The sequence below is a fragment of the Desemzia sp. FAM 23988 genome (genome assembly GCF_045528365.1).
Classification (GTDB): domain Bacteria; phylum Bacillota; class Bacilli; order Lactobacillales; family Carnobacteriaceae; genus Desemzia.
Map to the genome: position 1 here is coordinate 57,672 of NZ_JBGQQS010000003.1, position 57,671 is coordinate 115,342.

A 57,671-nucleotide genomic window follows, 5' to 3' on the forward strand; every position below is an offset into this window, starting at 1 on the left:
ATACTCTGCATGATTAGCTTCCACTTTGATCAAAACCAAAATAGGATCATCGTAACTGACATCGAACATTTTCTCATAGACTTTATTCCAAAATTCTTTTTTGCGCTCGATATCTTCTACAAAGGAAGCCGTTCCGCTGATAGAAGCATAAGAATCGCCAACAACGGTAACGTTTACATTTGGATTTGCAGAAATTTCTTGGTATTTTGTAGTATCTCTGCGCGTGATGAACCACAAGTCACCGTCAAATTCTAGTTCTTGAGTTTGCATCGGGCGAGAGACGATATTTCCTTCTGCAGAAACAGTTGTAAGCATGACTATCTCCGTATCTTTTAAAATACCTCTTAATACGGATAAAGCTTTTTCGTTTTGTAAAGAATTGTTTTCCGACATCTATTTCACCTCACTAGTTTAATACAGTTAGTATAACAGAGGGATTATCGATCTTAAAATAATACGTTTGCTGCTTATAAAAAAAATAGCACTCTGTTGACCGAAGTGCTAAAAAAGGTTATAATATTGTTGTAGCAAGAAAGAGACTTGCTGCAAGAATCAGTACAATAAAAGAAAGAAGGATGCTTTATGAATAGTTTATTTCCATTTAGACGTGATTTCATGAATGTAGACAGAAACTTTTTCGGAGATTCTTTTGATCACCTGTTTTCTAATACAGCCAACTTTGATGTAGATATTAAAGAATCTGATACAGGATATATCTTAGAAGCGGATATGCCAGGATTGGCAAAAGAAGACATCCAATTAGATTACCACAATAATGTATTGTCCATTAATGCTCACCAAGAAGAAGGCAAAGACGAGACGGATGAGAAAGGGAACTACATTCATAGAGAACGTTCGGTTCGTTCTTACAGTCGTCAGTTTATTTTAAAAGACGTTGAAGAAAATGCAATTACGGCTAAATTTGATAACGGCGTACTGACTGTTCATTTGCCTAAAAAAGAAGTTATGGACTCACCCAAAAATAGAATTGAAATACAATAAAAACAGAAGAAAAGGACTGTCATTAATTGGCAGTCCTTTCTGCTGTTTTTATTTATCTTGGTAAACAGAAGGTTCTTCAGCTTCATCCAAATCTTCGACGACTTCTGTATCCACAAGTGGTTTGACGATTTCTTTGTTTTTGCGTTCCTTTTTGTGGAAGTGTAAAACTTCCAATAAGGGAACTAAAATGGCTGCGATAAATCCACCAGAGAAACCATTGTTGTACAAGTTCATACCAGCATGCAAATAAGTGATGTTTGCAGCCATGGCCATGTGCAGACCACCTGCTATAAAACCTGCAACAGCCCCATAGTGCCCACTTATAGGAGCCAATGTAGTTCCAAAAAGAGCGGTCAATAGAAAAGTAGTAGAAGATAGTTCAACAGAAGTAAATAAACTGATCACAACAATCCCAACTAAAATAGGCAAGACATTTTTGATGTGTTTTCCAAAAGCTCCAAATCCGACAACGGTAAAAATACCACCAAGTACAGGTCCATTCAATTCTCCTCCAACCAGAAGAGAAAGAGTAGTAGTAATCAGCCCTAGTAAAGACATATTGATAAGAGTCAATCCAAAACCATGCTTTTCTAAAAAATCTCCCCCACCAATGCCATCCTCATCTAAGAAGTCATTGTATCCATGAAAATTCCCACCGTTAAAATACAGTCCGACAGCAAACATAAAGGAAAATAGAGTGTACATAAAAATAGAAAAAGCTACATTATTTCCGCTGGAAAGCAGATTCACTACATCGACTTCAAAACCATAAGCTCTCAACATAGCGATAAAGGCCATACCAATAATTCCGGCGGTAAATCCGATGTTGTATAGGCTGAACCCTTTATGGAAGCTGGCAAAATGACGAGACAACGGAGGAAGCACGAAGCCGACAATTATCCCTGAGAGAGACCCTAATAAGATACCTAATGGAAGAGGCAAGCCAACATTAAAAGAAACCTCACTTACTAAAGGGGCCAGTGCTGTCCCGAATAAAGCAGATAATAAATAATTTTTAAATGGAGTACGAGTAGCTTTTGCATAAAGCAGTACGCCTAAAATGATGGGGATAGAATTATACAAGTTTTTTCCGAATAAGGAGAATCCTACGACTGTAAAAACAGCGGCAAGTAACGGACCGGAGAGGGTTACTTTATTTTTTCGAATAATCAACAGGCTTTTCAAAGTCATTAGTGAAGCATTCACTAACGCAGCTCCTGGATTAGCCAATGCAAAATAATCCGTTATTAAGTTAGCGGGAGAAAATAAAATTTTTATACTGCCATTCCAAATTTCACTTGGTGTGTTTAACAAAAAAGCAAAACTAAATAAGGAAGCAGCAAAAATGAAGATAAAGAGATATTTTTGACGTTCAGTTACCAAAGTCTGTTCTTGATTTTGTTTAGGATAAAGAATATTTTTCATCTAGTTCAACACACTTTCATAGAGGATTTTCTAGATAGAATGGAATTTTTCTTTGTTTATCATCCAAGTGGTCTAGTAAAGTAGGCACTTGCTTTTTTAAAATAATAACATGATTCGTTTTCAACAGCAATAAAAAAATACCGAGAAAAAGTGCCGGTTTTATTGAAACATCAATGAAAACAGACAATAAAAGGAATCGTTTTCCTTTTTAAAAAATTGAACAAAATAAAAAAAGAGCAATCTTTGGTTAGATTGCTCCGTTAGTTATCAATTAAAAGGAAAAGTGGTCTGATTCTAAACGACTACAACGATTTTCTTTTAAATGCCTTGTTCTACATTTTGTAACAGTTTTGTTGTGTGTGCTTTCTTTTCTCCGGCAATCGTAGTGCGTTTGAATGAGTAGTAAGAAATGACTAGTGGAATCAATGCACCTATCCAAGCCAAAGGATTAGCAATAGTTACGCCAAGGTAGCCTAGTGGTGTTACGAGAGCTAGTGCTACAATAACACGAGAAAGTAATTCCATTACGCCTGCTACAGTTGGTGCAGTACTTTTACCTAATCCTTGAAGTGTATTTCTATAGATAAATAATAAAGCTAACACAAAATAGAAAGTCGAATTTGTAACGAAATAAGTTTGTACCATTCCTAAAATTTCGGGATCTGTTTCGCCAATGTACATTTTTGCCATACGGCTGCCGAATACAATCAGTAAAGTTGCAGCTACAAAGCTGTATACAACAACGATACGAGTGATTTTCTGAACGCCATCCCAAATACGGTCGTGTTTACCGGCACCGAAGTTTTGAGCTGTATAGGTTGCCATTGTTGTTCCAAAAGATACTAACGGCATGGTCGCGATACCGTTGATTTTTTCAGCTGCTGTAGTGGCTGCAACAGCAGTAGCGCCTAAACTGTTCAATGTAATTTGAATGGCAATAGCCCCGATTGAAATAATAGAAGCTTGGAATCCCATAGGCAAGCCGATGTTTAAGTGAGTTGTGATTTCTTCTTTGCTTACTTTCCAGTCCGTTTTACGAATCCGTAAGACAGGAACTCTTTTCCAAATATAAACTAAACAAAGAATACTAGAAACAACTTGAGAAATGACAGTTGCATATCCAGCGCCTTCTACGCCAGTGCCAAAGCCTAAAATAAAGACATAGTCCAACACGATATTTAATACAGAAGCGATAGCTAAAAATAACAAAGGTGTACGGCTGTCTCCGATAGCGCGTAAAACATTTGATAACAAATTAAAAAATACAGTAGCACTAATTCCAGCAAAAATAACGATTAGATAAGTATAAGCGTCTTCCATTAAAGCAGCCGGGGTGTTCATGAAATCTAAAATTTGTCTAGTAAATAAAGTAGCTAAAATAGTTAAAACAACAGCAGTTACAGCACTGATGATCACACTGGCTGCTAAGTTTTTACGAATCCCTTTAATATCTTCTTTTCCAAAACGTTGAGCAGTAATCACTGAAAGACCTACAGTTAAACCCGTTGCCAGCCCGATAATCAGATTGCTGATACTTCCTGTAGAACCAACGGCTGCAAATGCATTTACACCAATCGTTCTGCTGATAATGAATGTATCAGCCATGCTGTAAAATTGTTGGAAAATATTTCCTAATAACATTGGTAGAGTGAATAGGATAATCAATTTGATTGGATTTCCTTTAGTCATGTTTTGTCCCATTATAAAAATGCCTCCTGAATTTTTTTGTCTGACAAATCTGTCATGAATAAGTGCGTTTGTTTTTTTGAATACTTTTGCAAGTATAGATTCATTTTCAGAAAATACAACCCTTATTTTCATTTTTTATTGTGACAGTTTTGTCAACAAAAAAAAGGCAGAAAAACCATTTCGTTTTCATTGGTTTAACGGCAATCAGCTGTTGATACATATAGTTTTCCAACTTCACAAAGTGTTCATTTTCATAAAATATAAAATCAGAATGAAAAAATAAAGAGTACAGATTTTTTTTATTTTTAATTGTACATACACGCAACATGCCGTACTGTTAAATAAACAAATAAAGGAATTTATTTTTCAATAGAATAAGCAAAATTTTAAAACAAAGGAAGAGAAGTATGAGACTGGATAAGTTATTGGGTGAAGTTGGATTTGGCTCGCGAAGAACAGTTAAACGCTTAATTAAAAGTAAACAAGTGGTCGTTAATGGTGAAGTTGTGATGGAAGACAACACCAATGTTGATCCGCAAATCCAAAAAATAGTCGTATCAGGGAAAAAAGTTGACTATCAGCCGCATGCCTATTATATGATGAATAAGCCTGGTGGAGTAGTTAGTGCAGTAGCAGACGAAGAGAATAAAACAGTCATCGATTTAATCAAAGAATATGATCGCTTACCGGGGTTGTATCCTGTGGGAAGATTGGATAAAGACACAGAAGGTTTATTGTTGATCACCAATAATGGAAACTTAGGCTATCAATTGTTACTGCCTCACAAACATGTTGCAAAAAAATATGAAGTAATCGTCAACGAACGAGTGACTAGTGCAGATCAAGAAGCATTTGCCAAAGGAATCGTATTTCATGGGGGAATCCAGTGCGAACCAGCGAAGCTGACCATTTTAGAAGCGAGTGAAACAGAAAGCAAGGTACTTGTAGAAATTAACGAAGGTAAGTTTCATCAAGTGAAGAAAATGTTTCTAGCTTGCGGGAAAAAAGTGACTTCTTTAAAACGGTTGTCAATGGGACCAATTGAACTCGATGAAAAACTTCCGGCAGGAGCCTATCGCCCTCTTTCAATCGAAGAATTAAATCAATTAATCCCTTATTTTTAACTTTTAATCTCTAAAAAGAACCGACCTGGAATAATCGTTACTCATCAAGGCAGTTTTCTCCTTGATGTTCCAACACCATTCTTCATCAAGGCAACTTTCTCCTTGATGTTCCGACACCATTTTTCATCAAGGCAACTTTCTCTTTGATGTTCCGACACCATTTTTCATCAAGGTAACTTTCTCCTTGATGTTCCAACACCGTTCTTCATCAAGGTAACTTTCCCTTTGATGTTCCAACACCATTCTTCATCAAGGTAACTTTCTCCTTGATGTTCCAACACCATTTTTCATCAAGGTAACTTTCTCCTTGATGTTCCAACACCGTTCTTCATCAAGGTAACTTTCCCTTTGATGTTCCAACACCATTCTTCATCAAGGCAGTTTTCTCCTTGATGTTCAAACACTATTCTCCATCATTATGGTTTACTTCTAGGTACTCTACGCACCAAATGGATGAATAAACACGAGTTTTGAGTATCAACTCATAAAACTATGAATTATTCAGATCATTGATTGGATAGTGTATTAAATCTCACTCGAAGAAAAATCGTTTCTTTTTGGACATTAAGAAAGGGCTGTGCTTTTATTAAAATTAGACAATACAGAACGTTATCTTTGATTTGAAAGTTGATTCTCACTATTCTTAAAAGTAGAAGAGCAATAGGAAGGGAGTTTTAAGATATGGGAAAATTAACAGGAAAAGTAGCTTTTGTTACTGGCGGAACATCTGGAATAGGGGAATTTACAGCTAAAGCATTTGCGGAACAGGGTGCAAAAGTAATTGTAGCAGGTAGAGATGAGGAAGATGGAACGCGTATTGTAAAAGAAATGGAAGAAAAAGGCGGACAAGGTCTATTTGTCACATTAGACATTACTGAAAAAGAAGACATCAAACAAAGTGTTGAAAAGACGTTAGATGCATTTGGAACGATTGATGTTTTAGTGAATAGCGCCGGAATTCATGATTCGTATGATACGGTATTGGATACAGATGAAGAAAGTTACGATAAATTGATGGACATTAACGTAAAAGGTCCTTTTTTGATGACCAAAGAGATTTTGCCTATTTTGTTGGAAAAAGGGAAAGGAACAATTATCAATGTTGGTTCTCAAGCCACTTTTGTAGCCGGCCCAGGAGGTTCAGCTTATGTAACGTCTAAACATGCTATCGAAGGTTTTACGAAACAGTTGGCCTATGATTTTGGTAAAAAAGGCATTAAAGCGAATTTAATTGCTCCAGGATTTATTGAAACGCCCATGACAGAAGGCATTGAAGACGATCGCTTAAAAGATATCCCAGCACAACGAGCAGGAAGGCCAGAAGAAGTAGCTGCATTAGCAGTCTTTCTAGCCTCTGACGAGTCAGATTACATTCAAGGCACCTCCATCAAAATAGACGGAGGATGGACAATAGGAAGATAGAGCATGGAGCAAAACGTTTAGACTTCCGTGAGGTTCACTTTTCTCTTTTAGTTGGGCGATCTTTCCCACCAAAAAGAGAAAATGAAACTACAGGAAGTCTGTTTTGCGCAACGCGTCTAAAATAGAGCGTGGAGTAAGGCGCTTAGCTCACCGAATATAAGCTAATCACTAACAGTTAGGTGGTTTTTCCTAACAGTTAGTGATTAGCTTATAGGCGTGTGAGCTGCCTTGCGCAACGCGTCTAGAAAGCACAAACCTAAAGGAGCCGGAAAATATTCCGGCTCCTTTAGTTATTTTAGTTAGATTTACTTTGTGGCAATAAACGAGAATGTATCCATAGATTGGATGTTTTTTTGATTATGATAACTAGTTAATGAATTAAGCTGCGAAGACAACAATATTTTAAATTTATCCGGCATAGTTGAAATAGAAGCTATAGCTTCAGGTGCATTGGACAAGGTCATATCTACTTCCCAAGAACCGTCTTGCAAATCTTTCGAAGGAATAACGGTTTCGTCTACTACATTCCACCCAGCCTGTTTAACTAAATTTTTGCTGTCTTCAAGGGTAATTAATGTACGGATGTTGGCTTCAGTAGTTTCACGGAAACTTTCGTATTGTGCTTGCAGCAGAGCAGCTAAAAAATGTGGCATTTGATGGTTGTCAGTGATATGAGTATCCCATTCCGCAAAAACTAATCGTTTTCCCCATTTATGAAGTTTGGTAAACATTTCTAGCAATATCTCTTGAGATGTTAAGTACCAGCTTGAATGAGAAAACACTATGGTATCAAAAGTATTTTCTGGAAAATCTATTTCAGCAGATAAAATATCTGTGTTGAAATCAACTGTAATTTGCTTGCCCACAGAAGATTGCTGCAGTTTAGCCATCGCTTGACCCAACGTTTCTGGAGCGCCATAATCAGGACCAGCGATATCGATAGCGTGAACTTTTCCTTTATCTCCTGCAAAATAAGCTAGTACAGCAGTCATATCCCCTTGACCACAACCAATTTCTAAAACACTTTCTCCAGCATGAATTCCCCAATACTCTGCTAAATGAATGCGATGTTGCGTTTGGACAGTTTGAATTTCAGATAAAGTACCTGTTGGTGAAATGCTTTTAGCCATTTCTTTTAAGTTGTTCATTCCCAATTCTTATCCCTCTTTCTATTTCTTTCAATGATATGCCGTTTGACTTACTTAGTATACCTTAGTTTTAATCCGTAAAGTGCAGCAAAATGAAAGGCAGTTTCTTGATTTTATGGTATTCTATAGAATAGAAGAAAGGTATGTGAAAGATGAAGAAAAGTTTGATCAAATTAAGAAAAAAATTAGGACTTGTGGCTGCTTTGAGCCTGCTAAGTGCCTGTGGAACAGAAAGTTCAGCAAATGAAGCCTCTAATCCTACTGCTTCTCATGTAGAAACGATTGAAAAAAGCGGCTTAGAAGAGTTGAAAGTTCATTACATAAATGCTGGACAAGCCGATGCAACGTTGTTTGAATTTGCAGATGAGAGTGAAGAATATACGATTCTCTATGATACAGGTGATTGGAACAGAACAGATGTGGTCGATTACTTGTCTAATGAAGGGATAGAAGAACTAGATTTAGTCATCGTCAGTCATCCAGATGCAGATCATATTGGTCAATTAGATAAAGTGATTGAACAATTTGAAGTAGGAGAAATTTGGATGTCTGGAAATACTACCACTTCAGATGTATTTGCACGATCACTCGAAGCAATTCAAGAACATGAAGTAGGGTATTATGAACCTCGAGCAGGAGACCAATTTGATGTTGGTCCATTGGATATGGAGATTCTTTATCCTGCTGAATTGACCGGCAATACAAACGCAGATTCTATTTCAATGATGGTTTCATATGGAGAGATTGATTTCATGTTTACAGCGGATGCTGGAAAAGCGCAAGAAATCGAAATGGTCAATTCTGGGATGAATGTAGATGCGGAAATTCTTTCGTTAGGGCACCACGGATCTGATACTTCCAGTGATCCTTCTTTCGTTGAAGCAGTTAGTCCAGAAGTCGCAGTCTACAGTGCTGGTGTAGATAATTCATACGGGCATCCTCATCAAGAAGTAGTGTCTATGATTAAAGATAAAGGGATAGAGCTTTATGGAACGGATGCCTATGGCACCATCATTGTCACTACCAATGGTGCAGAGTACACTATTCGAACAACTGGCAAAGGGGTTGTGAAGACCGGCAAGAAAGAAAAGAAGGATTCTTCAAAAAATAGTGCTACAATTTCTGAAGTCCCTGAGGAATCGGCTGAAGAAAGCAAACTTGCCCCATCTTCAGAAATGATAAACATCAACACAGCATCTTATGAAGAGTTGCTTGAGATCGTTCATATCGGTCCAGAACGGGCAGAAGAGATTATCGCCTTGCGTCCTTTCGAGCGAGTTGAAGAGCTGAGCGAAGTAAATGGCATTGGAGCTGCCAGGTTAGACGATATTTTAACTGAAGGCAAAGTTTATGTAGGAGGGGAATAAGTGTGAAAGGTATACTAGATCGATTTGAAGAAGATAAAGCTGTCTTATTGGTTGAGCAGTTAAATAAAGAATGGATTGTAGAGGTGGATCGCTTGCCAGCGGGAAGTAAAAAAGGTACTTGGTTTACCTTAGACATCAGTGGAGATGAGATAAGCAGTATATCCGTTGATCAACAGCTTACAGAAGAAAAGAGCCAGAAGATCAATGATTTGATGCAATCTATACGTTCCAAAAGTACAGACAGCAAATTCAAACGCAACTAAAAACGAGATGAATTCAACAGGCTCCATAAAAGATCGGGTAGTCCATTCGATTTTGTATGGAGCCTGTTTATTCTATTTCTTCATTACAATTCTTAGTGATTAAACATAGGTTGAATTTTATTTTTGTGGTATCATTAAAAACAAAGAAAAAGTAATTTTTGGGGGCAAATATTGTGAATAATATATATCCAGATGATAGTTTGGCATTGCATACAGACATGTATCAACTTAACATGATGAAATCCTATTGGGAGTTAGGGGATGCAGATAAGAATGCTGTATTTGAAGTATATTTTCGTGAAAATCCATTTGGTATTGGTTATACCGTTTTCGCGGGGTTGGAAAGAGTAGTAAACTATGTAGAAAATTTAACGTTTACAGCATCTGATCTCGACTATTTAAGAGAGACTCAAGATTACCCAGAAGCATTTTTAGACTATTTAAAAAACTTTAAATTTACTGGAACGATTCGTTCAGTCATAGAAGGAGACTTAGTTTTTGCTAATGAACCCATCTTGCAAATAGAAGGGCCTCTGGCTGAATGCCAATTATTGGAGACAACTATTTTGAATGTAGTCAATTTTCAAACCTTGATTGCGACAAAAGCCTCTGAAATGAAGACCGTAGTTGAAGATGATCCCTTATTGGAATTCGGGACTCGAAGAGCTCAAGAAATGGATGCAGCAATTTGGGGAACACGAGCAGCTTTTATTGGCGGAGCAGATGCTACAAGTAATGTTCGTGCTTCAAAATTATTTGGTATTCCAGCCAGCGGAACACACGCTCATGCGATGGTGCAAGCTTACGATAGTGAATATGAAGCATTTATGGCATATGCCAAAACACATAGAGATTGTGTGTTTTTAGTAGATACATTTGATACATTAAAAACTGGTGTGCCTAACGCGATTCGTGTTGCGAATGAAATGGGAGATAATATCAATTTTTTAGGTGTTCGATTAGATAGTGGAGATATGGCTTATATATCTAAGCAAGTACGGACGCAACTGGATGAAGCAGGATATCCTGATGCTAAAATCTATGCTTCAAATAACTTAGATTCAAAAACGATTTTAAACTTAAAAATGCAAGGTGCTAAAATCGATGTATGGGGAGTTGGAACACGTTTAATTACCGCGTTTGATCAACCTGCATTAGGAGCGGTTTATAAATTAGTGGCGATAGAAGATAAAAACGGCAATATGAGAAATACAATCAAATTAACCAGCAATGCTGCTAAAATGTCTACTCCAGGTAAAAAACAAGTGTGGCGAATCACCAGTAATGAAAAAGGAAAATCTGAAGGTGACTATGTAGCTCTTTGGGGAGAACGCCCCGATCTGGAAAAGGAGCTGTTCATGTTCCATCCGATCCATACGTATATCAATAAAACTGTTAAAGATTTCACTGCCGTTCCATTGTTGAAAGATATTTTTGTGGACGGTGAATTGGTGTATGAGTTACCTAAATTGGATAAAATCAAATCGCACGCAGAAGAAAGTCTGACGGCATTGTGGGATGAGTATAAACGAATATTGAATCCTGAATCTTATCCCGTTGATTTATCTCAAAAAGCTTACGATAATAAATTAGCGATCATCAAAGAAACGAGACGGAGAATGAAAGAGCTGGAAAGCTGATTATTTCTTTCTTCTCGCGAAACAGTGGTAATTTATAATGGTTATAATAAATATTATTTGCCGAGTAGTTGTAAAGCTTCAATAAATTAGTTGTGATGAGAAAGGGTGCAAGTTATGTCAGAAATCAGAGATGAAATACTAGCAGAAATGAAAGTAAAGCCTTCCATTGATCCTAAAGTAGAAGTTCGACAACGAGTAGATTTTTTAAAAGCCTATTTAACAAAATATCCTTTTATCAAAACGCTTGTATTAGGAATCAGCGGGGGACAGGACTCTACGTTGGCTGGGAAAATAAGTCAATTGGCGATTAATGAAATAAGAGAAGAGACAGGGGACGCTCTGTATCAATTCATAGCTGTTCGATTACCTTATGGAACGCAAGCAGATGAACATGATGCCATGGATGCCATTGAATTTATGCAAGCCGATAAAACGGTTCGCGTAAATATCAAACCAGCAACAGATGCTGTAGTCGAGGCTTTAAAAGATGAAACGATTGAATTGAGCGACTTTACAATTGGGAATATCAAAGCTCGTCAAAGAATGATTGCTCAATACGCGATTGCTGGAACTTACAATGGAGTAGTTGTAGGAACCGATCAATCAGCTGAATCAGTCACAGGTTTTTACACCAAATACGGTGATGGCGGAACAGACATCAACCCACTGTTTGGATTAAACAAACGTCAAGGGAAAGCGTTACTTGTTGCATTAGGTTGTCCTGAACACTTGTATACTAAAATACCTACAGCAGATTTAGAAGACGACCGTCCATCCCTTCCGGATGAAGTAGCTTTAGGAGTGAGTTACGAAGCTATTGATGACTACCTAGAAGGTAAAGAAGTATCTGAACGGGAAGCCGCTGCTATTGAAGGCTGGTTCAATAGAACACGCCACAAACGCAATATGCCCATAGATGTCTTTGATACATTCTGGAAAGAATAAACGTACGATGTCGAGAATAGTGTGAGACGATAATTATAAGCGAAATCAAAAGTAACAGAAGGTTAAGAAGCTAGCTAAATGCCTAGTTTTCTTAATCTTTTTTGTTAGTGAAAGAAAAAAAGTTCATCCGTTGCATTTTCGGTCTATACCATTTATAATAGAGAAGTATTTTAAATGAAGGAGACAATAATATGACAAATAAAGTATTCGTCAATGGAAATGTTTATACAGGAGAAACTAAAATTGATAACGGTTTCGTCCGTTTCAACAAAGAAATCTTGGCGGTTGGTAGAATGGAAGATTTCACTCAAGAAGCTGAAGAGGAATTAATCGATATTTCCGGGGAAATAATCGTACCTGGATTTATTGATGTGCATAGTCACGGAGGATACGGCAGTGATAATATGGATGCGGATCCTGAAAAAATCAATCAGATGATTCAACAAATGTATCAAGAAGGAATCACTTCTTATTTTCCAACAACTATGACTCAATCTTATGAAAATATTGAAGCTGCTTTAAAAGGGATTGCTGAAGCAGCAGAAACAAATCCGGTGATTCAAGGGATTCATGTAGAAGGGCCATTTATTTCCGCTGTATTCAAAGGAGCTCAACCTGAAGAATATATTAGAATTCCTGATGCTGAAACAATGAAAAAGTGGGATGAGATTAGTGGAGGGCGTGTTCGTCTTGTAACGTATGCTCCAGAAACTAGTGATGCTAGTGAATTTGAAAAAATATGCCAAGAGAATGATATTGTTTTATCAGCTGGTCACACAAACGCGACTAGAGAAGAAATGAAACAATCTAAAGCTAGACATATCACGCATTTGTATAACGCACAACGAGGGTTGCACCATCGTGAACCAGGTGTAACAGGTCATGCTTTCTTAGACGAAGATACGTATGTAGAAGTGATTGCAGACGGGTTCCACATCCATCCTGAAATGGTGAAGATGGCTTACATGATGAAAGGTCCAGATCGCGTAGAGATTATCACAGACGCCATGAGGGCCAAAGGTATGCCGGATGGTGAAAGTGAGCTGGGCGGGCAAAAAGTTATTGTAAAAGATAAACAAGCTCGTTTAGAATCTGGTAATCTAGCTGGAAGTGTTTTGGAGTTCCAAGATGCATTCAAAAATATTATGGAATTCACAGGCTGCAGTGTGGAAGATGCTGTAAAAATGAGTTCAGTCAATCAAGCAAGAGAATTTGGGTTGACACAAAAAGGTATACTATCTGCAGGTAAAGATGCAGATATGGTAGTGTTGAGTCAAGATTTCAATGTCTTGCAAACAGTTAGTTATGGGGAAATCGTGTATAAAAAATAAAAGGAGCGAGTTAAAAATGAACGTTTTTGTAGCAAAAGATAAAAAAGAGGGTAGCCAAAAAGTATTTGATTTGATTACACAAGAAATGGAAAATGGGGCAAAAGTATTTGGTCTAGCAACTGGAAGCACCCCTGAAGATTTATACAAAATCATGACTTCAAGCGATATGGACTTTTCAGGTATTACATCTATCAATTTAGATGAATATGTGGGGTTATCACCAGAAGATCCGCAAAGTTATCGTTACTTTATGGAAAAACATTTATTCTCTAAAAAACCATTCAAAAAGACTTATGTTCCAAATGGTTTAGCAGAAGAAGCAGAAGAAAATACGCGTTACAATAAAATTATTGCTGAAAATCCTATTGATCTCCAAATCTTAGGGATTGGCACAAATGGACACATCGGCTTTAACGAGCCAGGTTCATCTTTTGAGTCTGAAACACGTAAAGTAGCTTTAGTAGAATCTACTATTGATTCCAACAAAGTTTACTTTGACCACGAAGAAGATGTTCCAAGATATGCCTTCTCTATGGGGATAAAATCGATTTTAAAATCTAAAAAAATTATTTTAATGGCATTTGGTAAAAATAAAGCAGAAGCTATTCAACAGATGATCGAAGGTCCTGTGACCGAAGAGGTTCCAGCCAGTGTTTTACAACAGCATCCAAATGTAATTGTGATTGTAGACGAAGAAGCTGGGTCGTTGTTGAATCGTTAGGAGTGAAATAATGACCAAGGAAAAACCGATTTATATTCAAATTCACAATAAGATCCGTAAAATGATCGAAGAAGGTCACTGGAAAGTTGGTGAACGGATTCCATCAGAACGTGATCTTGCTAAGACGTTTGAAGTTAGCCGAATGACTTTAAGGCAAGCTGTTCAGACACTTGTAGATGAAGGGATTTTAGAGCGGAAAGTAGGCTCGGGGACTTATGTTTCCAGTCAAAAAGTCCAAGAGAAAATGACTGGTATCCAAAGTTTTACGGAAACTATGCGTTCTCAAGGACGCAAACCAACGAGCAAGACGATCTCATACCATGTTAAACCTGCCAGTGTCAGTGAAGCAGAACACTTACATTTGGAAAATGAGACAGTTGTATTGCGCATGGAGCGTGTAAGGTTTGCAGATGATGTTCCGATTTGTTTTGAGGTAGCGACTATTCCGTTTCATTTAGTAGAGTCATTAGGGAAAAAAGAGATCACGTCTTCTCTATATAAAACTCTTGAAGAAGAAAAAGATATCCATATCGGTAAAGCTGAACAAACGATCTCGGCTATGCTGGCATCAGAAAGAATTTCAGAATACTTGGATATCAAACGTGGAGAAGCGATACTGCAGCTGAGACAAATTACGTACAGCAACGACAATAGACCGTTTGAGTACGTAAGAACTCAATACGTAGCAGACAGATTTGAATTCTATCTAGAGAACTAGAACACAGAGCATGCACTGCTTTGTGCAGTGTGTATAAACAAAAAGACTGTCTCACTGCGAGACAGTCTTTTTGTTTAGTAAAGTTGTTCCGATTCGAATAGTTGCTTCTGGATAGCCGCTTGATTGTTTTTCAGTTTTGTCTGCAATTCTTCAATATTCCGGCCTAGTTTTTCCAGCAGTTCGATGTTGCGTCCAATTTTTGATTTGGTATCCCAATCTGAAAATAGATTGTCAAAGAAGATATCGAATGTTTTGCTCATTCCGCTAAACTTCTCATAACTCAAAAAAGTATCCATAGACAAATCTGTTAATTCTTTAGAATAATGTTCCAACTGTTGTTCCAATTGACTCATTTTAGCTTCAGCTTTATCGATTTTATCGTATTTCATCATATCAAACAATAGACTGCTATCTGTAAACATATCCCAAGTAGAGTAAGAGTCTGCTGAGTCTAAATCGTCTAAAGCAAAATCGATTGCATCCAAAACACTTTCTCCAGCAGCTAAAGCTTCCTCAATTTCAATCAATTCTTGTTTTAGTTGTGCACGTTTCGTTTCTTCTGCAGTGATTCTTTCACGAAAGAGAGGATCACTTTGATACAGAGTTTCTTTTAATCGTTGGAGTTGAGAAGACGTTTCGTTGACAGCAGTTTGAACCGCATCTAATGCTTCTCTAGATTCAAGGGCCAAGGCTAGTGATAGATCCAGCTCCATTTTAGCCGTGAGTTGCTCTTGTTTCTCTTTATCCAGTCTTTTATCATAATTGCCCACTAAGCGCTTTAAAAAAGTAGACAATGACTCTTCTTGCAATTTTTCTACATCATCGCTTTCTTTTGCAAAAATAGATTTAGCCGTTTCATAGCGTACTTTATTTTCTTCAAATCTGATTTTTGCATTCGCCTCTTTATTTAGTAAAGAACTCATTTTTGCTTGTAAAACTTCATACTCCTCCATTACTTGATCCTCTCCCTATAGGTAAGTCTTTTTTCTTTTTTATTATGACTGAAAAGAGTGCGAATCTCAATGATAAAAAAAGAGCTTGGACAAATGCCCAAGCTCTCATAAAAATAAATAATGGCTTAACTAATTATATAGTAGAAATGCAAAACAATTAATTTTTACTGAAATCTTCTACCCATGTCATTCCTAATGCACCTTCACCTAAATGAGTGCCGATAACGGGACCAAAATAACTCAGGTGAAATGTAACGTCAGGGTACAAAGATTCTAATTTTTCTTTCCAAATAAGAGCTTTCTCCTCAACGTTTGCATGTATAATGGTAGAAACGATAGGATAACCTTTAGCTGCATCAGCGCCTAATAATTCTTCGATACGTTTTAAGGCTTTTTTGTGTGTACGAATTTTTTCGAAAACGACAATTTGTTTGTCTTCAAAATGCAAGATAGGCTTAATCTTCAATAAGGTACCGATAGATGCAGCACCACTTGATAAACGTCCGCCGCGAACTAAATTCTTCAAATCATCGACTACAAAAAAGGCCTTCAAACTTTGCTGCATGTGGTCAAAGTGATGGAATATTTCTTGTACAGAAGCGCCTTCTCGAACTAAACGAACAGCTTCTAATGCAAAGTACCCTTGAGCAGTACAACTGAGACCGGAATCGTAGGGATAAACTTGTATGCCCTCCATGTATTGTCCAACGCTTGCGATGCTTTGGTACGTACCGCTGATTTTACTGGATAAGTGGACACTGATCACAGCATCATAATCTTTAGCTAGTTCAGCAAATAAAGATTCAATATCGCCAATAGTCGGTTGCGAGCTTGTGGGTAATTTTTCGCTATCTCGAATAAGGTCAAAGTATTGTTCGCTTGTGATATCTACTTCTTCTTTTAACGCTTCGCCATTCACAACAACAGAAAGCGGCAATCGATAAATATGGTTATCTTGGTACTGCTTTTCAGTCAAATAAGCAGTACTATCTGTTACAACAGCTATTTTCAATTCAAAACCTCCCAAGCTGATTTTATTGTGGTGAAATATCAGCACATATTAGAAAATTATAGCATAGAAAGAGTGTAAAACAGAATAGAATCTAAAATGTTTACATTGTTTTAAAATAATCTGGTTTCATAAACAAGTTGTACTTATTCGCATGACTAGTTAAACACAAGCTGTTTACTTGCCTTGTGTCATCAATAAAAAACTTGTAGACTAAAGGCAAAAACAAAATAGAAACTGTCTGAAGAAAGGAAATTATCATGCTGAAAAACTATCGTACTATTGAAAAAGATGGTCAATTTGAAATAGAGATCAAAAAATCTCGGTTTATTTGCCATTTAAAACGAGTGGCAGACGAGACTGAAGCGACAGCTTTTATTGAAGCCGTAAGAAAAGAGCATGCTAAAGCTACGCACAATTGTTCAGCTTATTTAATTGGAGATCAGAACGAAGTCCAACGAGCTCATGATGACGGAGAGCCTAGTGGAACAGCTGGAATTCCTATGTTGGAAGTGCTAAAGAAAAAAGAGTTGAAGAATGTAGCGACTGTAGTAACCCGTTATTTTGGAGGCGTTAAACTAGGTGCCGGCGGATTGATTCGTGCTTATGGAAATTCTGTCAGTAGAGCACTAGAGGAAATCGGACTAGTAGAAGGAATGCTCCAAGCTGAGATCCGTGCAACGATCGAGTATCCGTTATTAGGGAAAGTAGAGAACTTGCTGCGCGAGTCATCTTATACAATAAAAGATATCGTTTATACAGATAAAGTAACATTTAGTTGCCTTGTAAAAGAAGAGGAGAATGCTCGTTTTTATGAAGACCTGATTGAGTGCGTGAGCAATCAGGTCACTTTTGAGGAAGGTGAGTTAAGTTACCGTGAAGTAAAAATTACCTCTGAATAATAGATTAATTTGCAAATTGTAACTTAAATTTTGTGTTTCTTCAACATATATTCAATGGGGAAAAATGTTTCAAAGACTCCCTTTTGTTCTTGTTTCAGTCGTTAATTACAGTTAGTTAAATGTCAGCAGCCAGAGAAATGAGCATTTTGCCATAGTAGAAAATCGTTCTAGGTGGGTTGAACATCAATAAAACTTCTTGAATGATAAAAAAAGGTGAAATTGGGTCTCTTATTGAACAATTGTTAAGAAACATTTACAATTTTTCAATAAGAGTATTGGAAATTGTAATTTTGTGATAAAATGACCAAGACTTCAAACAAAGCATCTGCATTATTTTTTTTATCCAATCAAAAAAGGATTGTTTGCTCTAGAAAAAACGTTAAGATATAAGCAATAGTACTGCTCATTTCAACAAATAAACTAGTTTCAAGAATACATTTGAAAAGGTGATAATCAGTGAAGAAAAAACAGAAAGACTCTTCAACTCGTTCTGAGTATAGGAGAAGCGGAAAACGCAAAAAATCCAAAGGCCAGAAAATTATTTTGGCTATTTTAATTCCTATCATGGCTGTTTTATTGGTAATAGCTATCTTTGCAGCAAAATTATTTGCTGAAGCTCAAACCGCTGTGGAAGATTCTTATCATTCTATTGAACGAGAAAGTGAAATAGATGTCGATCCAATAGAAGATACTGTCTCTTTACTGATCATGGGTGTGGATGACACTGAAAGTCGAAACTTGGGAAGTGCCAGAACGGATGCCCTGATTTATTTGACGATAGACCCTCAAAATCATGAAATTAATATGGTGAGTATCCCTCGAGATACGTATACCGAAATTATGAATGATGGTGAATTTTACAGAAGAAATAAGATCAATTCTGCTTATGAAGTAGGACAAGAAAAAGCCGTTATTGAAACAGTAGAGAACTTATTGGATGTGCCGGTTCATTATTACGCAACGTTTAACTTTGATTCCTTCTTAGAAATTATTGATGCTTTAGGCGGAATTGAAATGGATGTGCCTGTGACGATCTCAGAACAAAATTCTGATGGACAAATGGGTCAGATCCATTTAGAAGAGGGCTATCAAACCTTAAACGGAGAGCAAGCATTAGCGCTGGCTCGTACTAGAAAAATCGATAATGATGTCAAACGCGGCGAGCGTCAACAATTGATTATTCAAGCGATTGTGAAAAAAGCATTGAGTATCGGTTCGATTCCAAAACTTTCTGATGCAATCGAAGCTGTTGGAAGCAATATGCGTACCGATCTGCGATTTAATGAAATGCTGAATATTGCTCAATCAGGCTTGGAAGGAAGTTACACGTTCGATTCACACATTTTCGAATGGACTGATTTTACGTTTAATGGAGCTAGTATGGTCGAGTTGTATCCGGATAGTGTTGACTACATCAGTCATAAATTACGTGTAGCATTGGATTTAGAAGCTGCAGATGAACGCGATGCAGAAGGGTATGAATTTACTTCTAATCGAATAGCAGAATACGCTGATTAAAAGCAAGGATGAAGAATTGTTGCACCTATAAAAAAAGTGAGTTGAGGCATATGAATATGCTTCAGCTCACTTTTTTTAGTATCGTGATAATGCTATTCTTTGCGATTCCAAGCACGAGCAAATTTGCGAATATGTTTTAACAAAGGCTGATTCGATTTACCTGTCAAGCCGATGAGTTCTACAAAAAGCTCCAGACCAAATCCTAAACCAATCGTCAGAAAAATCCAACCCCACAGAGAGGATAAAGGATAAAGCAGTGCAATCAAAGAAAAAATAGCGGCTAAAAAGTAGATAGCAACAACTGTTTGCTTGTGAGTGAAACCCAGCGTCATTAGGCGATGATGAATATGCAATTTATCTGCTGTAGCAATCGATTGTTTGTTTAGAATTCTGCGGATCATTGCATAAATAGTATCTGTAATAGGAATGCCTAAAATAACAATTGGAATAATCAACGTAATCAAAGTAGCATTTTTTAAACCTTGCAGAGACATGACGGAAATCATAAAACCAAGAAATAAGGCTCCGGTATCTCCTAAAAAAATTCGAGCAGGATTAAAGTTGTAGGGAAGAAAACCAGCAATACTGCCTACTAATACAAAAATCATGATTGGTACTGACATACTGTCTACGGTTAAAAAGAAATAGCCGATAATTCCCATAGTAGTCAATGCGATCATGGACACTCCGCTGGCTAATCCGTCTAAACCGTCAATCAAATTAACCGCATTTGTAATGGCTAAAATCCAAAACAGTGTTACCGGTAAACTGAAGGATCCAAAATGAAGCTCGCCAATAAAAGGCAAGTTGATCATATTTAATTGAATGTCTCCGACGTAATAAACGATCAGACCAGCAATAAGAATACCTAGCGATTTTAATTTAGGGCTCAACTCTTTTAAATCATCCACTATCCCAGTGATCAATATGACACTGGCCCCTAAAAAAATCGGCAGAGTCTCCTGATTGGGAATAGGCAACAGGAAGAAAATTGAGAGGAAGAAAGAGATGAAGACAGCAATTCCTCCTAAAGATGGTACGATTCTTGTGTTTACTCTTCGTTCATTTGGCAGGTCAACAGCTCCGATTGAAATAGCTAATTTCCTTACAAAAGGCGTTAAAACAATGGATATCAATGCTGCAACTATACAAGTCAAAAGAACATGGAACATATTATACATTCAAATGATCCTTCCTTAACGTTATCTTCATTTATTATACAAATTTAAATGGTTAAACACAATTGCAGACCTTATTTATTTTAGGATTACGGGTCAGAACAGTATTGAACTCATGGCATTCAACATAAAAATTTTCTTTTGTTTCATTGTATTCAGGGAAATAATCCGATAAACTAGTTGAAAGAGCTTTTTTGGTAACGAGCATACCTGAAAAATAGGCCGTAATGGTTATGAATCTAACTTAAGGAGAAAAATTATGCGTTCTACTGACAGAAAGAAAAAAAAGAAACGAACTAAATGGATTGTCCTTTCGGTTTTCATTTTCATTATACTAGGAATAGGTATTTATCTTACTTATGCGTTTATGTCGGCAAATCATTTTTTTAATTCCATTCAAGGAGAACCGATTCCTTCAGATGACGCAAATGAACAAGTCATTATTGAAAATAAAGAACCCTTTTCTATTTTATTGTTAGGTGTAGATGAGCGACCTGGGGATATCGGCAGAGCCGATACGATCATGGTGGCTACTGTGAATCCAACGAGTGAGGACATTAAATTGGTATCTATTCCTCGGGATACATTGATCGAATTACCCGATACACAAGAAGAAGATAAAATAAATGCTACTTATGCTTATGGAGGTATTCCTTACGTCATTGATACGGTTGAAGAGTATTTAGAGATACCGATTCAATATTACGCTCAAATCAATTTTCAAGGCATGGTTGATTTAGTAGATGCAGTTGGCGGAATTGATGTGAATTCTCCTTTAAAATTCACCGTACAGGATAGTACTGAGAAAGCCGATGCGATCCATATTGAAGAAGGCAATCAGCACTTAAATGGGGAAGAAGCTCTGGGATATGCTAGAATGCGAAAACAGGATCCTCGTGGCGACTGGGGGAGACAAGAGCGTCAACGGCAAGTGATAGAAGCTATCGTAGATGAAACGATCTCTATTTCGAGTTTGACAAACTTTAATACAATCTTTAATGCGATTGCTCCAAATTTGAAAACCAATTTAACTGGTCGCGAGATATGGATTTTAGGCACAAATTATGCGCCGGCAGCACGAAACATTGAATCATTGACATTAGACGGTGAAGCAGATACAGTTTATTTTTCAACGTATGGACAAGACGTCTATGTATGGGTCCCTTATGAAGAGACATTAGAAGAAATTCGTCAAGTATTGCAAGAACACTTGGAAATCAATTCTTCTAATAATGATATATCCATAGAGGAAAGCAATACTGAAATAGAGTAAATAAAAAACGAGGGAAATGTGGATGGTTATCCACTTTTCCCTCGTTTTTTATGGTTCATAATTGCATTATGTTATTTAGTGTATTTCAAAAAATAGTTCTTTTTTTGCGTAAATTATTTTGAGGTGATGTGATGGAAAAGTGGTTAGTTGGAAGAGAATTGTTGCGGAACGAACTGATTTCTGTAATAGAAGCTTCAGAAAACATTCAAGAGAGAAAAGGCTTTACGTTAAATGCCAAAGAAATCATCTGTAATCGATGCGGCGCCAGTCAATCGAAAGATAGAATCAGTGCGCCTTGTCCATGTAGTACAGACTGTTTTTATTGTGTCAGCTGTCTGCAAATGGGGAAAGTAAAAAAATGCAGTGTTTTGTACTATCAGCAAGAAGAAAACAGTTTTGATGATCTAGAGGAACCTATTTTGACTTGGACAGGATCGTTGTCTCCCCAACAGCAGCAAGCTTCAGTAGAGATTTTGAATGCTGTACGAGTTGGAGAAGAGCGGTTGATTTGGGCGGTTGCAGGTGCGGGGAAGACGGAAATGCTATTTCAAGGAATAGCCGATGCATTAAAGGATAAGAAGAGAGTCTGTGTGGCTTCTCCTCGAGTAGATGTTTGCTTGGAGTTAGCGCCTCGATTGCAACAAGCTTTTTTGCATGTAGAAATAGCTGTTTTGCATGGAAATATGGAAGAACCTTATACTTATACACAGCTTGTGATTGCGACAACGCATCAGCTGATACGGTTCCGTGAGGCGTTTGATGTGCTGATTATTGATGAGATAGATGCTTTTCCATTTCATATCGATAAAAGCTTGCAATTTGCTGCTCAAAAGGCTCGTAAGAAAAAGGGAGCCTTGATTTACTTATCAGCTACACCAAGTAAGGAAATGCAAAAAGCGATTCGGTCAAAACAATTATCGGCATCGATTTTACCCGCTCGTTATCATGGTTTTTCACTGCCTGTGCCAAAGTTTATTTGGACAGGAGATTGGCGAAAAGGGATAGCAGATCATAAAAAAGCCTTACCTTTCTTGGATCACGTCAAAAGATTGACAGAGAAAAAACGGAGATTTCTTATTTTTGTGCCTCATATTGCATTGATGGGACAATTGGATGCTTATTTACAAATCCTGTTTCCAGCACATTCTTTTACGAGTGTTTACGCAGAGGATCCAGAGAGAAAAGAAAAAGTTTTAAAGATGAGGCAAGAAGAATATGATTTTTTACTGACTACCACTATTTTAGAAAGAGGAGTAACCTTTAGAGATATTGATGTATTGGTCTTAGGTGCAGAAGACAAAACTTTTACAGAAGCTGCACTGGTGCAAATTGCCGGTCGAGCTGGAAGGCACAAAGATTATCCAAAAGGAGAAGTGTTATTCTTTCATTATGGGCAGTCAAAAGAAATGAAACGAGCGCGTAAACAAATTCGGCAAATGAATAAATGGGCATCGGAGAGAGGACTGATCCAAAAATGACCAATTGTTTGTGGTGTGGACGTGAAGAGTTGCCTAAAATTCGTTTGATCGATATTGTTGGACTGACAAAAATTAAAACAGAACCTCTGTGCAGACAATGTAAAAAGCAATTAAGCTATTTAGACGATCAATCAACTTGCAGGGGGTGTGGAAGACCTGAAGACGGGGAGGAATACTGTAAAGATTGTATACGTTGGCAAAATCTTTATCCCCATTATGATTTTCATAATGAAGCATTGTACGAATACAATGAGTTTATGAAAGAGTGGATAGAAGCCTATAAATTTAAAGGAGACTACCGCTTAGGAAAGGTATTTGCGGAACCGCTAAAGTACAAGGTTGAAAAGAGAGCTGATACAGAGTCTGTTATCATACCGATTCCCATCAGCAAGAAAAGTATGGATATTAGAGGATTTAATCAAGTGAAAGGATTGCTGGATTTTGCAGGCCTTTCATATAATGAAGTTTTGGTTCATGTAGGGATTGGAGAGAAGCAATCTAGTAAGAATCGACAACAGCGGATGACCAGCTCGCAACCATTTGAAATCAAACCAAGTAAACGGATAGAAATAGAATGTCGGAATATATTATTGATCGACGATGTTTACACTACAGGAAGAACTCTTTTTCATGCAGCAGACTGTTTATTTTTGAATGGGGCGGCTAACGTGCAGTCTTTGACGATCGCACGTTAAAGCGGATTAAAAGCGTGCAAAATTCTTTTGACGACAAAAGAAAGATTTCAATTGAAAAGTTTGCTTATTAAAACGCTATCTTTTATAATGACAATAAGCAATACATCCTGTGAGTGGTCCACATGGTGTTGCGGTATCTGATGATGAGAGGTGTTAAAACAGCAGAATCAGAACTACTTATATATGAAGATAGACGGATTCATATATAAGTAGTTCTGCTATTTAAACGAATCATTAAATTACCAAAAAGGTATCAGATGAAAGGGGAGACTGTTTATGATTAGATACAATGTCCGTGGAGAAAACATCGAGGTGACTGCTGCAATTCGCAGTTATGTTGAGAAAAAAGTAAGTAAGATTGAAAAATACTTTAATGATGTACCAGAAGCCACAGCTCATGTAAACTTAAAAACTTATTCTGATAAAACAGCTAAAGTAGAGGTTACAATCCCAGTACCTTATATTGTATTACGTGCAGAAGAAACCTCTCCAGATCTATATGGAAGTGTGGATTTGGTTGTAGATAAATTGGAAAGACAAATGCGCAAATACAAAACAAAATCAAACCGTAAAGGGCGCGACCAAGTATCTCAACCTGTTGACCCATTGATTGGAACTGACTTCGAGCATGCTGATGCAGAAGAAGTCGAAGAAGAGTTGCCAATTGTGCGCACAAAACGCTTATCATTGAAACCAATGAACAGTGAAGAAGCCGTATTGCAAATGGATATGCTTGGACACGACTTCTTTATTTTCGAGGACGCAGATACAAACGGAACAAGCATTGTTTACCGCAGAAATGACGGGAAATATGGATTGATTGAAACAGAATAATCGTTGATTCTATCTATTAATAAATGAGTTAAACTAAAAGAACACAAGCGAAGAGTTCATTCTCCGTTTGTGTTCTTTTTACGATTTGAGGTCAATCATAGAGTATTTAGTCCATTACTGCCATAAGTTTAGGAGAGGGAAGCTGGTTTTATCGAAAAAAGCTTTAATTTCTTTCTATATATGATAGAATTAGAAAGAATGTAAACTGAATAATAGGCGAAGTGTAACAAAAAGGATATGTCAGATTATATAGGCAAATAACTAGTGGATAGAATGATCATATAGGGGAGAAATATTGAATGGCAAATTTATTACGCAAAATTTTTGATACAGATAGAACAGAATTAAAAGAATTGGATAAAATCGCAAAACAGATAGAAACGTTTGCTGATCAAATGGCAGCTCTAACTGATGAGCAGCTGCAAGCAAAAACGCCAGAATTGCAAGAACGTTACCAAAAAGGTGAAACTCTGGATGAAATGTTGCCAGAAGCATTTGCTGTAGTTCGAGAAGCTGCAAAACGAGTGTTGGGATTGTATCCTTTCCATGTTCAATTAATGGGTGGTATCACCTTGCACAGAGGAAATATCGCGGAAATGAAAACTGGTGAAGGGAAAACTCTGACTGCTACGATGCCCGTTTATTTAAATGCGCTTAGTGGTGAGGGAGTTCATGTTGTTACCGTCAATGAATATTTGGCTAGTCGTGATGCGATCGAAATGGGAGAGCTGTACGAATGGTTAGGTTTAACGGTTGGGTTGAACACCAACGATAAATCCTCTGCGGAGAAACGAGAAGCTTACCAATCGGATATTATGTACAGTACGAATAACGAATTGGGCTTTGATTATTTACGTGACAACATGGTTGTTTACAAAGAACAAATGGTGCAACGTCCATTGAATTTTGCTGTAGTGGATGAGGTTGACTCGATTTTAGTGGATGAAGCCAGAACACCATTGATTATTTCTGGACAAACACAAAAATCAAATACTCTTTACACACGTACAGACTTTTTTGTTAAAGGTTTAACCGAAGAAGAAGATTACACGATTGATGTTTCTTCAAAAACGATTGCTTTGACAGAAACGGGTATGGAAAAAGCCGAAAAAACGTTTAGAGTCCAAAATTTATACGATGTTGAAAACCAAGAGTTGACGCATCACTTAGACCAAGCTTTACGAGCAAATTACATTATGCACCATGATTTTGATTATGTAGTACAAGAAGGCAAAGTAAAAATCGTAGACCAATTTACTGGACGTATCATGGAAGGTCGTCGTTATTCAGATGGACTTCATCAAGCAATCGAAGCTAAAGAAGGCGTTGAGATTCAAAAAGAATCTAAAACAATGGCCAATATTACCTTCCAAAACTACTTCCGTATGTACAAAAAATTATCTGGTATGACAGGGACCGCCAAAACAGAAGAAGAAGAATTCCGTGAAATCTATAATATGAATGTAGTCGCTATTCCGACGAACAAACCATTGCAACGGGATGACCGTGCGGACTTGTTGTATCCTTCTTTGGAAAGCAAATTCAAAAGTGTTGTAGCAGAGATCAAAGAACGCCATGCTAAAGGCCAGCCGATTTTGGTAGGTACTGTAGCCGTGGAGACTTCTGAATTGCTTTCTAGAATGCTGAAACAAGAAAAAATTCCACATGCTGTATTGAATGCAAAAAATCACTTTAAAGAAGCGGAAATCATTACCAATGCGGGTCAACAAGGTGCTGTAACGATTGCTACCAATATGGCTGGTCGTGGGACAGATATCAAGTTGGGGGCTGGAGTTCGTGAAATAGGCGGATTATGTGTTATCGGTACCGAAAGACATGAATCTCGCCGTATTGACAATCAATTGCGTGGACGCGCTGGACGTCAAGGAGATCCGGGTGTCAGTCAATTCTACTTATCTTTAGAAGATGATTTGATGAGACGCTTTGGTTCTGAAAAGATTCAAGCTGTCTTGCAACAATTAAAGATTCAAGAAGAAGATGCTGTTATCCAAAGTAAAATGATCTCTCGCCAAGTAGAATCGGCACAAAAACGTGTCGAAGGAAACAACTACGATACACGTAAAAATGTCTTGAAATATGACGACGTGATGCGTGAACAACGGGAAGTCATTTACAAACAAAGACTTGAAGTCATCATGGAAACTGAATCGTTGAAGAATGTATCCGTGCCGATGATCAAACGTACGATCAATCGAATCGTTCAAGCCAATACTCAAGGTGAAACGAAGGATTGGGACTTGCAAAATATTGTTGATTTTGCCGGTTCAGCATTAGTTCATCAAGATGATGTATCATTGAGCGATATGGAAGGCAAAACGGCTGAGCAAATCGAAACCTATTTATTAGACCTAGCTAAGACGGTCTATGCAGAAAAAGAAACTCAACTAAATGGTACTGAGCAAGTACTGGAATTTGAAAAAGTCATTATCCTGCGTGTTGTCGACAGCAAATGGACAGATCACATCGATACGATGGATCAATTGCGTCAAGGTATCGGTTTGCGTGCTTATGGGCAATCAAATCCGTTAGTAGAATACCAAACAGAAGCCTTTAATTTATTTGAAGAGATGATTGCAGCTATCGATTACGATGTGACTCGCTTCTTGATGAAAGCACAAATTCGTCAGAACTTGAAACGAGAACAAGTCAGTGCTGGAACGCCAGCTCATGCTGAAAATGCTAAAAAAGCTGCTGAACAAGCTAAACAAGTGATGAAACAAGCTGTTCATGTTGACGGATCTAAGGTTGGCCGTAACGATCCGTGCCCATGCGGCAGCGGCAAAAAATTCAAGAATTGTCATGGACAAGATGTATAGTCTTTTCATTAAAAATGAAATAAAGCAAATAAAAAAATACGAGCTTCGATAAGCTGTATTTAAAGACTAGAGGGTTTAGACAAATTATTTGGCTAAGCCCTTTAGTGAATTTTAGGAGGAATTTTAATGGAACTCAGTGAAGTAAGAAATTTTTTAGAATTTGTTGAAAAGAAGTTAGCCAATTTCAGGGGGTCTCTTTGACTTAGAAGGTATGGAGCGAGACATTGCTGAGTACAATGAAATGATGGCTGAACCAGGTTTCTGGGACAACACCGAGAAAGCTCAACAAACGATCAATGATGCGAATACGATCAAAGAGAAGTACAACCAGTTTAAAGGATTAGAAACGCAAAAAGAAGATCTTGAAGTGATGCTGGAAATGCTGAATGAGGAAAAAGACGAAGCGTTGGAAAAAGAATTAAGTGATACGACGATCCAATTTGAAAAAGAAGTAGAAGAATTCGAACTTCAAATGCTGTTAAGCGAGCCGTATGATAAAAATAATGCCTTGCTGGAAATTCATCCTGGAGCAGGCGGAACAGAGTCTCAAGATTGGGGCAGTATGTTGTACCGAATGTATACTCGCTGGGCAGAACAAAAAGGTTTTAAGATAGAGATTCTTGATTACCAGGATGGTGACGAAGCGGGAATTAAAAGTGTGACCTTATTGATCAAAGGACAAAATGCTTATGGGTATTTGAAAGCTGAAAAAGGTGTACATCGTCTTGTACGGATTTCACCTTTTGACTCTGCTGGAAGACGGCACACCTCCTTTGCGTCGGTAGATGTGGTTCCGGAATTTGATGATGATATTGATATTGAAATCAATCCGGACGAGTTGCGTATCGATACTTATCGAGCAAGTGGAGCTGGTGGACAACACATCAATAAAACAGATTCAGCGGTCCGCATCACCCATTTACCGACTGGAGAGGTAACGGCTAGTCAAGCGCAACGCTCGCAATTGCAAAATAAAGAGCAAGCAATGAAAATGCTGAAAGCCAAATTGCATCAACTGCAGCTCGAAGAAAAAGAAAAAGAAATGGCTGCTATTCGTGGAGAACAAAAAGAAATCGGATGGGGTTCTCAAATTCGCTCTTATGTTTTTCATCCGTATTCTATGGTTAAAGATCATCGGACGAACTATGAAACTGGAAATGTGAATAATGTGATGGATGGAGATTTAGATCCATTTATCCATGCTTATTTAACTAGTCATATCAGCAACTAAAAATATTCTGTCGAACTTTCGTCATACTTTATAGATGGCGAAGGTTCTTTTTTTGTCATCTTTGTAACATTCAAAGAATCCGGCTCTCTCGAAAAGAGGTGATAAAAGCAGCCAATTGCTCAATATAAGGCAAGCTAACCTCTAAACAATAGTAAAGTTGGAGTGAAGTCGAAGTAGAGAAAGACACAGGTAGAAAGAGTTCTATAGTGACATGTTGTGAAATATATTGAAATGTTTTTGTAAAGAGATTAAAACAGACATTGATTCTCTAAATGATATAATTGTTTTTGGGCAAAGGGAATACTTTGCTTTTTTTATACTGTTAGACAGTGTAAAAAAAATTCAAACTTAGATAGGTGATAAAATAATGATTGAAATGCTCAACGTTTCGAAGAAGTATCCTAATGGGATTACTGCTGTGAATGATTTGTCTATTCGTATTGAGCAAGGCGAATTTGTCTATGTAGTTGGGCCAAGTGGTGCTGGGAAGTCAACTTTTATTAAAATGATCTATAGAGAAGAGCTGCCTACAAAAGGAACGATAAAAGTAGGAGATTTTGATTTAGCGAAAATGAAAAATAAACAAGTTCCTTTTTTAAGAAGACATGTTGGAGTAGTTTTCCAAGATTTTAAACTGTTGCCAAGACTTACTGTATACGAAAATATTGCTTATGCAATGGAAGTAGTGGAAAAAAATCCAAAAGCTATTAAAAAACGTGTTTTGGAAGTACTGGATTTGGTGAAGCTGAAACATAAAGTTAAGATGTTCCCGAATGAATTATCAGGTGGAGAACAACAACGGATTGCGATCGCAAGAGCTATTGCCAATATGCCTCGCGTATTGATTTGTGATGAGCCGACTGGTAACTTAGACCCCGAAACATCATGGGAAATTATGCATATTTTAGATGAAATTGCCAACAGCGGAACAACCATTATTATGGCAACTCACAATAGTCAAATCGTTAATGAAGTAAGACATCGTGTTCTTGCAATCGAAAATGGCCGCATTGTCCGTGACCAACAGGAAGGGGACTATGGCTATGAAGCTTAGAACGATGGGAAGACATATCAAAGAAGCATTTAAAAGCTTAGTCAGAAATGGCTGGATGTCACTGGCAGCGGTTAGTGCTGTTGCTGTAACATTACTTTTAGTTGGTAGTTTTATCGCATTATTAATGAATGTAAATAAATTAGCCTCTGATGTAGAAAATGATGTGAGTGTTCGTGTATATATCGATTTAGCTGCAACAGAAGAACAACAATCGCAGTTAGGTGAAGACTTAGAAAAACTGCCAGAAGTTGAAACCGTTGAATATTCTAGTCGTGAAGATGAATTGCAACAAGTAGTTGGAACTTATGGAACAGAATTTGACTTATTCGAAGGCGATGATAATCCATTGCACGACGTTTATATCGTCAATACCAATTCGCCAGAACAAACTAGTGTCGTAGCTGAAAAAGTCGAAGAAATGGAATTTGTATCTCAAGCCAATTATGGTGGAGCAGAAGCAGATAAATTATTTGAAACAATGGAAAGTGTCCGCAATATTGGTGGGGTAGTTATTATAGCATTACTACTAACAGCGGTCTTCTTGATTTCAAATACGATTCGTATCACTATTTTCTCGAGACGAACAGAAATTGAGATCATGAAATTAGTAGGAGCCACAAACTGGTTTATCCGTTGGCCATTTGTTATTGAAGGAGCACTTATAGGATTAGTTGGTGCTATCATCCCAACAGCTATCATTAGTGCAGTATATGTATACGGATATGATATGATTTCAAATTATTTTGTTGGAACCTACTTCTCATTATTACCGGTAAATCCTTTCTTATTCCAACTGGGAGCAGTACTCTTAGCAGTCGGAATAGTTATCGGAGCAATAGGATCCTTACTTTCTATTAGAAAATTTTTACGTGTGTAAACAAAGTCAAAAATGTTAAAGAACTAGTCAAGTGTAAAGCAACTATCAGTCAAAAACTTATCGAATAATTGGGGGAAACATCGTGAAAAAGAAATTAGTCCATCTAGCATTGCTTACAGTATTAGGGTTTACTACAGTGGTATCGCCGATAACGGCTTATGCATCAATCGATTCAGATATTGAGAGTACAAACAAACAATTGTCAGATTTAGAAGCACAAGAGAAATCTGCTCAAGCAACTCTAGTAGAAATTGCTGATTCTATCAAAGAGAATGAATCTAAAGCAGATTCTCTAGTAAAAGAAATGACAGAAGCTCAAACAACATTGAAAGAATTACAATCTGAAATCAACTCTTTAACAGAAGCGATTGAAAACCGTGAAGAGAAATTGGCTGCACAAGCTCGTTCTGTTCAAACAAGCGGAAACACTGGAAACTTTGTTCAGTTTCTTTTAGAATCTGAAACTTTTGCTGATGCAATGACACGGATGGACGTAATTTCTAGTTTAGTTAAAGCTAATCAAGATCTAGTTACAGCTCAAAATGAAGATAAAGAAGCAGTAGCTGCTGCAGAAGCTGCAACAGAAGAAAAACTGCAAGAACAAAATGTATTAGCTGCGGAACTAGAAGCAGCTAAAGCTGATTTAGAAACTAAAAAGCTTGAAAAAGAAGTAGCAGTAGCAACCATTGCAGCTGATAAAGCTGATGTTCAAGATCAAAAAGACTACTATTTGAGTGTAAAAGAAGCAGCAGAAACAGAAGCTGCATTATTGACTTCAGTAGAAGCCGTTACACCTGCAGCAAGTACGGACAATAGTTCTTCTGATTCAGAAACTGCATCTGCATCAACTGTAGAAGCAGCTTCTGCTCCAGAAGCTGAATTGAAAGCTGCACAAACAGCTAACGCAACCACTTCTCCAGCAGGTGGAGTTTGGGGTACTGTTAAAAATGCAGCATTCTCAGTAAGTGGTACACCGTATCTATTTGGTGGGACAACTACATCTGGATTTGACTGTTCTGGATTTACAAGCTATGCTTTTGCAAAAGCTGGCATTTCACTTCCACGTACAGCAAGCGGACAATATGCAGCTTCTACAAAAATTTCTCAATCTCAAGCACAACCAGGTGATTTAGTATTCTTCAGCCAAACTGGTGGAGTTGATCATGTAGGAATTTATTTAGGAAACAATAAATTTATTGGTGCACAAAGTTCAACTGGAGTAGCAGTTGCTGAAATCAATCAATATTACTGGGCAAAATACCTAGTAGGTTTTGGACGAGTAAACTAATTTAATCATTATAGAGCATCCCCATTTAATTATTCGATAATAGAGATTGAATGCTTTTACGTTGGAGGCAGGACCTAGAGTCCTGCCTCTTTTTGTTCGCCCAGCATGGGCGAACTCTAACGGGTGCAAGTCCCGAATGCGACCTGACAGTGGTAAAGCATATAGTAGAAGGCAAAGGTGTCCACTGTGAGGTGAAATTTGGGTTCTGTGGCATTTAACGTTGGAAACTAAAACCATATTTTCTCATTAATTGTTAATTGTTGCTCGGAGGAGAACATGAATGAATCTGAGACAGCCAGCAACTCTATTGTTTTAGTTTATTAGTCAAGTGAAACTTCATTTTAGGTTCATTTGAGAAGTAAATACAATTTATTAGTCAATTGAGAGCTTAAGTGAACGCTGCTTCATCAATAAACCCCATTTATTCATCGAGTCGGACATTTTTGATTCCTCACTTGATGAATAACCCTCATTTGCTCCCACAAATGAAGGCCTCTTTTCACAGTGAACAGAGCATTCCTCCAAAGGAAGCTGTTGAGTGCCGTTACTCTACTCGAATAAAAACAAAATCGCCTAGTTTAAGTCCGCTTTTGTTTCCTCCTCACTGTTAATTGAAATAGAACCATACGTCTAAATCTTCTTCCTGACTATTAAGAAGAGCCCAGCTTTCTAGAATAAAGACTTATACAATAAACGCACTTTTTTTCAATACTCTTTTTATCATTAGTAAATTATATTTTTGTTTCCTTATGGTATAGTAGAGATAAATAGAATGCGTAAAAAGTTTTTTTGTGTATTTTTGTAAAAGTAATGTAAATTGTATGGTCTTTGTAAAAATCAAGATTATCTAATGTTTATTTGTTAAAATAAATGTTGGAGCTGGGAAGAAGGGGAAAATATGGTAAGTAATCTATTCAGTGCAGTACTACTCTTTTTTATTCAACCAACTTTTTTGATCGGTGTTATGGTGGCACTAAGTTTAGCAGTTAATAGAAAAAAACAAGAACGAAAGTTGTTTCGCGTAGCCATTAATAAAGACAATCATGAGGTGGTTCAATTTTTTACAAAAGGATTGATTCCCGGATTAATCGGTTCGCTCTTGATTGTTGGTGCTGGTGTACCGATCACGATTGAAATTATAGTTCTTTATCAACTATTTGCACTTCTAGGATTGCTGGCTGGATTACGCTTTTTTCATCCTCTATTTACGTTTCCTTTATCCGCTTTAGCTATTATTGGAATAGATAGATTTGGAATAGTGGATCAACTACCGAATCCCATCAATGATTGGTATCAGGGGATTACTCAACTAGAGTGGTTGAATGCTCAGCTCATCCAGAATAGTTTAATGATTGCAGTATTCAGTTTACTTGCAACAACAGCTTATTTGTTTTATCAAAGAGAGACGAGTTTTTCTCCAAGATTCAATAAAACCAAGAGAGGGAAGAAAATCGCGACATACCCATTGACGCCTTTTTGGTTGATGCCCTTAGTGCTTGTTATACCAGGTGAAACCTTTACTGAGTTATTTGATTGGTGGCCAGTCTTTTCTATTGGAAATGGAACTTATTCTTTTTTTGTGTTGCCCCTATTGATTGGATTTAGATACACTGTTCAATCTCAAGTTCCAAAAGAGGCAACTGAAAAAATAGCTAAGGAATTAAGTCTTGTAGCTCTACTCGGGCTCCTGTGCGTTGCAGGTTCTTTTTGGAATTCTTTGATCTTGTTAGGCGGATTAACAGTTTTATTCTTAGGTGGCGTTATTGTACTATGGAGACACTATTTGAGAGAAAAAAGTGGACGACGACTATATGCACCTGCGGATAAAGGATTAAAGATCATCGGTATCCGACCTAATACTCCGGCAGAAAAAATGAAGTTGCAGGCAGGAGAAACAGTAACTTATTGCAATGAAATCCCCATTGAGACAGAAGATGACTTCTATGCAGCTCTTGCTAAAAACAGTGTTTATTGTCATTTAAAAGTCAATGACATCAGCGGTGAACCACGATTAACGGAGACGGCTTTATACGCTGATGATCCACATGGACTTGGAATTGTCTTTTTACCCTGACAAAATGAAAAAAGTTAACGGAGGAACAATATGAAAAAAGTATTGATCGTAGACGATGAACCTTCAATTATTACGTTACTAGCGTTTAATTTAGAAAAAGAAGGCTATTCAGTTAAAACGGCTTCTGATGGATTAGAAGGGTACGAGTTAGCTGTTACGAAATCATTTGATTTTATTATTTTAGATTTAATGTTGCCATCAATGGATGGAATGGATATTTGTAAAAAGCTGCGTCAAGAAAAGATCAACACTCCTATCTTGATGTTAACTGCTAAAGACGATGAACTCGAAAAAATTATAGGGTTAGAACTGGGCGCGGATGACTATATGACAAAGCCGTTCAGCCCTCGGGAAGTCTTAGCTCGAATGAAGGCTATCATGCGTAGAATGGGTGAGCCTTCTGAGAATACTGAAAACGAAGCTAAAACAGATGTGCCAAATGAAGACGAAAAAATCGAAGTGGGAGAAATCGTCATTTACCCACAACAATATGAAGTAGTGGTTCGCGGTGACCAAATCGAATTGACACCAAAAGAATTCGAACTGCTCTTGTATATGACTAAAAGATTGAATCGTATTCTAAGCCGTGAGCAGCTTCTTAATGCTATTTGGAACTTTGATTATGCAGGAGAAACACGAATTGTGGATGTGCATATCAGTCACTTACGCGAAAAAATCGAAGTAGATACTAAAAATCCTGAATACATTCGTACTGTTAGAGGTTTCGGATATAAATTCGAGGCGCCTAAAGTATGAAGCAACTGCATTTAAGGATTTTAAGTACCTTTATGATTATTTTCATTTTGTTCAGCTTAGTATTCGGTGTCTTTTTAAATAATCTATTGGACTCGCATTCTCGTGAGCGACAAAGTGACACATTGATTGAACAAGCTCGATTGATGGGTTCCTTTTTATCCGATGACTTCGTAGAAAACAGCCCGATATCTGACACTTTAATGCAAATGGATGCTCTGTCTGTCCAACTGGATGAACGAATCACATTGATTCAACCAGATGGTACAGTTATTTATGATTCTGAAACAAATGCAGAAACGTTAGAGAATCATGCGCAAAGAGAAGAAGTGGAAACAGTTATAGATGGAAGTTCTTATGGAATAGGATCCCGGGTGAGCAATAGTACAGGGATAGAAGAATACTATGTGGCTGTACCTTTATTTGATGAAACTGGTGAACTCATTAATATCCTGCGTTTGTCTCAACCAGTTGAAACCATTACTCAGTTGTACACTGAAATCAATCAGTCTCTGGTTCTATTTATTATTGTGGCTTTATTAGTAGCGTCAATCATCACGTATTTCACAACTAAACGCATTATAAGCCCTATAGAAGAAGTTATGGATGTGACAAAAGAGCTTTCTGAAAAACACTATACGGTGCGTTATTCGGGTCAAGGATTTGGAGAGATTTCTAAATTGGGCTCAACTGTAAATGAACTGGCAGAGAGTTTAGAAAACCAAATGTTGGAGATTAGACAAAACGATGAACGACTGTATGAGTTGATCAATCATTTAGTGATTGGCGTCATGCTACTGGACGATCAACGCAACATCCAAATGGTCAATCCAGCCATGAATCGGATTTTAGGTGAAGATACGTCTAAACTGTTAGGGAAAACTTATGTGGAAGCCATTAAAAGCTATGGGTTAAGTCATATTATAGAGAGAGCGTACAGAAGGAAAAAAGCTCAAAATAATGAGATTTATTTCTATTATCCACAAGATCGGATCGTGGATGCCAATATTGTTCCGATCAGCGGGAAAAATCCTGGAGAACTCAACGTGATCGTTTTGCTGTATGATATTACGGAAATCAGGAGATTGGAAAAAGTCCGGACAGACTTCGTTGCCAATGCATCTCATGAGTTGAGAACGCCTGTAACAGCTCTAAAAGGCTTTGCAGAGACACTTCTAGACGGAGCGAAGGAAGACAAAGAAGTATTGGATCAATTTCTGGAAATCATGTTAAAAGAAAGCATTCGGTTAGATTCTATTGTCAACGATATTTTAGAATTATCTCGCGTAGAACAAAAACAAGTTCCTGTAAATGCGGAAAACGTGAAGGTGCGAGAGGCTATTGAATCAACTTTCAAATTAGTGAAACAAAAAGCGGAAAGTAAACAAATGGAACTTTCTATTATTGAAGAAGATACAGTCAGTATCCAAACCGACTTAAGTCGCTTAAAACAGGTCTTAGCTAATTTGATCAACAACGCCATTGTGTATACTCAAGAAAAAGGGAAAGTAGTCGTGAAGATTCATAAAGATGATGAATATGCTGTTATTGAAGTAAGTGATAATGGTATTGGAATTCCTGAAGATGAACAAGACCGGATTTTCGAACGTTTTTATCGTGTAGATAAAGCGAGAAGCCGAAACTCTGGTGGAACAGGATTAGGATTATCCATCGTGAAGTATTTAGTGGAGAACTTAAATGGTTCGATCACTGTACACAGTAAATTAGGACTTGGAACCACCTTCACAGTTAAATTGCCCTATCATTTGATTTAAACTCATAAAAGCTCAAGAAATCAGCAGAAATGTGGAGATTTCTTGAGCTTTTTTGTGTATTTCCAGCGATTACAGTTGAGGATAACTCAACTGAAAGGTTCAAGAAACTGATTATTTGGGGATAAAGTCGGATAGAAAAATACTATTTTTCTTAAGCTATGTACACGCTGAGTATAACTATTAATAGGTACAGTCTATCGAAGTTTGCGAAAATAATGACATAGGTTAAAGACTTATAAAGGAAAGATTGATCAAAAAGGAGCAACTAACCTTCTTGCTCCATGTCCTTTTACATGAAGTTAATAATCTTTACATAATCCCAATGAAACATTACATAAAGTCGATTAAAAATTAATATTCACAGTTTAAGATAGGTTTTGTGGACGAGCGGATGTAGTCCAAAAAACCAAACAAAAAGGATGGGAATAAATGGATTTCAAAAAAATATCTAAATATATGTTAACTACCGGAGCAGCTCTTTTACTAGCAGCTTGTGGCGGTGGAGAAGAAGCTGGAACTGAAAGCGGAGATAATGCTGGGGGAGGAGATTTTGATACTTCTCAAACCATCAATGTTATCACACGTGAAGATGGTTCAGGTACACGCGGTGCTTTTACAGAGATCACTGGTGTTTTAGTTGCAGATGGCGACACAGAAACAGACAATACTTACGCTGGAGCAACGATTCAAAACAGTACTAACGGAGTCATGACCACTGTTGCTGGAGATCCTGTATCAATTGGTTATATCTCGTTGGGATCAATTAATGATACTGTAAAAGCATTAATGATCAATGGAGTTGAGCCAAGTACGGAAACTGTTCAAGACGGTTCATATGAAATTGCTCGTCCATTCAACATTGCATACAGCGGTGAATTGAGCGAAGTTGCACAAGACTTCTGGACATTTGTTATGAGCGCTGAAGGACAAGAGTTAGTCGTTGGAGAAGGATATGTTGAAGCTGTTTCAGATGCACCTGCATACGAAGCTGCTGAAGGACTTTCAGGAAATGTGAGTGTTGTAGGTTCAACTTCTGTAACTCCTGTAATGGAAGTATTGGTTGAAGAATATAAGAACTTAAACCCAGATGTAACGATCGATATCACATCTAACGGTTCATCTGCTGGTATGACAGCAGCAATGGATGGATCTGCTGATATTGGTATGGCTTCTCGTGAATTAAAAGAAGAAGAACTTGCTGAATTAACTGCAGAGGCGCTTGCAATTGATGGTATCGCAGTAATCGTTCACCCTGATAATTCAGTGGAAGATTTAACTACAGAACAAGTAAGACAAATTTATACTGGTGAAGTAACAACTTGGGCAGATGTTGCTGAATAAGTAAAACAATTAAAAGAAGACCAATTTTTCTGGTCTTCTTTTAGAATGTAAGAAAAAACAAGACATTCAACTTTACGAGCCTGCCTTATTGCTAAAGCAGGCTCGTTGTTTTTTTTATGGGGTAATGAAATTAGGTAAACTATTTTACAATTATCCATAAGTATACTGCCTTAAATGATATTGTATTTATGGATGATTTAATCTGTAACACAAAAAGGAGATAATCATGAAAGCAAAAAAATTAGAAGGATTTATGCAAGGTGTATTTCTATTTTCTGCCTTGATATCCGTACTATCAATTATTCTAATTATCATTTTCATGTTTGCAGGCGGAGTTCCGTTTATGATGGAATATGGATTGACTGATTTTTTGTTTGGAGAACGTTGGGCTCCTTCAAACTCGCCAGCATCATTTGGTATTTTACCAATGATTTTAGGATCAATTTTTGTAACCATCGGTGCCATTGTTATCGGTGTACCGATCGGTATTTTAACAGCTATTTTCATGGCGGAATTTTGTCCTCCAAAGCTGCACAAAATCTTAAAACCAGCTGTTAACTTAATGGCAGCTATTCCCTCAATTGTTTATGGTTTCTTTGCATTGCAACTAATTGTTCCGATCATGCGTGACATTTTTGGCGGGACTGGAATGAATATGTTGACGGCGATGATTTTACTTGGAATCATGATTTTACCGACAATTATCGGTTTATCAGAATCTAGTTTACGATCTGTACCTAGATCGTATTACACAGGAAGTATGGCTCTTGGCTCTACTCATGAACGCACGGTACTGAAAGTCATGTTGCCTGCTGCAAAATCTGGTATCATTTCTTCCGTCATTTTAGGAGTCGGAAGAGCTATCGGTGAAACGATGGCGGTCGTATTGATTGCTGGGAACCAACCGATCATCCCTCAAAACTTGACAAGCGGAGTACGTACATTAACGACGAATATTGTTCTTGAAATGGCCTATGCTGCTGGTAATCATAGAGAAGCACTCATTGCTACTGGTGTTGTGCTATTCGTATTTATCTTAATTATCAATGGAATTTTCATGATTATTAAGCGAAAGGAGTCTAAAGCATGAGCAGTAAGATTATCCGCTCTCTAGTATATTTATCCGCCACAATCACATTTGCTTCACTAGTTTTTATTTTAGTGTACATCTTTTCAAATGGACTCCCTCATTTAACAGCAGATATGTTTGCATGGGAATTTACTCCAGATAATCAATCGTTGATGCCTGCTTTGATTACGACTTTTATCGTTTTAGGACTAACGCTATTGATTGCAACTCCAATCGGTGTTTTTACAGGGTTTTATTTGGTAGAATATGCCAAAAAAGGAAATAAAGTAGTAGGAGCTATTCGTATGGCAACGGATACTTTAGCGGCCGTACCGTCAATTGTTTATGGATTGTTTGGAATGTTGTTCTTTGTAACTTTTTTAGGCTTTCAATACAGTGTGGCAGCAGGAGTGTTGACTTCTGTAATCATGGTGCTGCCTTTGATCATCCGTTCAACTGAAGAAGCATTGATGGCAGTAAATGATTCTCTTCGTGAAGCCAGTTTTGGCTTAGGAGCTGGAAAACTGAGAACGATTTTCAGAGTCGTTTTACCAGTCGCTATGCCCGGTATTTTAGCAGGAGTTATTTTAGCCAGTGGTCGAGTGATCGGAGAAACGGCTGCTTTAATGTACACCTTGGGCACTTCTTCTAATTTGCCAACTGGATTGTTTTCTTCAGGAAGAACGCTAGCTTTACACATGTATGTGTTATCAAATGAAGGTATCCATGTCAATCAATCGTTTGCTACCGGTGTAGTATTGATATTGTTTGTATTGGTCATCAACGGACTGTCAACATTTCTTAGCAATAAGCTCACAAAGGGGACTAAATAATGAGTAAAATTAGTATAAAAGATATGAATCTTTGGTATGGGGACTTTCAAGCTTTACATGGCGTAAGCTTAGAGATTCCTAAAAATGAAATCACAGCATTTATCGGGCCATCTGGGTGTGGGAAATCTACGTTGATCAAAAGCTTAAACCGAATGAATGATTTAGTAGAAGGCTGCCGAATCGAAGGAGATATTTTATTAGATGGTAAAGATATCTATAATTCGAGTACAAATGTGAATACTTTACGCAAGGATGTAGGGATGGTTTTCCAACAACCTAATCCGTTTCCAATGAGTATTTACAACAATATCGCGTATGGACCGAGAACACATGGAGTAAAAGATAAAAAAGAGTTGGATGAGATCGTTGAAAAAAGCTTGCGCGGTGCGGCTATTTGGGGTGAAGTGAAAGATGACTTAAACAAGAACTCACTCTCTATTTCTGGTGGACAACAACAAAGAATCTGTATAGCTCGAGCATTAGCTGTTCAACCAGAAGTATTATTGATGGATGAGCCAACCAGTGCATTGGATCCCATTTCAACTGCTAAAATAGAAGAATTGGTAACGGAGCTGAAAGAGAAGTATACTATAGTTATGGTTACTCACAATATGCAACAAGCATCTCGCGTTTCTGATAATACAGCCTTCTTTTTCAATGGGTACATTATTGAATCTGGTGACACCAGAAAGATGTTTACCAATCCAGAGAAAAAACAAACAGAAGACTATATTTCAGGACGATTTGGTTAGAGTAGAAAATATGTAACAGAAAGAGGTCCTTCAATGAGACAAAATTTTGAAGAAGAATTAAATGACTTACACGTTCATTTTTCTGAAATGGGCATGATGGTAAATGAAGCTATCTACAAATCGGTAAAAGCGTTTGTCAATCATGACAAAGATTTAGCGCATGCTGTAATAGAGGACGATGATGCTATCAATAACAGAGAAGCAGAGCTGGAAAATAAATGTTTTGAACTGATTGCTTTACAACAACCTGTGACGAGCGATTTACGGAAAATCATTACAGTGATGAAAGCTAGCGCGGACTTAGAGCGGATGGGAGACCACGCAGTAAGTATTTCAAAATCGACTATTCGAGTGAAAGGCAACAAACGTGTTCCAGAAATAGAAGCAGATATTGCTGATTTAGCTGAAAAAGTAAAAGAAAGTGTCGAAGTCGTTTTAGAAGCCTATCTAAAATACGATGTAGAAAAAGCCGAAGAAATTGCTTTGAACGACAGAAAGATTGATAAAGCTGCTCATACGATCACTGGAAAAGCCATTGAGGATATGAAAAGGAATTCAGAGTTGGTGATTGGGGCTACAGATTACATTTTAGTAGCAGGTTATCTAGAGCGAATCGGGGACTATGTCACGAATATTTGTGAATGGATCATTTACCATGAAACAGGAAAAGTAGTAGAGCTGAATACCAAAAATAAAGGTATCTAAGAAATACATGATGGAATTCTGTGTTTTATATTAGTTATTGTAAAAAAACTAGAAATTTTTTCAACGGACAATATTTGAATATGCAATAAAAAAAGCGTTGAAGTTACACTAACTTCAACGCTTTTTTTGTATATTTTAATTTTATGTAAAGGTTTTCCATTCATTCCCTTTACATAAAATTTACAATAAGACTATATAAGATTTACAAAGTATCGGTATTATGGATTTGAGTTAATTTTATGTATACTATTTACATACTCTATTTAAAAAAAGGTAATCTCATGGGAGGTACATGATGAAACTTAAAAAATTCCGTGTTCTTTTGACTATAATGGCCGGTTTGGTGTTGACAGCATGTGGTGAAGTAGTGGACGAAGAGTCTATCACAGCTGTGGGTTCCTCAGCTTTACAGCCATTAGTAGAAGCAGCCGGTGAACAATACAGTGCAGAAAATTTAGGGAAATTTATTAATGTTCAAGGCGGTGGTAGCGGGACTGGGTTAAGCCAAATCGCTGCAGAAGCAGTAGATATTGGAAATTCAGATATTTTTGCGGAAGAAAGCGACGGAATCGATGAGACTAAATTAGTCGACCACCGTGTTGCCGTAGTAGGTATCACACCTATAGTGACACCTGGGACTGGAGTAACAAATGTGACACTTGAAGAGTTACAGGGGATTTTTACGGGAAAAATCACCAACTGGGAAGAATTAGGCGGAGTTGATCTTCCTATTACAGTCTTGAATCGTTCATCAGGAAGCGGGACAAGAGCAACCTTTGAAAAATGGGTACTTGGAGATGACTTGAAGAGTATTGTTTCTCAAGAACAAGAATCCAGCGGGACAGTTCGTCAGATTGTGGCCAACACTCCTGGAACGATTAGTTATGTGGCTTTTTCATACGTAAATGACGATGTCGAAGCTTTGTCTATTAATGGAATTGAACCATCAGATGAAAATGTCAGTACAAATGATTGGCTCATCTGGTCTTATGAGCACATGTATACGAATGGAGAGCCCACAGGTCTTACAAAGGATTTTCTAGAGTACATGTTGTCAGAAGATGTACAAGGCGGTTTGATTGAAACATTAGGGTATATTCCCATCAACAAAATGGAAGTAGAAAGGGATTTTGAAGGGAATACAACTCCTATAGAAAATCCATAATTCAAAAAAATAGATAGTTAAAATATATGAAAGAGACGACTGTTTGAATGAACAGCGTCTTTCGTTGCGCATTAAGCGGATGAGTACAAGGAGGTTTTCTTTTTGGAAGAGACACAAAGTAAATTTATGCGAAAATCAAAAAAGCGTAAATTTGAGCAATTTGGACGGACGATCAGTTTTATTTGTATCGCTTTTATTGTGTTGATCGTATTGTCTATTTTATATTTCGTAATCAGTAAAGGGGTATCCACATTTACAACAGATGGGGTCTCTGTAACAGATTTTTTATTTGGCGATATATGGCGTCCAGGTGAAGTAGGAGAAAATGGAGAGCCGTTAGTTGGTGCCTTACCGATGATTCTTGGATCATTTTACGTAACCTTGCTTTCAGCGGTATTAGCGACTCCGTTTGCGATTGCTGCAGCTATTTATATGATTGAGATCTCTCCTAAAAACGGAAAGAAAATCTTACAGCCTGTTATTGAGTTGCTGGTTGGGATACCATCAGTTGTATATGGTTTTATTGGTTTGACTGTTATTGTCCCGTTTATCCGGAGTATTTTTGGAGGGACCGGATTTGGTATCTTGTCTGCCACCATGGTATTATTTGTGATGATTTTGCCAACAGTCACTAGCATGGCCGTTGACGCGTTAAACTCAGTACCCCGTCATTATCGTGAAGCATCCTTAGCAATGGGGGGAACTCGTTGGCAAACGATCTATAAGGTCGTTTTAAGAGCTGCTACACCAGGTTTGCTTACTGCAGTAGTATTTGGTATGGCACGTGCTTTCGGAGAAGCTTTAGCCGTTCAAATGGTCATTGGTAACGCAGCTATCGTTCCGACTGACCTGATCACTCCAGCTTCAACACTAACCAGTATCTTAACGATGAGTATGGGGAATACTGTTATGGGAACTCTAGAGAACAATGTATTGTGGTCTTTAGCTACTATCCTCTTAATCATGGCTTTATTCTTTAATATATTGACACGTTGGATCGGGAAGAAAGGGGCAATGAAATAATGAATCCAAAAAAAGTAGATAAAATTGCTGTCGGCGTTATTTATGCGATGTCGGGAGTCATTGTCTTGATTCTTGCCAGTTTGTTGTTATTCATTCTATGGCGAGGGTTGCCTCAAATTTCATGGGAATTTTTAACAGCACCTGCAAAATCTTTCCAAGTCGGCGGCGGCGTTGGAATTCAGTTGTTTAATTCATTTTACCTATTATTGTTAACTATGCTGATCAGTACACCGCTAGCATTAGGTGCGGCTATTTATTTATCAGAATATGCAAGACAAAACTGGATAACGGACTTTGTACGAACGGCTATTGAAGTATTGAGTTCATTGCCATCTGTAGTAGTAGGATTATTCGGTTTCTTGATTTTCGTTATCCAATGGGATTTCGGCTTTTCGATCCTTTCAGGAGCATTAGCCTTAACAATTTTTAACTTACCCTTATTGACCAGAACGATTGAAGATTCTTTACAAGCTATTCCGGCTACACAAAGAGAAGCAGGACTGGCTTTAGGATTATCTCGTTGGGAAACTGTTACCAGAGTTATCTTGCCCGCAGCTTTACCAGGAATCATTACTGGTATGATCTTAGCAGCTGGACGTATTTTTGGAGAAGCAGCTGCATTGATTTACACAGCTGGACAAAGTGCACCAGCATTAGATTTTACAAACTGGAATCCGCAATCCATTACTAGTCCATTAAACATTTTCCGTCCTGCTGAAACATTAGCAGTTCATATATGGAAAATCAATAGTGAAGGGGTTATGCCGGATGGAGCGGAAGTCTCTGCTGGAGCATCTGCAGTATTGATTATCGCGGTAATGTTATTCAACCTAGGGTCACGCTACTTAGGAAGAAGACTACAGAAAAAAGCCACATCCGCATAATATCAGCAGGCAATTAAACCAAAACATGTGAGAAACAGTGCTGTTTTGATATGGCCGTTTTAGTTCATGTGGTTAGTAATGAAGGAGGACTTTTAAGATGGAAAGTCAAACAACTCAAAATACAAACATTATCACTCTAAAAGAAAACGCAGAAATAGCTCTTAAAACGAATGACCTGCACGTTTGGTATGGAAACAATGAAGCCATTAAAGGTGTATCGCTAGAATTTGAGAAAAACAAAATCACTTCTTTGATAGGTCCGAGTGGGTGTGGAAAATCAACTTATTTGAGATCGTTGAATAGAATGAATGATGAAATCGAAATTGCAAAAATAACTGGTGAAATCATGTATAAAGGTGTAGATGTAAATTCGCCAAACGTTGATGTATTTGAAATGAGAAAAAACATTGGAATGGTTTTCCAAAGACCTAATCCATTCAGTAAATCCATTTATGAAAATATTGCATTTGCTTTAAAAAGACATGGTATAAAAGACAAAAACAAATTAGACGAAATCGTAGAAACTAGTTTAAAACAAGCTGCATTATGGGATCAAGTCAAAGACCAATTGCACAAAAGTGCTCTGGCTTTGTCTGGGGGGCAACAACAACGGTTGTGTATCGCACGAGCTATTGCGTTGAAACCAGATATTTTGCTGCTCGATGAGCCGGCAAGTGCGTTAGACCCGATTTCCACTGCTCAAGTAGAAGAAACGTTGCTGCAGCTAAAAGAAGACTACACAATCATTATTGTGACACATAATATGCAACAAGCTTCGCGTATCAGCGACTATACAGCTTTCTTTTATTTAGGAAATGTACTGGAATATGATGATACAAGAAAAGTATTTACACGTCCGAAAATTCAAAAAACAGAAGATTATGTTTCAGGTAATTTTGGTTAAGGAGGGAATACAAGTTGGCAATGAATGAAAAAATTATTGAAACAAATGATGTACACTTATACTATGGCAAGCATGAAGCTTTAAAAGGAATCACACTTGATTTCAATCCTAATGAAATTACTGCTCTTATTGGTCCTAGTGGGTGTGGGAAATCAACCTACTTAAGAACCCTTAATCGAATGAATGACTTGATTCAAGATGTAACGATCACTGGACAAGTTAAATATAAAGGGAATGACATTTATAGTCCTAAAACGGACACAGTAGAATTGAGAAAAAAAGTTGGGATGGTTTTTCAACAGCCCAACCCGTTTCCTTTCTCTGTTTTTGATAACGTAGCTTATGGACTCCGGATCAGCGGAATGAAAGACAAACAAAAAATCCAGCAAATCGTTGAAGAAAGCTTGAAAAAGGCCGCTGTTTGGGAAGATGTAAAAGACAAGCTCCATGACAGTGCATTAGCTTTATCTGGCGGACAACAACAAAGAGTTTGTATTGCTCGTGTGATAGCTATTGAGCCGGAGATTATTTTGTTGGACGAACCTACAAGTGCTTTAGACCCGGTTTCTAGTGGAAAGATTGAAAACATGCTGTTGGAGTTGAAAGAAAATTATACGATGATCATGGTAACGCATAATATGCAACAAGCTTCTCGTATATCGGACAACACAGCCTTTTTCTTGCAAGGACACCTTATCGAACACGGCAAGACAAGACAAATTTTTACCAATCCAAAACAACAAGAAACAGAAGATTACATTTCGGGACGTTTTGGTTAATAAAGACAAAAAAAGATGGTCAAAAGCCATCTTTTTTTTTATTTTTAGAGTGAATATTCCGAATATTTGCTTACATAGAATATTAAATATTGGATTTTTTCCTCGTTTCAGTGCATAATGAAGTATACAAAAGGGCTTTCTTAAATTAAATGTAAGAACTAAAAGAAACTATAAGATGAAGGTGATAGAAAATGAGACAGGTATTCGAAGAAGAACTAAATGATTTACACATCCACTTTTTTCAAATGGGAAAAGCAGTACATGAAGCAATTGAAAAATCTGTAGAAGCATTTATTAAGCATGACAAAGATTTAGCACAAGAAGTGATTGATAATGATGTTCACATTAATCGCCTTGAAATCGAATTGGAGAAAGATTGTATTGAGTTGATTGCATTGCAACAACCTGTTACAACAGACCTTAGAAAAATCATTACGGTGATGAAAGCTACTTCCGACTTAGAAAGAATGGCTGATCACGCTGTGAGTATCTCTAAATCGACCATTCGTGTAAAAGGAACTAAAAGAGAATACGATATTGAAAAAGGGATTCAAGAAATGTCCGTGAAAGTATTGCATATTGTGCGTAAAGTATTAGATGCTTATGTCATTTTTGATGCGCAAGAAGCGAGAAAATTAGCTTCATTAGATGTAGAAGTGGATAGGATGGGGAAAGAACTTTACACTAAGTGTATCAAGTTCATGAAAGATGATCCTGAAATCGTATTAGGTGCTACAGACTACTTACGAGTAACGACTTATTTGGAGCGTATTGGAGATTATTCGACCAATATCAGTGAATGGATCGTTTACCTAGAAACAGGAAAAGTAGTAGAGTTGAATACTCAAAATCATTTAGATGATATTTAATAGCTAAAGATAAAATAGAGCAAAGGGAAAGATCGAGCAATATGCGATCTTTTCCTTTGCTTTTTGCAAAACATATGATAATATAAACATATGAATATCCGTACATATAAAAAGAAAAGGACGACAATTATGGAACCTAATAAAGAATTGCTGTTAAGTGAAGCAACGATCCAAAAAGTCAGTAAGATGCTTAAAGTTTTAAGTGATCCTACTAGAATTACCATTCTCTATCTTCTTGATGGGGGAGAACTGAATGTAGGAGCGATAGCCGAACAGTTAGATATGGAGCAATCGGCGGTATCGCATCAATTAAAAATATTAAAATCAGCTCGACTGGTAAAGTCCAGAAGAGAAGGGAAAAATATTATTTATAGTCAAATCGATGAGCATATCTATAAAATTCTAGAGCAAGTGATCCAGCATGCACAAGAATAAAGGGATTAAATGATGCAGAAAGTTGTAAGGAGGAAATCCGATGAAAAAGTATAGCCTTCAAGGGATGCACTGTGCAAACTGTGCGAAAAAACTGGAAGCAAGATTGCAACAATTACAACACGGAGAAAAAGTTCAGGTGAATTTTTCCGATAAGGCACTCTTTGTACCTGAAGATGTGGATGTAAATGCAGTAAAAAAAATCGTGAGCGCTGAAAAAATGTACCTGAATACCACTTTTGCTCCAACAAATGGAGAGGAATCCCATCATCACCACGATGAGAAAGGACATCACCATCACCATCATATGAACTCTGGTGAAAAAGCTTCCAAAAATATGCAGTTGGTTTTTGTATTGAATCTATTGTTCTCATTAGTTGAGTTTGTGTTTGGTTTTCTCTTTAATAGTGCTGCTATACTGTCAGATGCCGTGCATGATTTAGGAGATTCGCTTTCTATTGGTTTGGCATGGGGATTCCAAAAAATCTCTAACAAAGAAGCCAATGAAAAATACAGCTTCGGACACAGAAGATTTTCATTACTAGGTGCTCTAACGACTTCTATTGTACTGATGACTGGTTCTGTGTTGGTCGTTATCCACAGTGTTCCATTGCTGTTCAATCCAGAACCTGTTAACTCACAGGGGATGTTTTGGATGGCTATCATAGCTATTGCAATCAATGGATTTGCTACTTGGTTAATGGGTAAAGGGTCATCTGCAAATGAAAGAGTCCTTAGCTTGCACATGTTAGAAGATGTTCTGGGATGGGCAGGAGTATTGATCGTCAGTGTGGTATTAAGATATCAAGAATGGTACATTCTTGATCCGCTATTATCCATTGGGATCGCGCTTTTCATACTCAGCAGAACCATCCCCAACTTTTTAAATTCTGCGAATGTATTCCTAGAATCTGTTCCAGAAGGTGTAGACATACGTCAGTTAGATAAGAAAATCCTCGGTATCGACTACGTGCATGGTGTCTCTCATTTGCATATGTGGTCGATCGATGGCGAGGAGAATGCTTTTGCTGTGACAGTGTATGTGTCTACAGAAGACGTCAATGAATTCGAAAACATTCGAGAACAGATCCGATTAATGTTAACAGATAACAATGTGACTCATTCGACAATTGAAGTCGTAGTTGACATGGAAAATTTAATTCACTAAGACACAAGACTAGTTAGAAAATGCTCCTAACTAGTCTTGTATCCTTTTAGCCAGTGGATTCTTTGCAATGCTGTAAGAAGTATGCTAGTATAGAAAAAATTTACTGTTTTTAAGAAAGGGTGGTATACATGGGTATGCATCAATACATTAAGAGCTTGAGTGATTTAGAGAATATCATTCGTTTGTCGGGAAAATTTAAATTTGAAGAGCATTCTGTAGCTGCTCACTCTTTTAAAGTGACACAAATAGCGCAATTTTTAGGGACTGTTGAGGAACAAGCTGGAAATAAAATAGATTGGCGCTCTCTTTATGAAAAATCATTGAATCATGATTATACAGAATTGTTTATCGGAGACATCAAAACACCTGTGAAGTATGCGGATCCTTCGTTAAGAGAAAAACTGGCGAATGTAGAAGAAAAAATGGCTAAGAATTTCATTGAGACCGTCATACCAGAAGAGTTTCAAAAAGCCTATATCAATCGAATGAAAGAAGGCAAAGATGAATCGTTGGAAGGCCAGATTTTAGCTGTAGCAGATAAAATCGATTTGCTGTATGAATCATTTGGAGAGATTCAAAAAGGGAATCCAGAACCTGTTTTTGATGAGATCTATGAAGAATCTTTAAGCACGATCGTTCAATACAATCATTTAGATTGTGTACAATATTTGATTAAAGAAATCTTGCCTGATCTGCTTAGTGGTGATTACATTAATCAGGCACAGATTCAAGTGATCTCTCAAAGAATCGTAGAAGGAATGGAAGAAAAAACAACTAAGTGAACAAATGTTCGATAATAAAAAGGAATTGTGATAAAATAGTAAAAGGATAGGATCCATAACATTGTCCTATTCTTTTGTTACGCGTTAAAATAAAAATGATAACCACTAAACACTAAAAATAAAGGATGTAGAAAAATGCCGAATGATAAAATTGTTGTTCATGGTGCCCGTTCACACAACTTAAAAAATATCGATCTTACGATTCCACGCGATAAACTAGTCGTCTTTACCGGACTTTCTGGTTCTGGAAAAAGTTCATTAGCTTTTGACACTCTTTATGCAGAAGGGCAAAGACGCTATGTTGAAAGTCTGTCTTCTTATGCACGACAATTTTTAGGTCAAATGGACAAACCTGATGTGGACAGCATTGACGGGTTAAGTCCAGCCATTTCGATAGATCAAAAAACAACGAGCAACAATCCGCGTTCCACTGTAGGAACTGTTACGGAAGTAAATGATTACTTACGTTTATTATATGCTCGTGTAGGACATCCGATATGTCCAAATGATGGTACCGAAATCAGCAGTCAAACGATCGAACAGATGGTAGACCGATTGATGGAATACCCTGAAAAAACAAAAATCCAAATTTTAGGCCCTGTTATCTATGGCAAAAGAGGGCAACATAAAAAAGTCTTTGAGAAAATCAAAAGCGAAGGCTATGTACGCGTCAGAGTGGATAAAGAAATGTATGATATCTCCGATGACATCGAATTGGAAAAAAATAAAAAACATGATATTGATGTTATCATAGATAGAATTGTTATCAAAGAAAGCAACCGTTCGCGCTTATTTGAGTCGTTAGAAGCGGCTTTGACATTAGCAGATGGTTACGCAATAGCAGATATTATTGGACAAGAAGAAGTTCTCTTCAGTGAACATTATGCATGTCCTTACTGCGGCTTCACAGTTGGAGATCTTGAACCGCGTTTATTCTCTTTTAATGCTCCTTTTGGGGCTTGTTCAGAATGTGATGGTCTTGGAGCAAAACTAGAAGTAGACGTTGATTTAGTGATTCCCGACCGTTCACTTAGCTTAAACGAAGACGCCATTATTCCTTGGAAGCCCATTAGTTTTAATTATTATCCACAGTTATTAAAACAAGCTTGTAAAAAGTTCAAAATCGATATGGACAAACCATTTCAAGATTTACCAGCAGAACAACAGGATTTAGTGTTAAATGGGTCAAAAGGCAAATTGTTCCACTTCCATTATAAAAGCGATTTTGGCGGTGTGAGGGATACAGAAATGCCGTTTGAAGGAGTCTTAACGAATATCCATCGTCGTTACAATGAAACGAGCAGTGACTATACACGTGAACAAATGCGTCAATATATGACTGAACTACCATGTCAAGTATGTGGCGGGAAACGGTTGAATGAGCAAGCTTTATCTGTAAAAATCAATGGGAAAAATATTGGAGAAGTGTGTGAATACCCTATTGAACATTCGGTTACGTTCTTTGACCAGTTAAAATTAAGCGAACAAGAAACCGCTATTGCTGAACCAATCGTTAAAGAGCTGCATGACCGATTAACATTCCTGAAAGATGTGGGGTTGAATTATCTGACGTTAGCTCGTACAGCTGGGACCTTATCAGGTGGAGAAGCTCAACGTATTCGATTAGCTACGCAAATTGGTTCTAACCTATCAGGTGTATTATACATTTTAGATGAGCCTTCCATTGGGTTGCATCAACGAGATAACGACCGCTTAATCGGTTCTTTGAAAAAAATGCGGGATTTGGGAAATACTCTGATCGTTGTAGAACACGATGAAGATACGATGCGGGCTGCGGATTATTTAGTAGATATTGGGCCGGGAGCAGGTAACAATGGTGGGGAAATCATTGCAACAGGAACTCCGGAAGAAGTGGAGAAAAATAAAAACTCTTTAACAGGTGCTTATTTATCCGGAGAAAAATTTATTCCGGTACCCGCTGTCCGTCGTACAGAAGACAAGGGAGCCATTCGTATTATTGGAGCCCAAGAAAATAATTTGAAAAACTTGGATGTTGATTTTCCTCTGGGCCGTTTTGTAGTAGTGACAGGAGTCTCAGGTTCAGGAAAAAGTTCTTTGGTAAACACTATTTTGAAACGAGCTCTTAAACGAGAAATCAACCGAGCGAAAAAGAAACCCGGAAAATTCAAATCGATGTCTGGATATGAATCAATCGAAAAAATTGTAAGTATCGACCAAAGTCCGATTGGACGTACTCCTCGAAGCAATCCAGCCACATATACAAGTGTGTTTGACGATATCCGAGATTTATTCGCCAGTACCAATGAAGCGAAAATAAGAGGATACAAAAAAGGCCGTTTTAGTTTCAATGTAAAAGGCGGACGCTGTGAAGCTTGTAAAGGTGACGGTATTTTGAAAATTGAAATGCATTTCTTGCCGGATGTATATGTTCCTTGTGAAGTGTGTCATGGTGCACGCTATAATTCTGAAACGCTTGAAGTCAAATATAAAGGAAAAAGCATCTCTGATGTATTGAACATGACGATTGACGATGCTGTAGTATTTTTTAAAGCAATTCCAAAAATCCATCGCAAATTGCAAACCATCGTGGATGTTGGACTGGGGTATGTTACTTTAGGACAATCTGCTACGACATTATCAGGTGGGGAAGCCCAACGGATGAAATTAGCCAGTGAACTGCATAAACGCTCAAATGGAAAAAATTTCTACATTCTGGATGAACCGACTACCGGATTGCATACAGATGACATCGCACGTTTATTGGAAGTTTTGGACAGATTAGTAGAAGCTGGAAATACTGTTCTTGTGATCGAACATAATCTCGATGTTATAAAAACAGGAGATTACGTGATTGATTTAGGCCCTGAAGGTGGAGAAGACGGCGGTACTATCGTTGCTAAGGGAACACCTGAAGATGTGGCTGCTGTTAAAGAAAGCTACACTGGAAAATATTTAAAAGAAGTTTTACAGAAAGTTAAATCCAAAAAATAATGTTCATTCGTACAACTAATTAAACAGGAGACTGCAACAATCGTTATGCCAGCGATTGTTGCAGTCTCCTGTTTTAAACGTATAGTACAGATTGCGGTTCTGCAACAGTTGATGTTGGTAAATAAAAATAGATTCCTTTTCAGGGCTTGAAGACAAGCATTTTTTACAAGTTTGCTTTTGATTTTTTAATTAATCTCTTTATGGTAAAATGAAATAGAGAGAAAGCCTTCCTTAGCTAAGACTATGTAAGGCTTATAAAATCGTTCTTAAGTCCTATGACTTTTTTCCCTTAGTATTGCATAATACGTATATAGCAAAGAACTTGAATAACTTAGCGCATATGAAACATTCAGGTAGTCTGATGGAAAGCATAAGGAGGAAAATGAACATGAAAGAAAGAGAAAGAATTCTTGAGCTCGTTAAAGAAGGCATTATTTCAACTGAAGAAGCTTTATTGCTTTTAGAAAATATGGCTAAAAAAGAAGGCAAAGAAGCTGTCAAAAAAGACCAAACTTCTGCAACTGAAGCTGAAACAGTAACGGAACAGAAAGATGAATCGGCTATTGAACCAGAAGGATTTGATACAGAAGAAGCTTATGAGAACGGCAAAGAACGTTTAGAAGCTGAAAAAGAAAAAGATCGCGAACGATTGGAAACGATTTTAGAAGAATTGGCAAACAAAGCATCAGCTTACTCTGTACAATTAGATAAATTAAACAGTGAAATCAATGAAACAAAACGCAACAAAGATTTGTTAGATGAAAAATTGATGGTTCTTCAAACGATGGAAGACTTAGATGAATTAGCTCCTGAAAAAGAAGATGAAATGGATTCATTAGAAGGCGATATTGATGTTCTGGAAGCAGAACTAGATGAGTTGTATGAAGAACGTGAAGAGTTAGAAGAACGTATGAAAACAGTGAAGAAAAAACAGTGGAAAACGCAAACGAAACAAGTCTCTGAAAAATTTGAAATTCCAGACGAGTGGAAAGATACAGCACAAAAAACTTTTACAGATGTGAATGAAAAAGTTACTGAAGCCGGAACTCAATTTGGTAAATTTATCAAGACCAGCTTGTCTCAAGTCATGGATAACATGGAGTGGAAGGATGTTAATGTCCGTATGCCTGGATTGGTATCCACTAAATTCACACATGAATTCTATTATCCAGAAACAACGGCTACTATTATCAACCTAAAAGTAGCGAATGGAAATGTACAATTCAAATCTTGGGATAGTCAAGACATCAAAGTGGAAGCTGATATTAAATTATATGGCAAACAAGAAGCTGGCGTAGAACCTTTGGAAGCTTTTGAAAAAAGAAGCAAAGTAGAATTAACAGAAGAATCATTTACTTTCCACGTTCCAAATAAAAGCGTCCGAACAGACATCGTTGTCTACCTGCCTAAAAGAGCTTACGACCATACTGCTCTTAAATTGTTGAATGGCAATGTGAAGTTCGAAGTATTTGAAGGGAAAGACGTCTATGTGAAATCTACCAACGGATCATTGACGTTTGAAAAAACAACTGCAACAATGTTGGAAGCGGAAGGTGTTAATGGTTCAGTAGATGTCTTAGATAGTCAAATTCGCGACTTATTGGTTCGCAGTGTAAATGGCAACATTGTGATTCGAGGAAATTACAAGAGCAGCAACTTATCTACTGTAAATGGAACAGTCAAAGTAACTCTGACTGGTAAAGACATAACTCGTTTAGAAGCAACTTCTGTGAATGGAACAGCGAAAGTATCACTTCCAAAAACAAGCAGTGTTGAAGGCGAAGCAAAAACGAACTTTGGTTCCATTCAAAATCGCATGGGTGACATTGAAGTTCTGAAAGAAAAGAAAGACCACACTAACCGTTCATTGATCTTCAGAAGAGTTACCGAAGAAGCACCTATTTATTTGAAAATAGGAACTACTACTGGTAGTGTAATGCTTAAAGATGGCGAATAAAGCGAACGGATAGACTAAAAGACAAAACTTAAAGGCAAAGGAGTGGAAACCATTGAAAAAATTGTATAAATCAAAAGATGATCGTATGGTATCAGGTGTTATTGGAGGAATTGCAGAATATTTTGATATCGATTCAACATTATTGCGTTTGATCTATGCTGTAGCATTATTTGTTGGAATCGGGTCACCAGTATTATTGTATATTATTCTGGCTATTGTCATTCCAGAACCTAAAATTGACCGAAAAAGACCAGAACGCAATAACCCTAAAGGGTACTACAAAACAAATGCATCACGAAAAAGCTCTCCTAAAGAAGCTGAAAAAGTTGAAGATGATGACTGGAGTGACTTTTAGTGAAGTTTTGGCAAAGAATCATTGTTAATGCTTTAGTATTTCTAGCATTATCAGGTTTGCTTCAAGCAAACTTCTACGTTGGAAGTGTTTGGGTTGCGTTAGGAGCTAGTATAGTTCTAGCATTGTTAAACATGACGTTAAAACCGATACTGTTTATTCTGTCATTACCGATTACCATTATCAGTTTAGGTCTGTTTAGTATCGTGATCAATGCAGTCATGCTCAGCTTAACAGCAGCGATTATGGGGAATGGATTTTACTTTTCTTCATTCTGGACAACGATGCTTGTCGCGTTGATTTTATCTTTAGTCAATACATTCTTTAACAACCGTACAACAGTGAATATTTATCGAGATTAATTAAAAATAAGAAAAGATTTGGAGCAAATCTTTTCGGTAGCGACCCTCAAAAATTAGAGTAATATCTAATCTTCGGGGGTCTTTTTTTAGGGTAAATCGGCTCTTCGTCTTCTAATATGGATAAAGAAATTTCTACCGGCCTATGGGGTCGCTTATGGAAAGCCTTGAGCCAAAAATCATGTCTTAAGTCTGGATGTATCTGAAGTCAAAACAGATAAACAGTCGTACAATAAAATTTAACTTTTGAGACCAGCATCTCTCAAGCCTTTTTGGTATGTACTAAAGTTATTTTTTTATGAAATGGATACTATTCGGTCTTTATTAATCCAAGTCTATCGGTTGTATTTAAAACTCTTGCGGTTCTATTTTTGTAGTATACCTTTCAAGGTGTGTCGGAAAATGTTAAAATAGGTTATCTCAATGGAAAATATAAAATATGAATTTTTATACGAATTTGAAAAAATAGGAGGTTTAAAATATGACTAGAAGTGTTAAAGTTTCTGAATTAGTCAAAGATGTCTCACTTGAAATTATTGCTGGTCATGATTACTTAGATCGAGAAATAAAAATAAGCGATTTGTCTCGTCCTGCTTTAGAATTGACGGGGTATTTTAGTTATTATCCATCAGACCGCATTCAGTTGTTTGGACGGACTGAGATTTCATTTATGGAGAAAATGACGGATGACGAACGTCTGATCGTGATGCGTCGCATTTGTCATGAAGAAACACCAGCTCTATTAGTATCTAGAGGACTGGAGCCGCCGTGGGGGTTTATTCAAGCTGCAGAAGAAGCAAAGATTCCAGTCTTGAAATCTGAAAATCCGACCACAAGATTGTCGAGTAATGTTACGAATTACTTAGAAGATCGTATTGCCACTCGCTTATCTGTACATGGGGTATTGGTAGATATTTATGGGATGGGAGTTTTGATCACCGGAGACAGCGGGATTGGAAAAAGTGAGACAGCTTTAGAATTGATTCAAAGAGGGCACCGTTTAGTGGCTGATGATCGGGTTGATTTGTATATGTTAGATGAACATCGCATTGTTGGAGAACCACCTGAAGTGTTGGCGCATTTAATTGAAATCCGTGGTGTAGGGATTATTGATGTCATTAATTTATTTGGTGTAGGCTCTATTCGAACCAGTAAAACAGTCAATTTAGTAGTGGATTTAAAAATGTGGGATAAAGAAGTTCAATTTGACCGTTTAGGCAGTGCGGATGAAAATAATCGATACTTTAACGTGGACATCCCTAAAATATCTATACCGGTCCGTACAGGACGAAATTTAGCAATCATCATTGAAGTAGCTGCGAAGAACTTTAGAGCTAAACAAATGGGATACGATGCTATTGAAACTTTAAACAAGAATTTAGAGCAGTTGATCAAAAAAAATTCTGTCGTGAACGATGAAGACTAAAAAAAGATAAAAAACAGGTATAGCAGAGATTATTTTTCGTGGATTCTTCCTTGGAAAATAATCTTCTTGCTGAATATGGAACAGTTGTGCAGACCAACTGAAAGTAAAAAGAATTACAAATGTCTAGAATGAAATGGAGAATAAATGATGAATGATGTGTACGAACCGCTGAATCCAATTGCTCTTAAACTAGGACCTTTAGAAATTCATTGGTATGGAGTAATCATCGCACTGGCAATATTTGTAGCGATTTTTCTAAGCATGAAAGAGGCTGAAAAAAGAGGGATAGAAGAAGACACAATTATTGATATGGCCCTTTGGACGATTCCAATTGCTTTTGTAGGTGCTAGATTGTACTACGTGCTCTTCGAAATAGGTTATTACCTAGAAAACCCTTCTCAGATTATCGCGATTTGGAATGGCGGAATTGCGATATATGGAGGTCTGATTGCTGGAGGACTGACCGTCTACTGGTTTACCAAAAAGAAAAATATCTCCCTTTGGCTGATGCTGGATATTTTAGCACCGCACGTTTTACTGGCACAAGCAATTGGTCGTTGGGGAAACTTTATGAACCAAGAAGCTCATGGCGGGGAAGTTACCAGAGGATTTTTAGAAAACCTGATGCTGCCGGAATTTATTATCAATCAAATGGAAATCAATGGAATTTATTACCACCCAACCTTTTTGTATGAGTCTTTATGGAGCTTAGTGGGATTTGTTGTGATCGTATTATTACGCAACCGCAAGCACTTATTGCTGCAAGGCGAAGTGGCTTTGAGCTATGCTATGTGGTATTCATTTGGTCGTTTCTTTATCGAAAATATGCGTACGGACAGCTTGTATATTCCTGGTACACCGATTCGAGTTTCGCAAATGTTGAGTGTAGTGATTTTCGCAGCGGCTTTGATCATTTGGATCTATCGTCGCCGAGATTATCCTAAAAAACCTTATTACACTGATGGAATACTGAAAGTGAAAAAATAGACTTAAAATGAAATGGACTGAATAAAAACGTGACTATTGAAACAGTATTATTTGACTTTGACGGAACATTAGCAGATTCGAATGCGTTGATCAATCAATCGCATTTGAGTGTATTAGAAGAGTATTTCCCTGGGGAATATACACTGGATAGTGTGCGCCAATTCAATGGCCCTTCATTAGAAACAACATATCAATTTTTGGGTGCAGAAAAAAGTGACGAGATGATTGCGAAATACAGAGAATACAATGCTGTTTATCATGATCAAATGATCCGCTTATTTGAAGGTGTAGCAGATACGTTAAAATTGTTGAAGCAAAAGGGGATTCGATTAGGAGTTGTTTCAACAAAAAGAAATGATGTACTTGAAAAAGGCATTAGTCACTTAA

Annotated in this window: 52 protein-coding genes (2 of these 52 cut by a window edge); 45 read left to right on the plus strand and 7 right to left on the minus strand. The window is 37.4% G+C overall.

What is annotated here, in order from left to right; genetic code table 11:
• Positions 1-393: the 5' portion of a pyridoxamine 5'-phosphate oxidase family protein gene (locus tag ACEN4L_RS02835; protein WP_407095839.1), read on the minus strand. The gene continues 111 nt to the left of window position 1, outside the view; only the first 393 of its 504 coding nucleotides appear in the window; it begins with the start codon at positions 391-393; its stop codon lies off the left edge, out of view.
• Positions 394-582: 189 nt separating this feature from the next.
• On the opposite strand from ACEN4L_RS02835, the gene ACEN4L_RS02840 reads away from it, so the two are divergent.
• On the plus strand, positions 583-1,002 hold the full coding sequence (locus ACEN4L_RS02840; RefSeq protein WP_407095840.1) for an Hsp20/alpha crystallin family protein: 420 nt from the start codon (positions 583-585) through the stop codon (positions 1,000-1,002).
• A gap of 48 nt (positions 1,003-1,050) precedes the next feature.
• Here the strand turns inward: ACEN4L_RS02840 and ACEN4L_RS02845 are convergent, their stop codons facing one another.
• Positions 1,051-2,427 carry a DUF1576 domain-containing protein gene (locus ACEN4L_RS02845; protein ID WP_407095841.1) on the minus strand — a complete coding sequence of 459 codons (1,377 nt, stop codon included), beginning with the start codon at positions 2,425-2,427 and terminating at the stop codon, positions 1,051-1,053.
• A gap of 318 nt (positions 2,428-2,745) precedes the next feature.
• A complete protein-coding gene (locus tag ACEN4L_RS02850; RefSeq protein ID WP_407095842.1) occupies positions 2,746-4,128 on the minus strand; it encodes an MATE family efflux transporter in 1,383 nt (460 codons plus the stop codon).
• A 395-nt stretch (positions 4,129-4,523) separates the two neighbouring features.
• Here ACEN4L_RS02850 and ACEN4L_RS02855 point away from each other — a divergent pair, with 395 nt between their 5' ends.
• Both ACEN4L_RS02855 and ACEN4L_RS02860 read left to right on the plus strand, forming a co-directional pair.
• Complete coding sequence (locus tag ACEN4L_RS02855; protein ID WP_407095843.1) at positions 4,524-5,240, plus strand: pseudouridine synthase; 717 nt, start codon at positions 4,524-4,526, stop codon at positions 5,238-5,240.
• A 681-nt stretch (positions 5,241-5,921) separates the two neighbouring features.
• Positions 5,922-6,662 carry an SDR family NAD(P)-dependent oxidoreductase gene (locus tag ACEN4L_RS02860; RefSeq protein WP_407095844.1) on the plus strand — a complete coding sequence of 247 codons (741 nt, stop codon included), beginning with the start codon at positions 5,922-5,924 and terminating at the stop codon, positions 6,660-6,662.
• 305 nt (positions 6,663-6,967) lie between these two features.
• Here ACEN4L_RS02860 and ACEN4L_RS02865 read toward each other — a convergent pair whose 3' ends face one another.
• The gene (locus ACEN4L_RS02865) at positions 6,968-7,810 is read right to left on the minus strand and encodes a class I SAM-dependent methyltransferase (RefSeq protein WP_407095939.1); all 843 of its coding nucleotides are present in this window, start codon (positions 7,808-7,810) and stop codon (positions 6,968-6,970) included.
• Between the two features lie 152 nt (positions 7,811-7,962).
• Here ACEN4L_RS02865 and ACEN4L_RS02870 point away from each other — a divergent pair, with 152 nt between their 5' ends.
• The 7 genes from ACEN4L_RS02870 (at position 7,963) to ACEN4L_RS02900 (ending at position 14,795) form a co-directional block, all read left to right on the plus strand.
• Entirely contained in the window at positions 7,963-9,177 is a 1,215-nt protein-coding gene (locus ACEN4L_RS02870; protein WP_407095845.1) for an MBL fold metallo-hydrolase, read from the plus strand.
• Between the two features lie 2 nt (positions 9,178-9,179).
• The gene (locus ACEN4L_RS02875; RefSeq protein WP_407095846.1) at positions 9,180-9,440 is read left to right on the plus strand and encodes a DUF3006 domain-containing protein; all 261 of its coding nucleotides are present in this window, start codon (positions 9,180-9,182) and stop codon (positions 9,438-9,440) included.
• Positions 9,441-9,613: 173 nt separating this feature from the next.
• On the plus strand, positions 9,614-11,080 hold the full coding sequence (locus ACEN4L_RS02880; RefSeq protein ID WP_407095847.1) for a nicotinate phosphoribosyltransferase: 1,467 nt from the start codon (positions 9,614-9,616) through the stop codon (positions 11,078-11,080).
• Positions 11,081-11,194: 114 nt separating this feature from the next.
• Positions 11,195-12,025, plus strand: a complete 831-nt coding sequence (gene nadE, locus ACEN4L_RS02885) for an ammonia-dependent NAD(+) synthetase (protein ID WP_407095848.1) — start codon at positions 11,195-11,197, stop codon at positions 12,023-12,025.
• Positions 12,026-12,216: 191 nt separating this feature from the next.
• Positions 12,217-13,356 (plus strand): N-acetylglucosamine-6-phosphate deacetylase, encoded by a 1,140-nt coding sequence (gene nagA, locus ACEN4L_RS02890; protein WP_407095849.1) that lies wholly within the window; start codon positions 12,217-12,219, stop codon positions 13,354-13,356.
• Between the two features lie 16 nt (positions 13,357-13,372).
• Positions 13,373-14,077: a glucosamine-6-phosphate deaminase gene (locus ACEN4L_RS02895; protein ID WP_407095850.1), complete on the plus strand. Its 705-nt coding sequence runs from the start codon at positions 13,373-13,375 to the stop codon at positions 14,075-14,077.
• 10 nt (positions 14,078-14,087) lie between these two features.
• The gene (locus ACEN4L_RS02900; RefSeq protein ID WP_407095851.1) at positions 14,088-14,795 is read left to right on the plus strand and encodes a GntR family transcriptional regulator; all 708 of its coding nucleotides are present in this window, start codon (positions 14,088-14,090) and stop codon (positions 14,793-14,795) included.
• A gap of 74 nt (positions 14,796-14,869) precedes the next feature.
• Here ACEN4L_RS02900 and ACEN4L_RS02905 read toward each other — a convergent pair whose 3' ends face one another.
• Positions 14,870-15,748 (minus strand): hypothetical protein, encoded by an 879-nt coding sequence (locus ACEN4L_RS02905; RefSeq protein ID WP_407095852.1) that lies wholly within the window; start codon positions 15,746-15,748, stop codon positions 14,870-14,872.
• Positions 15,749-15,905: 157 nt separating this feature from the next.
• Entirely contained in the window at positions 15,906-16,760 is an 855-nt protein-coding gene (locus ACEN4L_RS02910) for a DegV family protein (RefSeq protein ID WP_407095853.1), read from the minus strand.
• 257 nt (positions 16,761-17,017) lie between these two features.
• Here ACEN4L_RS02910 and ACEN4L_RS02915 point away from each other — a divergent pair, with 257 nt between their 5' ends.
• Both ACEN4L_RS02915 and ACEN4L_RS02920 read left to right on the plus strand, forming a co-directional pair.
• Positions 17,018-17,659, plus strand: a complete 642-nt coding sequence (locus ACEN4L_RS02915; protein ID WP_407095854.1) for a YigZ family protein — start codon at positions 17,018-17,020, stop codon at positions 17,657-17,659.
• A gap of 456 nt (positions 17,660-18,115) precedes the next feature.
• Positions 18,116-19,177, plus strand: coding sequence for an LCP family protein (locus ACEN4L_RS02920; protein ID WP_407095855.1), 1,062 nt, complete (start codon positions 18,116-18,118; stop codon positions 19,175-19,177).
• 92 nt (positions 19,178-19,269) lie between these two features.
• Here the strand turns inward: ACEN4L_RS02920 and ACEN4L_RS02925 are convergent, their stop codons facing one another.
• A complete protein-coding gene (locus ACEN4L_RS02925) occupies positions 19,270-20,349 on the minus strand; it encodes a glycosyltransferase family 4 protein (RefSeq protein WP_407095940.1) in 1,080 nt (359 codons plus the stop codon).
• A gap of 265 nt (positions 20,350-20,614) precedes the next feature.
• Between ACEN4L_RS02925 and ACEN4L_RS02930 the strand changes: the two genes are divergently transcribed.
• The 33 genes from ACEN4L_RS02930 to ppaX form a co-directional block, all read left to right on the plus strand.
• Entirely contained in the window at positions 20,615-21,628 is a 1,014-nt protein-coding gene (locus ACEN4L_RS02930) for an LCP family protein (protein WP_407095856.1), read from the plus strand.
• A gap of 131 nt (positions 21,629-21,759) precedes the next feature.
• Entirely contained in the window at positions 21,760-23,106 is a 1,347-nt protein-coding gene (locus ACEN4L_RS02935) for a DEAD/DEAH box helicase (protein ID WP_407095857.1), read from the plus strand.
• The gene (locus ACEN4L_RS02940) at positions 23,103-23,801 is read left to right on the plus strand and encodes a ComF family protein (protein WP_407095858.1); all 699 of its coding nucleotides are present in this window, start codon (positions 23,103-23,105) and stop codon (positions 23,799-23,801) included. Before ACEN4L_RS02935 ends, ACEN4L_RS02940 begins: the two co-directional genes overlap by 4 nt.
• Positions 23,802-24,077: 276 nt before the next feature.
• Positions 24,078-24,635: a ribosome hibernation-promoting factor, HPF/YfiA family gene (hpf, locus tag ACEN4L_RS02945; RefSeq protein WP_407095859.1), complete on the plus strand. Its 558-nt coding sequence runs from the start codon at positions 24,078-24,080 to the stop codon at positions 24,633-24,635.
• 299 nt (positions 24,636-24,934) lie between these two features.
• Positions 24,935-27,472, plus strand: coding sequence for a preprotein translocase subunit SecA (gene secA, locus ACEN4L_RS02950; RefSeq protein WP_407095860.1), 2,538 nt, complete (start codon positions 24,935-24,937; stop codon positions 27,470-27,472).
• Positions 27,473-27,598: 126 nt separating this feature from the next.
• Positions 27,599-28,703, plus strand: a protein-coding gene (gene prfB, locus ACEN4L_RS02955) for a peptide chain release factor 2 (RefSeq protein ID WP_407095861.1) whose coding sequence is annotated in 2 segments (ribosomal slippage) — positions 27,599-27,670 and positions 27,672-28,703 — 1,104 coding nt in all. Because the reading frame shifts where the segments join, the coding sequence is not laid out codon by codon here.
• A gap of 367 nt (positions 28,704-29,070) precedes the next feature.
• A complete protein-coding gene (gene ftsE, locus ACEN4L_RS02960) occupies positions 29,071-29,757 on the plus strand; it encodes a cell division ATP-binding protein FtsE (protein ID WP_407095862.1) in 687 nt (228 codons plus the stop codon).
• Positions 29,747-30,634, plus strand: coding sequence for a permease-like cell division protein FtsX (gene ftsX / locus ACEN4L_RS02965; RefSeq protein WP_407095941.1), 888 nt, complete (start codon positions 29,747-29,749; stop codon positions 30,632-30,634). Before ftsE ends, ftsX begins: the two co-directional genes overlap by 11 nt.
• Positions 30,635-30,716: 82 nt before the next feature.
• On the plus strand, positions 30,717-31,922 hold the full coding sequence (locus ACEN4L_RS02970) for an NlpC/P60 family protein (RefSeq protein ID WP_407095863.1): 1,206 nt from the start codon (positions 30,717-30,719) through the stop codon (positions 31,920-31,922).
• Positions 31,923-32,820: 898 nt separating this feature from the next.
• On the plus strand, positions 32,821-33,996 hold the full coding sequence (locus ACEN4L_RS02975; protein WP_407095864.1) for a PDZ domain-containing protein: 1,176 nt from the start codon (positions 32,821-32,823) through the stop codon (positions 33,994-33,996).
• A gap of 30 nt (positions 33,997-34,026) precedes the next feature.
• Complete coding sequence (locus tag ACEN4L_RS02980) at positions 34,027-34,752, plus strand: response regulator transcription factor (protein WP_407095865.1); 726 nt, start codon at positions 34,027-34,029, stop codon at positions 34,750-34,752.
• Positions 34,749-36,524 carry a two-component system histidine kinase PnpS gene (gene pnpS / locus ACEN4L_RS02985; RefSeq protein ID WP_407095866.1) on the plus strand — a complete coding sequence of 592 codons (1,776 nt, stop codon included), beginning with the start codon at positions 34,749-34,751 and terminating at the stop codon, positions 36,522-36,524. Before ACEN4L_RS02980 ends, pnpS begins: the two co-directional genes overlap by 4 nt.
• Positions 36,525-36,953: 429 nt before the next feature.
• A complete protein-coding gene (locus ACEN4L_RS02990; protein WP_407095867.1) occupies positions 36,954-37,865 on the plus strand; it encodes a substrate-binding domain-containing protein in 912 nt (303 codons plus the stop codon).
• A 226-nt stretch (positions 37,866-38,091) separates the two neighbouring features.
• A complete protein-coding gene (gene pstC, locus ACEN4L_RS02995) occupies positions 38,092-38,955 on the plus strand; it encodes a phosphate ABC transporter permease subunit PstC (RefSeq protein ID WP_407095868.1) in 864 nt (287 codons plus the stop codon).
• Positions 38,952-39,767: a phosphate ABC transporter permease PstA gene (gene pstA / locus ACEN4L_RS03000; RefSeq protein WP_407095869.1), complete on the plus strand. Its 816-nt coding sequence runs from the start codon at positions 38,952-38,954 to the stop codon at positions 39,765-39,767. The genes pstC (ACEN4L_RS02995) and pstA (ACEN4L_RS03000) overlap by 4 nt, the downstream gene beginning before the upstream one ends.
• The gene (pstB, locus tag ACEN4L_RS03005; protein ID WP_407095870.1) at positions 39,767-40,519 is read left to right on the plus strand and encodes a phosphate ABC transporter ATP-binding protein PstB; all 753 of its coding nucleotides are present in this window, start codon (positions 39,767-39,769) and stop codon (positions 40,517-40,519) included. The genes pstA (ACEN4L_RS03000) and pstB (ACEN4L_RS03005) overlap by 1 nt, the downstream gene beginning before the upstream one ends.
• A gap of 33 nt (positions 40,520-40,552) precedes the next feature.
• The gene (gene phoU / locus ACEN4L_RS03010) at positions 40,553-41,224 is read left to right on the plus strand and encodes a phosphate signaling complex protein PhoU (protein ID WP_407095871.1); all 672 of its coding nucleotides are present in this window, start codon (positions 40,553-40,555) and stop codon (positions 41,222-41,224) included.
• Positions 41,225-41,519: 295 nt separating this feature from the next.
• The gene (locus ACEN4L_RS03015; protein ID WP_407095872.1) at positions 41,520-42,389 is read left to right on the plus strand and encodes a phosphate ABC transporter substrate-binding protein PstS family protein; all 870 of its coding nucleotides are present in this window, start codon (positions 41,520-41,522) and stop codon (positions 42,387-42,389) included.
• A 126-nt stretch (positions 42,390-42,515) separates the two neighbouring features.
• Complete coding sequence (gene pstC, locus ACEN4L_RS03020) at positions 42,516-43,412, plus strand: phosphate ABC transporter permease subunit PstC (RefSeq protein WP_407095942.1); 897 nt, start codon at positions 42,516-42,518, stop codon at positions 43,410-43,412.
• The gene (gene pstA, locus ACEN4L_RS03025) at positions 43,412-44,296 is read left to right on the plus strand and encodes a phosphate ABC transporter permease PstA (RefSeq protein ID WP_407095873.1); all 885 of its coding nucleotides are present in this window, start codon (positions 43,412-43,414) and stop codon (positions 44,294-44,296) included. Before pstC (ACEN4L_RS03020) ends, pstA (ACEN4L_RS03025) begins: the two co-directional genes overlap by 1 nt.
• Before the next feature lie 97 nt (positions 44,297-44,393).
• Positions 44,394-45,200 (plus strand): phosphate ABC transporter ATP-binding protein PstB, encoded by an 807-nt coding sequence (gene pstB, locus ACEN4L_RS03030; protein WP_407095874.1) that lies wholly within the window; start codon positions 44,394-44,396, stop codon positions 45,198-45,200.
• 20 nt (positions 45,201-45,220) lie between these two features.
• Positions 45,221-45,979 (plus strand): phosphate ABC transporter ATP-binding protein PstB, encoded by a 759-nt coding sequence (pstB, locus tag ACEN4L_RS03035; protein ID WP_407095943.1) that lies wholly within the window; start codon positions 45,221-45,223, stop codon positions 45,977-45,979.
• A 191-nt stretch (positions 45,980-46,170) separates the two neighbouring features.
• Entirely contained in the window at positions 46,171-46,848 is a 678-nt protein-coding gene (gene phoU / locus ACEN4L_RS03040; RefSeq protein WP_407095875.1) for a phosphate signaling complex protein PhoU, read from the plus strand.
• 129 nt (positions 46,849-46,977) lie between these two features.
• Entirely contained in the window at positions 46,978-47,283 is a 306-nt protein-coding gene (locus ACEN4L_RS03045; RefSeq protein WP_407095876.1) for an ArsR/SmtB family transcription factor, read from the plus strand.
• A gap of 40 nt (positions 47,284-47,323) precedes the next feature.
• The gene (locus ACEN4L_RS03050; protein ID WP_407095877.1) at positions 47,324-48,448 is read left to right on the plus strand and encodes a cation diffusion facilitator family transporter; all 1,125 of its coding nucleotides are present in this window, start codon (positions 47,324-47,326) and stop codon (positions 48,446-48,448) included.
• Between the two features lie 128 nt (positions 48,449-48,576).
• Entirely contained in the window at positions 48,577-49,230 is a 654-nt protein-coding gene (locus ACEN4L_RS03055) for a YfbR-like 5'-deoxynucleotidase (RefSeq protein ID WP_407095878.1), read from the plus strand.
• Between the two features lie 135 nt (positions 49,231-49,365).
• Positions 49,366-52,203, plus strand: coding sequence for an excinuclease ABC subunit UvrA (gene uvrA / locus ACEN4L_RS03060; RefSeq protein ID WP_407095879.1), 2,838 nt, complete (start codon positions 49,366-49,368; stop codon positions 52,201-52,203).
• Positions 52,204-52,591: 388 nt separating this feature from the next.
• Positions 52,592-54,160: a daptomycin-sensing surface protein LiaX gene (gene liaX, locus ACEN4L_RS03065; protein ID WP_407095880.1), complete on the plus strand. Its 1,569-nt coding sequence runs from the start codon at positions 52,592-52,594 to the stop codon at positions 54,158-54,160.
• A gap of 52 nt (positions 54,161-54,212) precedes the next feature.
• On the plus strand, positions 54,213-54,515 hold the full coding sequence (locus ACEN4L_RS03070) for a PspC domain-containing protein (protein ID WP_407095881.1): 303 nt from the start codon (positions 54,213-54,215) through the stop codon (positions 54,513-54,515).
• Positions 54,515-54,874: a phage holin family protein gene (locus tag ACEN4L_RS03075; protein WP_407095882.1), complete on the plus strand. Its 360-nt coding sequence runs from the start codon at positions 54,515-54,517 to the stop codon at positions 54,872-54,874. Before ACEN4L_RS03070 ends, ACEN4L_RS03075 begins: the two co-directional genes overlap by 1 nt.
• A gap of 478 nt (positions 54,875-55,352) precedes the next feature.
• Positions 55,353-56,297, plus strand: coding sequence for an HPr(Ser) kinase/phosphatase (gene hprK / locus ACEN4L_RS03080; protein ID WP_407095883.1), 945 nt, complete (start codon positions 55,353-55,355; stop codon positions 56,295-56,297).
• Positions 56,298-56,444: 147 nt separating this feature from the next.
• Positions 56,445-57,284 (plus strand): prolipoprotein diacylglyceryl transferase, encoded by an 840-nt coding sequence (lgt, locus tag ACEN4L_RS03085; protein WP_407095884.1) that lies wholly within the window; start codon positions 56,445-56,447, stop codon positions 57,282-57,284.
• A 29-nt stretch (positions 57,285-57,313) separates the two neighbouring features.
• A protein-coding gene (gene ppaX / locus ACEN4L_RS03090) for a pyrophosphatase PpaX (protein WP_407095885.1) crosses the window boundary here: on the plus strand, positions 57,314-57,671 show its 5' portion. It continues 317 nt past the right edge of the window; 358 of the gene's 675 nt are visible here — the first part of the coding sequence; its start codon is at positions 57,314-57,316; the stop codon falls past the right edge of the window.

What these genes read in the sequence shown, in the direction of transcription:
- ACEN4L_RS02840 (WP_407095840.1), top strand. Translation starts at nt 583, where the DNA reads ATGAATAGTTTATTTCCATTTAGACGTGATTTCATGAATGTAGACAGA.
- ACEN4L_RS02845 (WP_407095841.1), bottom strand. Translation starts at nt 2,427, where the DNA reads ATGAAAAATATTCTTTATCCTAAACAAAATCAAGAACAGACTTTGGTA.
- ACEN4L_RS02850 (WP_407095842.1), bottom strand. Translation starts at nt 4,128, where the DNA reads ATGGGACAAAACATGACTAAAGGAAATCCAATCAAATTGATTATCCTA.
- ACEN4L_RS02855 (WP_407095843.1), top strand. Translation starts at nt 4,524, where the DNA reads ATGAGACTGGATAAGTTATTGGGTGAAGTTGGATTTGGCTCGCGAAGA.
- ACEN4L_RS02860 (WP_407095844.1), top strand. Translation starts at nt 5,922, where the DNA reads ATGGGAAAATTAACAGGAAAAGTAGCTTTTGTTACTGGCGGAACATCT.
- ACEN4L_RS02865 (WP_407095939.1), bottom strand. Translation starts at nt 7,810, where the DNA reads ATGAACAACTTAAAAGAAATGGCTAAAAGCATTTCACCAACAGGTACT.
- ACEN4L_RS02870 (WP_407095845.1), top strand. Translation starts at nt 7,963, where the DNA reads ATGAAGAAAAGTTTGATCAAATTAAGAAAAAAATTAGGACTTGTGGCT.
- nadE (WP_407095848.1), top strand. Translation starts at nt 11,195, where the DNA reads ATGTCAGAAATCAGAGATGAAATACTAGCAGAAATGAAAGTAAAGCCT.
- nagA (WP_407095849.1), top strand. Translation starts at nt 12,217, where the DNA reads ATGACAAATAAAGTATTCGTCAATGGAAATGTTTATACAGGAGAAACT.
- ACEN4L_RS02895 (WP_407095850.1), top strand. Translation starts at nt 13,373, where the DNA reads ATGAACGTTTTTGTAGCAAAAGATAAAAAAGAGGGTAGCCAAAAAGTA.
- ACEN4L_RS02900 (WP_407095851.1), top strand. Translation starts at nt 14,088, where the DNA reads ATGACCAAGGAAAAACCGATTTATATTCAAATTCACAATAAGATCCGT.
- ACEN4L_RS02905 (WP_407095852.1), bottom strand. Translation starts at nt 15,748, where the DNA reads ATGGAGGAGTATGAAGTTTTACAAGCAAAAATGAGTTCTTTACTAAAT.
- ACEN4L_RS02915 (WP_407095854.1), top strand. Translation starts at nt 17,018, where the DNA reads ATGCTGAAAAACTATCGTACTATTGAAAAAGATGGTCAATTTGAAATA.
- ACEN4L_RS02925 (WP_407095940.1), bottom strand. Translation starts at nt 20,349, where the DNA reads ATGTTCCATGTTCTTTTGACTTGTATAGTTGCAGCATTGATATCCATT.
- ACEN4L_RS02930 (WP_407095856.1), top strand. Translation starts at nt 20,615, where the DNA reads ATGCGTTCTACTGACAGAAAGAAAAAAAAGAAACGAACTAAATGGATT.
- ACEN4L_RS02935 (WP_407095857.1), top strand. Translation starts at nt 21,760, where the DNA reads ATGGAAAAGTGGTTAGTTGGAAGAGAATTGTTGCGGAACGAACTGATT.
- ACEN4L_RS02940 (WP_407095858.1), top strand. Translation starts at nt 23,103, where the DNA reads ATGACCAATTGTTTGTGGTGTGGACGTGAAGAGTTGCCTAAAATTCGT.
- hpf (WP_407095859.1), top strand. Translation starts at nt 24,078, where the DNA reads ATGATTAGATACAATGTCCGTGGAGAAAACATCGAGGTGACTGCTGCA.
- secA (WP_407095860.1), top strand. Translation starts at nt 24,935, where the DNA reads ATGGCAAATTTATTACGCAAAATTTTTGATACAGATAGAACAGAATTA.
- ftsE (WP_407095862.1), top strand. Translation starts at nt 29,071, where the DNA reads ATGATTGAAATGCTCAACGTTTCGAAGAAGTATCCTAATGGGATTACT.
- ftsX (WP_407095941.1), top strand. Translation starts at nt 29,747, where the DNA reads ATGAAGCTTAGAACGATGGGAAGACATATCAAAGAAGCATTTAAAAGC.
- ACEN4L_RS02975 (WP_407095864.1), top strand. Translation starts at nt 32,821, where the DNA reads ATGGTAAGTAATCTATTCAGTGCAGTACTACTCTTTTTTATTCAACCA.
- ACEN4L_RS02980 (WP_407095865.1), top strand. Translation starts at nt 34,027, where the DNA reads ATGAAAAAAGTATTGATCGTAGACGATGAACCTTCAATTATTACGTTA.
- pnpS (WP_407095866.1), top strand. Translation starts at nt 34,749, where the DNA reads ATGAAGCAACTGCATTTAAGGATTTTAAGTACCTTTATGATTATTTTC.
- ACEN4L_RS02990 (WP_407095867.1), top strand. Translation starts at nt 36,954, where the DNA reads ATGGATTTCAAAAAAATATCTAAATATATGTTAACTACCGGAGCAGCT.
- pstC (WP_407095868.1), top strand. Translation starts at nt 38,092, where the DNA reads ATGAAAGCAAAAAAATTAGAAGGATTTATGCAAGGTGTATTTCTATTT.
- pstA (WP_407095869.1), top strand. Translation starts at nt 38,952, where the DNA reads ATGAGCAGTAAGATTATCCGCTCTCTAGTATATTTATCCGCCACAATC.
- pstB (WP_407095870.1), top strand. Translation starts at nt 39,767, where the DNA reads ATGAGTAAAATTAGTATAAAAGATATGAATCTTTGGTATGGGGACTTT.
- phoU (WP_407095871.1), top strand. Translation starts at nt 40,553, where the DNA reads ATGAGACAAAATTTTGAAGAAGAATTAAATGACTTACACGTTCATTTT.
- ACEN4L_RS03015 (WP_407095872.1), top strand. Translation starts at nt 41,520, where the DNA reads ATGAAACTTAAAAAATTCCGTGTTCTTTTGACTATAATGGCCGGTTTG.
- pstC (WP_407095942.1), top strand. Translation starts at nt 42,516, where the DNA reads ATGCGAAAATCAAAAAAGCGTAAATTTGAGCAATTTGGACGGACGATC.
- pstA (WP_407095873.1), top strand. Translation starts at nt 43,412, where the DNA reads ATGAATCCAAAAAAAGTAGATAAAATTGCTGTCGGCGTTATTTATGCG.
- pstB (WP_407095874.1), top strand. Translation starts at nt 44,394, where the DNA reads ATGGAAAGTCAAACAACTCAAAATACAAACATTATCACTCTAAAAGAA.
- pstB (WP_407095943.1), top strand. Translation starts at nt 45,221, where the DNA reads ATGAATGAAAAAATTATTGAAACAAATGATGTACACTTATACTATGGC.
- phoU (WP_407095875.1), top strand. Translation starts at nt 46,171, where the DNA reads ATGAGACAGGTATTCGAAGAAGAACTAAATGATTTACACATCCACTTT.
- ACEN4L_RS03045 (WP_407095876.1), top strand. Translation starts at nt 46,978, where the DNA reads ATGGAACCTAATAAAGAATTGCTGTTAAGTGAAGCAACGATCCAAAAA.
- ACEN4L_RS03050 (WP_407095877.1), top strand. Translation starts at nt 47,324, where the DNA reads ATGAAAAAGTATAGCCTTCAAGGGATGCACTGTGCAAACTGTGCGAAA.
- ACEN4L_RS03055 (WP_407095878.1), top strand. Translation starts at nt 48,577, where the DNA reads ATGGGTATGCATCAATACATTAAGAGCTTGAGTGATTTAGAGAATATC.
- uvrA (WP_407095879.1), top strand. Translation starts at nt 49,366, where the DNA reads ATGCCGAATGATAAAATTGTTGTTCATGGTGCCCGTTCACACAACTTA.
- liaX (WP_407095880.1), top strand. Translation starts at nt 52,592, where the DNA reads ATGAAAGAAAGAGAAAGAATTCTTGAGCTCGTTAAAGAAGGCATTATT.
- hprK (WP_407095883.1), top strand. Translation starts at nt 55,353, where the DNA reads ATGACTAGAAGTGTTAAAGTTTCTGAATTAGTCAAAGATGTCTCACTT.
- lgt (WP_407095884.1), top strand. Translation starts at nt 56,445, where the DNA reads ATGAATGATGTGTACGAACCGCTGAATCCAATTGCTCTTAAACTAGGA.